Source organism: Methylophaga sp. OBS1 (assembly GCF_026319365.1).
Genome location: NZ_JAPDMS010000007.1, coordinates 1 through 57,671, shown reverse-complemented (window position 1 = coordinate 57,671; position 57,671 = coordinate 1). Strand labels below are relative to the sequence as shown.

Here is a 57,671-nt window from a genome sequence, read left to right as displayed (position 1 = left end):
CAAGGTCAGCGTTCTGGGCGGATTCACCAGTGCTATTGCACTTGGCGTAGTCGCCGTGCTGATGGCATTGGAGTCATTGGAAAGACTGGTCAATCCTCATGCTATTCAGTTGAATGCCGCGATCGCAGTCGCCTTTCTGGGCCTCGCCGTTAATCTGGTGAGCGCAGTACTGTTAAAGGATCACCATCATAGTCACGGTGAACATGAACAGCATCATGATCACAACCTCAAAGCAGCTTATCTACATGTGCTCGCTGATGCCCTAACATCGGTGCTCGCTATCGTTGCCCTGATAGCCGCCAAACTGGCCGGGCTGACCTGGCTGGATCCGGTGATGGGCATTGTCGGCGCCGTGATTATTACGGCCTGGGCCGTGGGACTGATTCGTGAAACCAGCCCCATTCTTCTCGATGGCAGCATTGATGAAGATTATCGCAAGGCGATAAAGGCACATATTGAACAGGACGCAGATAACCGCATTGCTGATTTTCATATCTGGCATATCAGCCCGCATCATTATGCTGCAATCATCAGTATCGTGACCTCACAACCGCAACCTACCTCGTATTACAAAACGCTGCTGGCGGATTTTGATCGTTTATCGCACATCACTATTGAAGTGCATCAATGTGAGGATACGCATTGCAACCACCCGAAATAAGCCGTTCAGCTATTTTCTGACACAGCGGTACGAATATTGCGTTGGCCCTGTTAATCGTTTAACGAAGAACAAGAGACACGGATATGCTGAACATCAATATCAGCGGCTTTTTACAACAGCACCGCCTGCCGGCGGACTATCAGCAACAGATCAAGGAATGGTTTGCGCCGCTGGCTGAAGCCATAAAAACGCACCAAGAAAGTGCAAAACGACCGATTATCGTCGGTATCAATGGTGCACAGGGCTCGGGCAAAAGCACACTGGCTGCCTGCCTGGTGCATCTACTGCAAGAACAGCATCAACTTCGCGCGCTGTCGCTGTCACTGGATGACTTTTACTTTACCCAGGCAGAAAGACAACGCCTCGCACAGGGTATACATCCCTTGCTGGCCACCCGGGGGGTCCCCGGCACCCATGACATTCCACTGGCCAGGAAAACCCTAAGTGATCTTCTGCATGGCCATTTCCCGGTGTTAATTCCGCGCTTTAATAAAGCCATCGATGACCGCTATCCGCCAGAGTTCGCAGAATGTATTAACGAACCGGTCGATGTGATTGTGTTGGAAGGCTGGTGTCTGGGTGCAGTGGCAGAGAGCGAGGCAGCGCTGACAGAGCCAGTCAATGATCTGGAGGCCAGTGAAGACAAAGACGCTACCTGGCGGCACTATGTCAACAAACAGCTCGCTCTGTTCTACCCCAAACTGTTCGAATTAGTTGATGTTTGGATCATGCTCAAGGCGCCGGATTTCCAGTGTGTTTTCGACTGGCGACTGGAACAGGAAAACAAATTGCGCGATCTCAGTCACCACACACATCACATCATGGATGCAGATCAGATAGCCCGCTTTATCAAGTTTTATCAGCGCATCACCCAAAACACCTTGAAATCGCTGCCTGAGCGGGTCCATTACCTGTTTGAACTCGATACCAACCGGCAAATCATTAAATTGACATCAAAACCGCCGAGACTGTCGCCTATGACACAAAAGCAATGGCTGATCTTTACCGATATGGACGGCAGTCTGCTCGATCATCACAACTATCATTTCGATGAAGCTATTCCCACCCTGGAAGCACTTGAAATCCATCATATTCCGGTTATCCCGGTAACCAGCAAAACACAGGCTGAAGTCGAACTCTTGCGTGACAGTCTGCATAACCTCCACCCTTTTATTGTTGAAAACGGCGCTGCCGTGTTTATCCCCAAAGGCTATTTTGCCCAGCAACCTGCCGACACCATCGAAAAAGACGGCTATTGGGTGAAGGAATTCGTGGCACCACGCTCCTGCTGGCAGTCTATGATTAATAGTCTGCGGCCACAGTATCCGGGAGAATTTAAAACCTTTGCCGATGCAGGTATCGACGGCATTATCGCCATGACCGGTCTCAATGTTCACGCTGCTGCCCGTGCTGCCCGGCGACAATATGGCGAACCCATAGCCTGGCAGGGTAATGGCAATCTCAAACACGAGTTTATCGCCGACCTGCAGCAGGCCGGTGCGCATGTGCTGGAGGGCGGACGCTTTATGCATGTCTCCGGTGACTGCAATAAAGGCCGGGCCCTGAAATGGCTGGAGCAGGTTTATCAGGCTGCAAGCCCTGACACAGAAATGATATCGCTGGCTATCGGCGACAGCGACAATGACAAGGCCATGCTGGAAACAGCCGATCATGGCCTGCTGATTCGCTCACCGGTGCACCCACTACCGACGCTTGAACGCACTGACAACCTTGTTGTTTCTACTCACACCGGGCCTAAAGGCTGGGCTGATGGTGTCAACCAAATTATCGATGCAACGCTGCATCCCGATTCATCTACTTTACCCCGAGGCAATCATGGCTGATTTTTACCAGAATGGGATTATTACCACACTACATAACCTGACCCACCGCCACATCGCTGATCTGGAAAGCGACCTGTTGCAATTCAGTAAACAACGGCCGATGGGACTGCTGTTACCTTCACTGTTTTCTGAGTTGGAAGGTGAAGCGCTGCCCAATATCGTACAGCAACTGATAAACGTCCCTTATCTGTCAGAAATCGTCATCGGGCTTGATCGGGCTGATGAACAGCAATACCGCCATGCCATTCAGTTTTTCTCTGATTTGCCGCAACACCACCGCATTCTCTGGAATGATGGGCCGCGTCTTAAGGCGATTGACGCCGAACTGCAGTCACTGGGGCTGGCGCCAAAAGAACTGGGTAAAGGCCGAAACGTCTGGTATTGCATGGGGTATATTCTGGCTTCGGGTAAGGCCGAATCGGTGGCACTGCATGACTGTGACATCGTCACTTACACCAGTGAGTTGCTGGCCAGGTTGATTTATCCGGTTGCCAACCCACAGTTCAACTACGAATTTTGTAAAGGCTATTACGCCCGTGTTGCCGGCGGCAAACTCAATGGCCGCGTTAACCGCCTGCTGGTGACGCCGCTGATCCGCGCTCTGAAATCAGTGATTGGTTCGCACCCTTACCTGGAATATATGGACAGTTTTCGCTATCCACTGGCAGGTGAGTTCTCTTTCCGCCGTGATGTATTAACCGACATCCGTATTCCCAGTGACTGGGGTCTGGAAATCGGCGTGCTGTCGGAGATGCACCGAAACTATGCCAATAACCGCCTGTGCCAGGTGGATGTAGCAGATGCCTATGACCACAAGCACCAGGACTTGTCACTCGATGATCAGCGCGGCGGCCTGTCGAAAATGTCAATTGATATCGCCAAGTCATTATTCCGCAAGCTGGCCACCAAAGGGGTGGTATTCTCACCGGAAGCCTTCCGCAGTTTGAAAGCCACTTACTATCGTATTGCACTGGATTTCGTCGAAACCTACCGCAATGATGCGGTGATGAATGGCCTTAATTTTGATATTCATCAGGAAGAAGAGTCGGTGGAAATGTTTGCCAAAAACATTATGGATGCGGGCCAGATGTTTCTCGAAAACCCAATGGAGACGCCATTTACCCCGAGCTGGAGTCGAGTACAGAGTGCATTGCCTGATATCTTCGACCGCCTCTATGAAGCTGTCGAAGCCGATTACCAGGAATTTTCTGCCTGAGGATTATCGCTTGATGACTGTGACCGACGAGCAGCTCAAACAGCTGCATGAAACCGTACATTATCACCTGCAGGCCATTTATCAGGACGGCCTGCCCGACATATCGCTGAGCGATCTCGGCGATGACATTATCAAATTAATGTGGCTCGACCAGACGTTTTTTGACTCACTACCGCACAAAAACAACTGGGATCAGGGCGATATCGTCCTGATCACCTATGGCAACAGCGTCCAGCGTCAAGCTGAAGCCCCGCTCAAAACGCTCTATCGCTTTCTCAATGATGAGGTGAAAGGCTATATCAACGGGGTGCACATCCTGCCCTTTTTTCCATACTGCTCTGACGACGGCTTTGCGGTGATGGACTATTACGCGGTCAATAAAGCACTGGGGGACTGGGACGATATTGAAAAAATTGCCAGTGATTACCGGCTGATGGCCGATCTGGTCATCAACCATGGTTCCAGCAGTGGCGAATGGTTCAAAAATTTTATCAAGGGCGATGGCCCCGGCCATGATTATTTTTACACAACTGCGGCTGACACACCGATCAGTCAGGTGGTACGGCCCCGCACCAGCCCATTACTGCGCGAGACCGAGACCCACGACGGCATAAAATATGTTTGGTGCACTTTCAGTCACACGCAGGTGGACTTTGATTTTCGTAACCCGCAAGTACTGAAAGAATTCATTCAGATAGTTCGTTTTTACCTTGATAAGGGCATTCGCATTTTCCGCCTTGATGCCGTTGCATTTTTATGGAAAAAACCGGGCACTAACTGCCTGAATCTGCCGGAAACCCATGAAGTCGTGCGATTGATGCGCAGCCTGATTCAGCATGCCCAGCCGGATGCCGTGATTATTACCGAAACCAATATCCCCAACCGTGAGAACCTGAGCTACTTCGGTAATGCAAACGAGGCGCACTGCATTTATAACTTCTCGCTTCCGCCTCTGCTAGTTAACACCATGGTCACCGGCAACTGCTTCTATCTCAAGCAATGGCTGATGAGCATGCCGCCGGCACAGAACGGCACCGCCTACTTTAATTTTATTGCCTCACATGATGGAATCGGCCTGCGACCGGCTGAGGGCCTGCTGTCGGATGGCGAGATCGCCTCACTGATCAGCACGATGCAACAGTTCGGCGGCCAGATTTCCTGGCGCGCCGGTGACAACGGGGTTAAAAAGCCCTACGAAATCAATATTTCCCTGTTTGATGCCTTACAGGGCACCACCAAAGGCAAGGATGAGTGGCAGATTGACCGTTTTATCTGTGCCCATGCCATTATGCTGTCTCTAGAAGGGATTCCCGGTATTTATATTCATAGTCTGCTGGCCACCGGCAATGATTTGGAGAAGCTGGCACACACCGGCCAAAACCGGGGCATTAACCGCCATGAATGGGATTACGATAGACTCACTGCTGAACTCGCCGATCCAGCCTCACAACACGCCCGCGTTTCCGGGCTGCTGAAAAAGCTGGTGCATCTGCGCCAGCAGCAGCGCGCTTTCCACCCCAACGCCACACAGTTTACATTGCATATGGGGGAACAGTTGTTTGGCTTCTGGCGTCAGAGCATGGACAGACGTCAGAGTATTTTCTGTATTTTTAATATCAGTGATACCCCGCAGCCATTGCGTATTGCTGAACTGAATTTAATCGTGACTGATCGCTGGTGGGATCTTATCAGTGGTCACATTTTTGATGAAAAGACGGAAACCTTTACAGTCGCGCCCTACCAGGTGCTGTGGATCACAAACGGCTGATGGCTGTCATGTTACATTCACACTATTCCGTTACAGTTTGCCTAAAGAGGAATTTGCATGTCTGAAGTGAAACCTATCCGCAAATGTCTGTTTCCCGTGGCGGGTTACGGCACCCGCTTCCTGCCGGCCACCAAGGCCATGCCCAAGGAAATGCTTCCCATCGTCAACAAACCGCTGATTCAGTATGGTGTGGAAGAAGCCGTCGAAGCCGGCGTCAGTGAGGCCGGTTTTATTACTGGTCGCGGTAAACGTGCGATTGCCGACCATTTTGATACCAGCTATGAGCTGGAACAGGAAATCCGAGGCACCAGCAAGGAAAAATACCTGGAAGATATCCGTGAAGTCATGGACAGCTGTGACTTCATCTTTGTGCGCCAGCGCGCCATGCTTGGTCTGGGTCATGCCATCCTGACCGGTGAACCGATTATCGGTAATGAACCTTTTGCCGTCATCCTGGCTGATGACCTCTGCGCTCGTCCTGAAGGCACTGAAGAAAAACGCGCGTTGGGACAGTTAGTCGAGCTCTATGAGCGATATAACTGCAGTGTCATCGCCATTGAAGAAGTACCAGGCGATAACATCAGCAGCTACGGGGTGATTTCAGGTCGTGAGATCGAGGACGGTGTCTATGAAGTGGATGACATGGTGGAAAAGCCCAAGCCACAGGATGCCCCCAGCAACCTGGGTATCATCGGTCGTTATGTACTGACTCCGGACATTTTTGACTATATCCGCACCACGCCGCCCGGTACCAATGGTGAAGTGCAAATTACCGACGCTATCAAGACCATGGCTCAGGAAAAACGCGTGCTGGCACTCAAATTCAAGGGCCAGCGTTTTGACTGCGGCAGCATTGATGGCTTTGTCGAAGCCACCAATTACTACTATCAGCGGGATCATAAACAGGCATAGTAAGGCTTCCGCGTCAGACCGATCCTGATATGATCCGTCTGACGCGGCAATAAACTGGACAAAACCTGTGGGTAGTACTGAAAAGAACGCGGATCCCAAGTCTTTCAACGATACATTAACGGACCAGACTCACCTGCTTGAGCAGTTAATCTCTCACTGGCGTCAGGCAGTCGCTGAAGACTTTCCAGTTTCCATGTTTATCATTGATGTCGATCGCTTTTCACAGATGGAAAGTAAAACCGCTTGTTTTGAAAAAATACTCACCGCTATCCGCGGACAGTTCCATCGTGAAACCGATTTTATTGCCCGCTTTAACCGTAAACAGATCATGGCCATCAGCTCACATATGAGTTATCGTCAGAGTACTCAGATGGCCACGAAACTGCACAAAACCGTCTCCAGGTTGGAAATATTTCATCCCCATTCACCCACCGGCCGTTATGCCACAGTCAGCATTGGTCACAGCACTTATGCCCCGGTTGAGAATGACTGCTACGGTATTCTGGATATGCTGGCCACCGTTCAGCATCATGTGGATCAGGCCAAGCAGGCTGGTGGCAACTGCTCCCAAACCCGCCTGCACAGCCGCGTACTGAAATAATCTCTAGCTCGCTTCGATCAAGAATTCCGTACCCTTGGCAATCGGCTTGACGTGTCGCCGCACCCGTTTTACCTCGACAAGACCGTATTGGCGCATAGTCTCTAGTGTGCGCGAAACATTATTCGGCTTTCTTCCAGTCATTTCTGCCAGCGCTTTAATTGATTCCGGCTTTCTTTCCGCGATGACCCTAAGCAGTTCACGGTTGTTATCGCTTAGTACTTCACTAACCGCTTTCATCGAGGGAAACCATATCCTTGGCATTGACCGTTTAGGTTTTATCTCTCCCTTGGCAATCGCTATCGTCATTTCCCGGATTTTATCCTGGGGCATAATGCCAATTCGAATTCTACTCATCTATGACCCCTTTTTGTTTCAGATAGTCATCTACTGGGCACCAGAAATCGATCAGGAGTTGCTCCGGTGCTGAAAAGCTGTAAGGAACACCTCGGCAATCAATATCGGTGTGCTGATGATCGTAATGGCGAATTCTGCCACTGAATTTTTTGTGTTTCTGTTTTGGCAAATGGGCATCATCAACTCCCATCACTCGCTGGTTGTACTTATCATGCAAACTCAGGCAGTACTTTATCCCGTGTGGAATATGTGGACCGGGTTCCACCATGCTGATTTCAAACTTCACCCAGTAACCACCCGCCTGCTGTATCGTCCAGCCATCAAGTTCCAGTAAGCTTTCCAAGCCCTTATGATATGGCACACTTCTATCCATGAAGTATCACCTGGTGATATTTTAATTGGTTATCACGTCTTCCTCAACCGTCATTCATCCTATGCGGACTAGATTGTTTTTCGATGCCCCGCAGGTTTCCATGCTGGCGCAATCACATTGGGCATTTTAGATTTTTCCAGTAAACGCGCCGGTCCCAGCGTCAATTCACCGTAACGCTGATTGACGCTGTCAACCGCTGCATTCAATTGAGACCGTTGCAGGTCCTCTTCGCTGAACAAGTCGAGTTGTCGCCCCTGGCGGGGTGACAAAGCTGTGACCTGTACCTGCCAGACCCCTTGTCCTTGCCAGTAATAAAACAGGAAACGTCGACAAAGCTGGTAAATGGTTCTGCCATCATCCGTATAAAAACCTGTATGGGCCTTGGTCTTAAGCCAGCCTTGCTGCGTTTTTATCCCAATAAAAAAGCATTCAGCTTGATAATTAAAACAACGCATTCTGGCCGCTACTTTTTCCGACATATGCTGAAAATAAGTAAGCACAATGCTTTGTGATCGAGTTTGTGGTGGCAACACCTTGCCATGACCAATCGTTTTCGGCGGTTTAACGTTACACATCAGCGGCTCTGGGTCACGCCCCTGAGCCATTAGCCAGATCCGCCTGCCAAGATTACCAAAGCGTTTAGCCAGCAAACTCATCGGCATGCGCTTCATATCACCACAGTAAACAACGCCGTAACGCTCAAGAAAGCTACCGATTCCCTTGTTAATACCACTCAGTGCGGTGACCAGTTCTGTTGATAGCACCTGTTCAGCCTGTGCCGGATGAATGATGCTCAGCCCATCCGGTTTGTCTCGTTTAGCAGCAAACTTGGCGGTTGTTTTGTCGCCACTGATGCCGACACTGCAGGTCAGACCGGAAGCGCTGAGCACTTTTTTCCGAATACGCTCGCCAATGTCGTCGGCCCCCCGATAAAGCTGCTGACAACGCGTCAAATCAAGAAATGCCTCATCAACACTGAATACTTCAATATCCGGGGTAATATCAACCAGTGCTTCCATAATCCGACTTGATATAGCCGCATAACGATACGGTCTCGATGGGGCTTGGATCAATGCCGGGCAAAGCAGCCGAGCCTGTTTCAGTCGCATACCGGTATGAATGCCAAAGGCCCGTGCCTGGTAGGATGAAGTAATAATGGTCGATCCCAGCTCTCCATTGGTGACAGCAACCGGTTTTTCCCCCCAGTCGGGATTATCCCTTTGTTCTATCTGGGCAAAAAAACAGTCCATATCAACCAGTGCGATCATCCTGGACCAGTAGAGAGTCTCATCTGAACTCATACTCAGGGATAAGTACGAAGCTGTCCGACCACGACGCCCTGAATACGGACCCGCGAGGCCGGCAGGGTTACCGGTTCGTAGTTCACATTGGCGGGCATCAGGGTAATACTGCCGTCGTCATTGAGCAGCAGGGTCTTCAACGTGGCATCAAAACCATCGACTAGGGCGACGACGATATCACCGTGACGGGCAGTGGATTGTGACTGCACCACAACATAATCACCGGACATAATCGCTTTGTCGATCATCGAATCGCCATTGACCTTGAGCACAAAGCGGCCTTTACCGGTAAACATATCGCCCAAATCAATTTCCGATTCATCAGCAATCGCCTCAATCAGGCGGCCTGCTGCAATTTTACCCATCACCGGCAGTGTCAATGGCCCGGTTTCCGGCCACTCTGCCTGTTCAGTCAGCCGCAGGCCCCGGGTGCGGCCCACATGGCGTTCCAGCAGACCGGCATCAACCAATGCCTGAATATAACGATGTGTGGTGCCCTGCGAGCGTAGCCCCAGTCCTTCAGCGATCTCCGAGACCAGCGGTGAACGTCCCTGTTCAGCGATGTAAGCACGAATAAATTCCAGCGTATCTTGTTCACGTTCAGTCAGCATGATCTCTTCCTTTAAGAGAAAATAATGAGAAGAGAAAATATAGAGAACATAGACTGATACAGCAAGCGTTTTTTTCTATCAATGAATGCTGAATAGCGGATGAAAACCGTGAATGCTGGCTTTTCAGCTAAAATCCATTGATATCAGTGAGTTTAGCGCCGGCAGCAGGCTCGACAGGATGAAATTTGAGCTGGCTTTCCGGGAAAAGAGCTGCTATCTTTGCCCGGATAATAATATTAATAATTGTTTAACTTGATGAACTACGAGACAAGAGCATGTTGAAAAAAATCGATAAACTGCTGGTGGAAAAATTCCCCCACATTATTCTTAGCTTCACTGCTTTCTGGTTGGGTCTGGTCGCTTTCGGCCTATACAACGCCTGATTCGCCTGTTTGAAGCGATGAAAAAGCCAGTCACTTGACTGGCTTTTTTTATGGGCGTAGTTTCATTATTAAGGATTAAGCCGTTAATAATTGATCCAAATCAATGCTCACCACCGGGACTCATTCGATAATCATCTTAAGCGTGTTTTATCGACAAACCACCCAAATAGGAGGTGCATTATGGACAAACTGGAAGAATTCTTCAGTGAACACTTCGCCGAATTTATCTGCATTCTGTCAGTGGCATTTCTTCTGCTGGTCGCCTACGGCCTGGTCATGTCATAAGCTGTCAGAGCGATAATTCAAATTTTGCCCGGGCTGCCACCTGGCCGTTCACCAGACATTCGACCAGGTGCTCCCCGGGATAATAACTGCGTGTTGAAAGAGGTTTAAATGCCTGGCTTTTTGTTAGGGTTAGGGACTCTCTGCCCTGTGTCTTAATATTTTTCCATTTAAAAACTTTCCAGCCCGGACGACCGTCTGCACGCTGGTAACCAATCCGGTAATCAACCACTAATCTTTCAGATTCCTGCGTCGTCAATGTGAGCGTGAATCGAATAGAATCGCCGAGTTTTATCTCTGCTTTGCTTAAGTGCAACTGAATGGCTGAGATGCTGGGCTTATCACTAAAACCGAGCAATGGATATACTTCGGCCCGGCCACTTTTCACCAAAGTTCGCAGACCATGGTTTATCAGCCAGTCAGTCTTTTTGTTCTCTAATTGCTGCCACTCCCGGCAGCGTGCCATCACCGCCTCCGGATGATCTTTACTGATATCGTTAAGATTGTTTGCCACCGAACGGCGAACATAGAGACTGGGATCGGTTTTTAAGGCTTCCAGAATCGGCCAGATTGGCGTTGGATCCCGACGTAAAATCGGCAACTGTTGCGCCCAGGGCAAGCGTGGACGAATGCCTTCCGACGCCAGTCGCCGGACATGCTCATTATCGTGTTCGGTCCAGCGGCGTAACTGCTGATGCGTCAACTCGAAATGTCGGTCCAGAAAAGGCCGGATGGCAAACTCTGCGGTGAACAGCGGCGTCAGCTTTTCCAGCAGGACAAAGGCCCGCTGCGGATAATTCAGCCCATACACACTGACATAATCAATCAGCGGCCAGGCGGTGAAGCTGCTCCACTGTCCCTGCGGTGACTCGGGCCAGGCTTCGGCCACCCGCTCAAGGATCCGCGCCGTTTCACAGAAGCCTTCGGGAAGATGGACTGCCAATGCGGCAATCAAGTGTCTGACGCGGTCTTTCAGTTCCAGAACTTCAAGCTGGTGATTAGCCTGACTGATAAAGCCCTGCTGATCAAAGTCCGGATACACTGACTGAAGCACTTGGGCCAGTTGCTCAACGGCAACCGGCCCCAGTTGTGCTTTCAGTGCCGTCTGTTCAGCCATCAGCCTTGTTTAGTAAACACCGCGATCGATTCAACGTGGCTGGTGTGCGGGAACATATCCATCACGCCCGCTGCTTCCATCGTGTAACCATGCCGGTTCACCAACTCACCGGCATCACGCGCCAGAGTGGCCGGATTGCAGGATACATAAACCAGTTTTTCAGCGCCCAGATCGGCCAGTTGATGCAGCACTTCAAAGGCACCGCTGCGCGGCGGATCCAACAGAATTTTGTTAAAGCCTTTGGCTGCCCATGGATAGTCTTTTAATTCAGTCTGAGTCAGGTCCGCCAGTTCAAACTCGGCATTCGCCAATTGGTTGAGCTCTGCATTACGGCGGGCATGGCCGACCAGCGCGGCATCGCCCTCAACACCGACCACTTCCGACACACGGCGTGCTAATGGCAATGTGAAGTTACCCAGACCACAGAACAAGTCCAGAATGCGGTCTTCGGGTTGAATATCGAGTAAATCCAGCGCCCGTTGAATCATTTTGTGATTGATACCGGCATTGACCTGGGTAAAGTCACTGGGATCAAAATTCAGTGTGAGGCCGGGCTCAGGCGCGTAAGACAGCTGCGGATTATCCGGCCACAGCGGGGATACGGTATCCGGTCCACCCGGTTGCTGGTAAACCCAGAGATTCTGCGCCTGACCGTAGGCAATCAAGGCTTGTTTATCGGCATCGGATAACGGATCCAGATTACGGAATACCAGCGCCACATGTTCATCATCCATGGCGACTTCAATCTGGGCGATACGATTGTAAGCCTCAAGTCCTGCAATCATCTCGCCCAACTCTGCCAGACGCAGACCAACACGTGGGTCCAGCACTTCACATTGTTGAAGCTGGGCAACAAATGGCGAGGCTTTTTCCCGGAAACCGACCAGCACCTGCTCCTTCTTGGTGACATATTTGACACCGAGCCGGGCTTTACGACGATAGCCCCAGAGCGGCCCGGTTAATGGCGCCAGCCAGGTTTTGGGCGTTAAGTTACCGAAGTGAGCAAAATGTTCGGCCAATGTCGCCTGTTTATGCTCAAGCTGCGCTTCCGGCGCCATATGCATCAGGCTGCAACCGCCGCAGACACCGAAATGCTGACATTTCGGCTCCACCCTTAAAGGCGAGGCATTGTGCACTGTCAGCGTTCTGGCTTCATCATAGCTTTTATGCAGACGGGCATACTGGAAATCCACCTGCTCACCAGCCAGTGCCCCATCCACAAAGACCGTTTTACCATCAATACGGGCTATGCCGCGTCCATCATGAGATAAGGACTCGATTGTTGCCGTCACCGGCTCCTGGGGCAGCTTCTGCCTCCGCCTGCGTTTTGCCATCTTGCTCTCTTTTACACTGAAACTAAAAAGTCCAGTGACACGTTGCCGTATCACTGGACCAGATAAGGAATATTATAAAGGAAACAGGCTGTTATTTTTGTTTCCAACTGCCACCCTGTTGAAACCACCAGCCTTTCGCGGCATTGCTAATCCAGCGCTTGGAAAAGGTCTGACGGATATCGTCCTGCCATTCGGGATGGCCATTGGCTCGGGCTATTTCAGCATAGAGTGATTTGCGATCTTTATTTTCATCCGCTACCAGCGCATTCACCCGGTTACGATCCTTAAGCGGTATGGCTTTGGCATCACGTATGGTGATAAGCCCATCCTCAGTCAGGCCAATACCGCCACTGTTATAGAAAGGTTCCAGCTGTTCATGTCGCTGTTTCATATCTTTTTTCAGCTCATTAATCGCGGGCGAATTAATATTGATATCGGCCTGTGCCGCCGCGGGAGAGATCAACCAGTTGAGGACGCTGATGGCAACTGTGCCATGCCCGGTTCCAATGGCGGATGTCGGCTCCTGCTCCGGCTCAGTATTGCTACTCTCCCCTTCGCCCGGCCGTGTTCCCGGTCCCCAGACATCTTCGATAATCCGATCGGCGGCTTTCTCTGCGGCCGCAGCCGGAAAATAGATGTTGATAGTGACACATGACACCAGCATCAGCCCTGATACCGTGCCTGTCAGCCATTTCAATAACTTCATGGTTCGCTCTCCTTTTATTCAATCACCGGACCGGGACTTTCCCGCACAGCAAGTAACCGTGCAATCAGTTCCGACCAGTCTACACGGCGGTTGTAACCCATCACATTAATCCAGGGCGGCAGTCCACCTCCGCCTTTGACAATATAATAGCCTTGTTCTGCTTCTTCGATACCCGCCATTTCACAGACTTCGTTCTGTAATTCACAGCTCAGGCCCAACTTCTGATAGGAAAAATCATCGAAAAAGCCCAGGAAACTGCGTGACACCATGCCGGTAGGTCCGCCCCCCAGTTCGGTCAGATTATCAACCGCTCTCTGACTGATACGACGCTTGCCCGGGTTGTCTTCGGGCGTAGCCAGTCGGGCATCAAATTGAACCGGCTCCCAATTGGATAAGCGAAGGTGATGGACATGCCCCTCGATTCTGCCGCTGATACGGCCAAAGTCAAAGGCATTGGTCAGCAATGCCAGGTCCAGATTACGTATATCGACATTGGCATAGAGTTGCGGCAGCCTGCCAAAAGGTGTCGTCATACGTAAATCCCGAATCACCGTCGTGCCGTCAAACACCTTAATCTGCAGGGCGCCGTCAATCTTCAGCTCTTCCTTCTGATAGGTGACAGTCGGAATCACGCCCGACAGCTTACCTTCCAACGGAGGCCAGTCCAGTGCCGAAGTTAACGCTTGCATCGAAATCGGCGTCAGCAAGCCTTCAAATTGCCACTGCAACTGATCGGACTGGTTATCAAGACTGAAACCGCTGATCTCAAGGGCACCATCCAGAACCGGCAGCCTCAAGGATTTCTCCAGTACTAGCTGGCTGTTGGCACTGTTCGCTTCAATCGCTGCCGCGCCCAATTCAATCTCAAACAGCTTGGCTGAATGCCAGGCTAAACGGGTGTCCAACTGTGTTTCAGTCTGACTCCAGCCCAACTGGCCATTCAGCTGTTGCAGTTCATAGCGGCCTTCTTTGTCCCTGAGCATCGCGTCAGTAAAATCAAGCCTGAGCTCATAGTCTAACTGCTGCCAGTCAAAGCTCATACTCAGCGCGCCGTTGGTTTCCAGTTTCGCCGCTGCTGTGCCGGCAACAAAGGGTTGTAGCCAAATGGGATAAAACCTGGCTAAATCGGCAGGTCCGGTCTTAATATGCAACGATGCTAACTGCTGATTCTGCCAACGCAATTTAGCCTGTGCCTTTAACACCTGTTCCTGCTCGAGTTGAGCCTGATCAATGGTCAGTGTTTTAAAATCACGGTCTGTCCAGCCTCTCGCTGACAGCGACAACGGCGTATTACCAAAATCCAGAAAAATTGGCTCACTGTAAGCCTGTCCTGTGTGGCTCGCCAGTGTCATTTTCCATTGCCATTGCCCCTGCTGAAGCTGCGCACTGCTATGCCCTTTTATGATGGCATTTTCCACGACCTGACTGCCGTCAGTATTACTCAAGCTCAAGTCTGCCGCCTGCCAGTCCAGTGACAAATCCTCCAGTTGATCGCCTTTTCCCGTCACACGACCATCAAGACGAATTCGCCCCTGATAATCCCAGTTTGCCAGTGCAGCCTGTTGCGATGGGCTAAGAACAAGTGGCAACCACTCAGAAAGTGCCGTAAGGGCAAGGCCCTCAGCGGAAATCGCCACTGTCCAGCCTGAGTCGGTGATATCAGCATCTAAATCAATCTGTGATTCAGCCAGTTGTAGACCGCTGATGCTCAGCTGGTAATCCTGATTTTCAGAAACGGCTTTGATACTGAAACGGAAATCCTGCTTACCCAGTTGTGGGTGATTGAAAGAGGCAGCACCGGATTCACACTGCCACTGCCCGGCATGCAACTGCAATGATTCACAGCGTAGTTGTAACTGCTGCAGCTGACCAAAAGGTGGCGGCAAATCCAGTGTTTCAGCACTGGCTTTGAGTTGCAGCCCCTGTTCAGTCAAATCGACAGAAAGATCAAACTGTTTCGCTGTGGTGTTATCCAGAGCCCATTGCTCCGCCTGCAAATGGAGCGTGTCAATGGCAGAGACAGGTACATGCCAGCTTAACAGGCAAGAGAACAAGGCTGTCCATACCAGACGCCAGCGCATAAATCAGGCGGGGAAGACCCCGGTTGACAGATAACGGTCACCACGATCACAGGCAATACTGACGATGACTGCATTTTCCAGCTGTTTGGACAGTCGCAACGCGACGGCCAGAGCCCCACCGGAAGACACGCCGGCAAAAATGCCTTCCTGGCGCGCCAGTTCCCGCATTGTCCACTCGGCTTCCTGTTGACTGACATCCAGCGTCTGATCGACACGGTCAGCTTCAAAGATATCGGGCAGGTAAGCCTGAGGCCAGCGACGAATACCGGGAATACTGGCCCCTTCCGATGGTTGCACCCCAATGATCTGAATGCCGGGATTTTGTTCTTTGAGGTAACGGGACACGCCCATAATCGTGCCGGTCGTCCCCATTGAACTGACAAAGTGAGTGACTTTGCCTTCCGTGTCACGCCAGATTTCGGGGCCGGTGCCCTGATAATGGGCCAGCGGATTATCGACATTGGCAAACTGATTGAGCACTTTGCCTTTACCGGCTTTCGATAACTCCAGTGCCAGGTCCCGGGCCGACTCCATGCCATCAGTCAGAATAATCTCGGCACCATAGGCCCGCATCGTGGCACGACGCTCACTGCTGCTGTTTTCGGGCATGATCAGGATCATATGGTAGCCCAGGATAGCGGCCACCATGGCCAGCGCAATGCCGGTATTGCCACTGGTCGCTTCAATCAACGTGTCACCGGGTTGAATATCGCCACGCTGCTGTGCCTGACGAATCATGCTGTCGACCGGCCGGTCTTTGACCGAACCTGCCGGATTATTACCTTCCAGCTTGAGCAGAATGGTGTTGCTGGTGTCGCCGGGCATTCGCTGCAAACGCACCAGTGGCGTATTGCCGATAGAGGATTCAATCGTGGGAAATACCGTCATCTGCCTGTTTCCATTAATATCACGTAGGCACTGGCATATTCGTGATCGTCACTGAGACTCAATAGTGCCTGTCCGATGTTATGCTCCAGCATCATGGTACGCCCCGCTGCTTCAAAGCTTAATTCCGGTTTTCCCAGGGCATTATTGCGCACCACGATATGACGCAGGCTCAGTCCATCACGAAAACCGGTCCCCAGTGCTTTGGCCACGGCTTCCTTGGCAGCAAAGCGTTTGGCCAGAAACGCAGCCGGTTTCAACTGTAATTTAAACTCGGCAAACTCAGTCTCACTCAGAATCCGCTCAGCGATGCGATCACCATGCTTATCCAGCAGGCTTTGCATTCGCGGGATGTGGACCAGATCAGTACCGATACCCGCAATCATCCGCGGCGGGCTTCCTGCATCAATTGTTTCATATCCCGCACAGCGGCTTTGAACCCGGTAAAAACCGAACGTGCCACTATGGCGTGACCGATGTTGAGCTCTACCAGTTGCGGGATCGCCGCGATAGCCTGGGTGTTGTGGTAATGCAGACCATGGCCGGCATTAACCTGTAGTCCCCGGGCATGTGCCTGTTCTGCCGCCTCGGTGATAATCGCCAGTTCTCTGGCCATCTCAGCATCGGTTTCCGCATCGGCATAACGCCCTGTATGCAGTTCCACCACCGGTGCGCCGCAGGCCAGCGCGGCTTCAATCTGCCTGATCTCCGGGTCAATAAACAGCGATACCCGCACATTCGCAGCAGCCAATCGCTCGCAGGCATGCTTGATCCGGTCAAACTGACCGGCGACGTCGAGACCGCCTTCGGTAGTCAGTTCTTCACGTTTTTCCGGCACCAGGCAGCAATCAGCCGGACGGTATTTTTCCGCTATGGCCAGCATTTCTTCGGTCACGGCCATTTCCAGATTCATCTTGGTCTGCAGAATATCGGCCAGCATGACGACATCACGTTCCTGGATATGACGACGATCTTCACGCAGATGCAGAGTAATGCTGTCAGCACCGGCCTGCTCAGCTTCAATCGCTGCCTGAATAGGATCCGGATAGCGCGTACCGCGTGCCTGGCGCAGGGTCGCAATATGGTCGATGTTGACACCTAAATAAATGGACATGGAGCTCCCGTTATTATTTGCTGTTTAACTGCTTGATTCCGGCGAACAACTCACGACTGTGTAATGGCCGGCCGCCCAGGTAATAATTTATCACTGTCCGCATCAGCGTTTTAATCTGTTTCAGACTGGCTTCATCAAAACCCTGCTCTTCCCGCAGGTGACGCAGACTCCTGCCGGACACCACAGGGACACTGCCGCCACGGTGCAGTCGAGGACCACTGTCAGGTTGGTAGACATACTGCAATTCATCCTTCAGTGGCTGGCCGCTTTCGACGTCAACCTCGAGTTGTAATCCGTACCCCAACTGACTCAGCAGCGCCTTTTCAAACAAGCGCAGGGTGCGTTGTTGTTGGCTATTGTCAGTCTGCAGGGCCACCAGCGCCTGTTGATAGGCATTGAACAATTCCGGCTCCGGCTCCTGCAAGGGCAGCAACTTGTAGAGTAGCTCATTCATATAAAGCCCACACAGGCTGGCATTGCCCAGGAGACGATACGCTGCTTCCGATGCCTCTACCTGGGTTAAGGTTAGCAACTCACCCTGCCCATACCAGCTTAGCCATAAGGGTTGAAACAACTGCATCATATTGCGGCGGCGTTTGGATTGCTGGCGCTGCCCCCGCGCAACCAGGCTGACCCGCCCGTATTCCCGGCTGAGTACATCAACCAGCAGACTGGTCTCGCGATAAGGCCGGTGGTGGAGCACGAATGCAGCGGTCAGTTCCACGTCGACGCTTTAAAGATCGTCTTTGTAGCCGAGGTTCTTGAGCATTCGCTCGTTATCGGACCAGCCTTCACGCACCTTGACCCAGAGTTGCAGATAAACTTTACAGCCGAACAGCTGCTCCATTTCCAGCCGGGCTTCACGACCGATCAATTTCAACTGTTCACCATTTTTACCGATGACAATCGATTTTTGACCACTGCGCTCGACATAGACCACAGCACTGATGCGGAACATCTCGCCATCGTCTTCGAACAGTTCGACTTCGACCGTCAGCGAATAAGGTAACTCCTTACCCAGATAACGGAATAATTTTTCGCGCACGATTTCGGCGGCGAGAAAGCGGGAACTACGATCGGTGAGTTGGTCTTCGTCATAGATCATCTCCCCTGCCGGCATCAGCTTGGCGATTTCCTGTTCCAGTACATCGGTATTCATCCCTTTACGGGCCGATATCGGCACCACTGCGGCGAAATCATATTGTGCTGACAAGTCCTGAATCTGAGGCAGTAACGCGCCTTTATCGCTGAGTTTGTCAGCTTTATTCAACACCAGAATCACCGGGGCCCGGGCATCCTGCTGCAGGCGTTTAAGGACTTTTTTATCTTCATCGGTCCACTTGAGGCCTTCCACCACAAACAGAATAACATCGACATCTTCAATGGATGAGGCAGCGGCACGGTTCATATAGCGGTTCATCGCTTTTTTGTTATCGCTGTGCAGACCGGGGGTGTCGACGTAAATAAACTGGCCCTGTTCCGTCGTTTTAATCCCGAGTATGCGATGTCGGGTTGTTTGTGGACGGCGGGAAGTGATGCACAGCTTCTGCCCCAGCACGCGGTTGATCAGGGTCGATTTTCCAACATTGGGCCGACCGATAATGGCAACATAACCGGAACGGAATGGGGTATCAGTCATAAGGCACTTTCTATTAATGTGAGCGCACGTTCAGCCGCTTTTTTTTCGGCTTTGCGATGACTGCTTCCCTGCGCCATAACAACTTTATCCAGTAATGTGACCTGGCAGGATGCTTCAAACACAGGCTGTTTGTTCTCACCTTTGATTTCGCGCACGCTGTAGATGGGCAAAGGTTGTTTGCGACTCTGCAGCAGTTCCTGCAGGCGGGTTTTGGGATCTTTTACCGTTTCGGTGACATCAATGCTGTCGAGTCTTTCATCATAAAGCCTCAGAATCAAAGCTTTAACGGTATCCAGCCCCTGATCAAGGTAGAGACTACCAATAATGGCTTCCACCGCATCAGCCAGTATCGATTCACGACGGAAACCACCACTTTTGAGCTCACCCGGCCCCAGGATTAGGACCTCGCCAATTTTCAATTCACGGGCAATTTCAGCAAGCGTTTCACCTTTGACCAATGACGCCCGCAGTCTGCTGAGTTTCCCTTCTTTAACCTGCGGAAAACGATTGAATAGTTCTTCTGCAATCACAAAGCTCAATATCGCATCGCCCAGATATTCAAGACGCTCATTGTTTTTAGGATCAGCACTGCGGTGAGTCAGTGCCTGTAGCAGTAGGCCGGTATCTTTAAATTCAATTTGTAACTGTTTGCACAGGGCTTTTTGCCGCTGGGTGATCATTGTCGCTTGGGCTCTATATCAATTTCTTCTCTAAAATGTCCGATCAGGTCAATGTGGGCAACAAAGGGCTTCCTGACCTCATAATCAATGACGATTTTTGTTATGTAGGCAGAGTTCTTGCCCCGTAGTATTTCAATGTCTTCTTTTTCCACGCTCTGGATATAACCAATATTGAAACGACGCATCAACAATGTTTCGACCTCATTTTTGGTGAGGTTATTGTTTTTGAGTTCAATTTCCATATCGTTCATGATCTGGAGCACACCATAGTACTCCTGATACATCGGTACCAAGCGCATGGCTAAAGTCGCGAAGAAAGCGATTAATGCCAACACAATCACCCAGCCAATCAAAGTCATTCCACGTTGATTTTTCATGATTATCCCCTTAATCGATTGACTGACCGATGCGACTCCAGATGATACCGCCGGCATCCCAGTCCCAACTCATCCATATTAAGAACGCTTTACCGACCAGATTTTGTTCCGGTACGGTGCCCCAGTAACGACTGTCATTACTATTATCACGATTATCGCCCATCACGAAATAGTGTCCTTCGGGAACAACCATTTCACCCTCCAACGGGCGTTTATCAGTATCGACCAGAATCATATGGCCATCTTCCGTCAAATGCTCAAAACGCAATTCTGTATAGCTTGGCAGAATGATATCCGCCGGATTGAGTACTTCCTGCTCAATCGGCTTGCCGTTGAGATAAACGGTTTTGTCAAAATAACCCACCGTATCGCCGGGTAACCCCACTACCCGCTTGATGTAGTCGATATCGGGCTTATCCTTGTCTTCGGGCTTTTTAGGATAACGAAACACGACCACATCGCCCCGCTCCGGCTCCCCCGTATCAAACAGCTTTGTATGCAGCACCGGCAGCCGAATACCGTATGAAAACTTGTTAACCAGAATGAAGTCACCAATGTGCAATGTTGGCAACATGGATGAGGAAGGAATCCGGAAAGGTTCTGCAATAAAGGAACGAATCACCAGTACCAGCAGGATGATGGGGAAGAAAGAACGGGCGTATTCGACCACGACGGGTTCGTCTTCTTCTTTGTTTCTTTTGGGTGCCCAGAACAGCCTGTCTATCAACCAAATCAGACCGGTTACGGCCACCAGTAACACCATCAATGCCGGAAAACTCACTCAAAATGCTCCTTTTATGAATTCTTGGACAGCTGCAACACTGCCAGGAATGCCTCCTGCGGCACATCGACCTTGCCGACGGACTTCATTCGTTTCTTACCCGCTTTTTGCTTTTCAAGCAACTTGCGTTTACGGGAGACATCACCGCCGTAACATTTGGCGAGGACGTTTTTACGCATTGCCTTCACAGTGGAACGAGCAATAATATGCCCCCCGATAGCCGCCTGTATTGCCACATCGAACATCTGCCGGGGAATCAGCTCTTTCATCTTTTCGACCAGTAAGCGGCCACGGCTGACACTGGTGTCTTTGTGTACTATCAGCGACAGGGCATCGACTTTCTCACTGTTGATAAGAATATCCAGTTTGACCAGATCCGCCGGCTGAAAGCGGATGAAATGATAATCCAGAGAGGCATAACCACGGCTGACCGATTTGATGCGGTCGAAGAAATCAATCACCACTTCATTCATCGGCAACTCATAGCTCAAAGCCACCTGCTTGCCCATAAACTGCATATGCTTCTGTACGCCACGCTTTTCGGCACAGAGGGTAATAACAGCACCCAGATGTTCCTGTGGCACCAGAATATCGGCCGCCACAATAGGTTCACGGATTTCGTCAATACTGCCAACATCCGGTAGGGAAGCCGGATTTTCGACTTTAACCACCTCACCGTTTTTCTTCAGCACCTCAAACACAACGGTCGGTGCTGTGGTAATCAGATCCAGATCGTATTCGCGCTCAAGCCGCTCCTGGATGATTTCCATGTGCAACAGGCCCAGAAAACCACAGCGGAATCCAAAACCCAGCGCCTGCGAAGTTTCCGGCTCATAAAACAGGGAGGCATCATTCAGACGCAGTTTGGCCAGTGCTTCACGGAAATTCTCGTAATCATCACTACTGACGGGGAAGATACCGGCATAAACCTGCGGCGTGACTTCTTTAAAACCGGGCAGCATTTTTTCAGCACCATGATGCGCATGGGTCAGCGTATCACCAACCGGGGCGCCATCAATTTCCTTCACACCGGAAATAACATAGCCCACATCACCACAATCCAATGTCTGACAGGGGGTACGTTTAGGCGTAAAAGTGCCAACCTGATCGACCTGATACTCCTGACCAGTCGACATAACACGGATTTTATCCTTGGTTTTAAGGCTGCCGTCGACGATACGCACTAAAGAGATCACGCCGACATAGCTGTCAAACCAGGAATCAATTATCAATGCTTTCAAGGGTGCATCCGGGTCGCCTTTGGGCGGTGGAACTTTTGCCACCAGTTCTTCCAGCACATCCTCAATACCGAGACCGGTCTTGGCACTACAGCGAACCGCACTCATCGCATCTACGCCAATAATATCTTCAATCTCCTGCGCGACGCGGTCCGGTTCCGCTGAGGGCAGATCGATTTTGTTCAAGACCGGCAGAACTTCGAGACCCAGGTCAATCGCGGTATAACAATTGGCCACACTCTGCGCTTCCACGCCCTGTGCCGCATCAACCACCAGCAAAGCGCCTTCACAGGCTGCCAGCGATCGCGAGACTTCATAGGAAAAATCAACGTGGCCCGGCGTATCGATAAAGTTGAGCAGATACGTTTCTCCGTCACGGGCCTGATACTCCAACGAGACGCTCTGTGCTTTGATGGTGATGCCGCGTTCTCGCTCAATATCCATCGAATCCAGCACTTGCTGCTGCATTTCACGGTCAGTCAGACCGCCGCAGATCTGAATAAAACGATCCGCAATGGTGGATTTACCGTGGTCGATGTGCGCGATGATAGAAAAGTTACGTATATTATTCATTCAGTTATGTTTTTGTGGGTGCCCTCACTCGCTCAAGATTGAACGGGCCAGCACCGCGCTAAGCGCGCTGGCAATCACTGGCTTCGGGACACGATTTAAGCAAATGACCAGTTATTATACGCACTTAACGGCGACAAAACGATCATGATCCACGCTGCTTTTCCGGTTCATTTGACTAAAAACCTTGCTCATACGGATGGAACTATTTAGCTTTAGCGACTCTATGACATCAAGCCAGGCCTGTTAATGTCCTCAGTTCCTCCCAACTTCCTGATCCTGAACGGACCGATAATCACCACGTTTTTACGCTTTGCACTCCCGTCAATACTGGGCCTGCTCGCCATTACTACTGCCATTATCGTCGATGCCATCTTTGTCGGTCGCTTTGTCAGCAGCGACGGATTGGCAGCGATTAACCTGCTGATTCCATATTTGTCATTGATTTTCGGTTTGGCTCTGATGCTCGCCATAGGCGGAGCTGTACGTTGCGGTCATTTTCTGGGACGGGGTGAGAGTAAGTTAGCCTCGGCAGTATTCAACAAATGTATGGTTGCCGTGCTGCTGATCGGCATCAGTTTCATGCTGCTGTCATTGCTACTGGATGGAACCATTCTCGGCTGGTTGGGAACGCCCGAAATGTTGTTATCACTGATTCTGCCCTACTTCCACATTATCAGTGCAGTGGTTGTGGTGCAGATTTTCACCATGGTGCTTTATTACTTCATCCGCCAGGATAACGGACAACGACTTGCCACGAGTGCATTGGTCATCGGTGCTCTGATGAATATTGCGCTTGATGCCCTGTTTATTATTCAGTTTGAAATGGGGTTAACCGGTGCAGCGATGGCGACGGCGATTTCTCAGGGTCTGCAGCTACTGATTCTGCTGTGCTTTTTTACCCGTCGCCAACGTTTACTAAGCTGGTCCTGGCCCAATCAGTGGGGCGAACTTAAACAAATCAGTTTTAATGGTTTATCTGAGTGCATCAATGAAATATCCGGTGGACTGGTCATTCTGGTCATTAACTGGACGCTGGTGATGCAGCTCAATGTGGATGGGATAGCTGCCTTTGCTGTGATTAATTACCTTATCTTCGTCAGCCTCATGCTCTATTACGGTATAGCAGACGCCCTGCATCTGCTGGTCAGCCACAATCATGGCGCTGCAAATCCGCAACGCATACTACAGTTTGTTGCGGCTGCCTCGGGGATGGTTCTTTTGATCAGTCTGGCGCTGGTCACGCTATTACTGGTTTCACCTCAGTGGTTGACAGCGCTGTTTCTCAGCGACAGCTCTGCTGCAAGCCGCCAGTTATCTATGATATTTATCAGCCTGGTATGGCCGCTGTTTTTAATCAATGGATTGAATGTGATTCTGTCGATTTATTTGACCGCCATGCAAAAACCACGGCCATCCATGTTGATTGCGCTGTCACGCGGGCTTGTGCTGCCAGTCGGATTACTACTGCTGTTGAGTTGGCTTTTGACCCCGCCACGGTTTCTTATTGCATTGCCGATTGCCGAGTGGCTGACATTCATACTGGCAGCGTGGTTATTCTTTCGCCACTCACCTTCCCGCTCAATGAGTAAGAAGCCATAGACAACATTCAATGATAAATAAAAAAGCCAGGCACAACGTGCCTGGCTCATTGAGTATGCAATAGAAGTTTTTTGCTAGCGAGTTAAAACTGCCATGCCACCCCAAGTCTTACATCACGGCCGGGCTCAGCAAAACCACTAATTTCATAACCCGGGAATGCCGTCAGATCACCAACAGTCGCATGGTCAAGATAATACTTATCAAAGACATTACGTACTGTCAGTGTAATAGTGACATCTTCTGTCGTCGAAGGGCGCCATTGCGCGTAGAAATCATGGACACCGTACCCTGGCTTATCAATCGAAGCGCCATCAGGTACCCAACCCGGTGCATAAATATCAACGTTGTCCTCTCCTTTTACAAATTGAGCATTCCAGCCAAGGGTCCATTGTGAATTCAGTTGATAATCCAACGTGGCTACTAAGCTGTCACCAATCGTGTTACCAACACCATTCGTCGAATAGCCACCCGCATCACGACCATCAATCTCTATATCGTTATGGTGATAACTCAAACGCCCCATCAATCTTTCCCAGCGACGGCCAATTTCCAGAATGTATCCATCAGACTCAAGATCCCCAACATTGGTGAAAACGGTACCATCTAAATCGCCATCACCAATTGGATCAGCAATCAAATCATCGATATTTGACCGATAGACTTTTGCCGAGCCGAACCAGGTTGAGGACTCATAAGCCACACCGAGCTCGGTATTATCGGCATCTTCCGGTTTCAGGTCAGGTGAATTAGTACCGAACAACTTGTACGCATCCTGGGACGTTGGGCCCTTAAATGACTCTGCATATGAGGCAAAGGCACTCCAGTTATCGGTAAAGTGATAGTTGATACCGACGTTATGACTGATTTCATCTTCATCAAAGTTCTGATTATCCGCATCATCCAACTCATAATCATCGTATCTAAGCCCAGCACTCAATAGCAGTGCATCAGTAATCTGAATATCATCCTGAAGGTAAACGCCTTTAACTTTTACATCTTCCTCAAGATTACTCCTATCTGTAGGTGGACCAGCCTGAGTTTCATCCTCACGATAATCCACACCATAAGTCACTTTATGCTGACCCAGTATGGAAGTATTCCTCAAATCAACCCCTTTACTCTCACCACTCCCGAAATAGGGACGGAAATCACCGCTACGATCAAGCTCAGAGTCAATATGATAGACAGTCAGATCCATATCCAGATAGGGGTTTCCAATTGGATTCAGGGCATAATTAAACGTCACTGTTTCACGTTGAAGATCTGTAGGAACAATGGGGTTACGGGGTAAATAAACACCCCACTGAGGCCGGAAAGGTCTCTCACCCTCATCAGTTCGTTTTTGATAACTCAGGCGTACAGTCTGGCTATCTGTCAGGTGGCCAACGACTTTGGCAAAAAGGAAATCCTGATCAAACTTACTGCCAACTACTTCATCACCATCACCATCTTCATAGGCATCTGCGTTATAGTTTGTCGCCGACACCATCGCACTCCAATCATCATTCAGGCGACCAAACAAACTGGTGTTGGTCTTGAATGAGTCCGTATTGCTGGAGAACATACCTTTGACCAGGCCACCAAACTGTTCACCCGGTTTCAGCATATCTTCAGGGTCTTTCGTGACAAATTTAACCGAACCGCCCAATGCCCCAGCTCCTGACAAGGCATTACCAGAACCGGCGTTTACCTCAACTCGTTTGAGGAGTTCGGGCTCAATACTGATACGTCCTGCATGGTGAAATAAGCGTGTTGCCTGAACCGCACCATCAATACTGATATTCAACAACTGATCTTCAATACCACGCACATAAAGTTTCTGAGCGATATCGGCACCACCGCCGACTGATATTTCAGGTGACTGACTGAATAAATCTTCTAGGTCATTAGCCTGAACTTTTTCAATTTGTTCAGAGGTAACACTGTTGAGTTCAGGGGTAATCGTGTTACCGGTCACCCGCACCTTATCCAACTGAACAGTTTCAGCCAGTGCAGACTGGGTAGCGATAGCGGACATCAGGGCAACGGAAAGCACAGTCGGGCGACTGATAGATTTCAAGTTCTTACTCACAACAACCTCGTTAATAATAATCATTATCAAATACAACAAGGTCGCATTCTAATGAGCAGTTATTTGAAATGAAACGTTTTTTACAATTGTTACACCATGATTACCTGTAAACTGCGAACCTGTTTCCTATGCTGCTGGTAATCTGATGGTCATTCTGAGCCCTCTCGCGCTGAGATTACTGGCGGTTAATTTACCCCCGACTGCTTCGATCTGGCGCTTGGCCAATGACAAGCCCACACCAAATCCCTGATAATGATGCCGACTGGCGCGACCAAGTCGGAAAAAGGGATTGAAGATATCCTCCAGATATTTTTCAGCAACGCCGGGCCCCTGATCATCAATTTGAATCAGATAAAACTTATCCATCTTACTCAGGCTCACTGTGACTGTTCCCGCTTCGGCTGTATGTGTCAGGGCGTTTCGGATGATATTTTCGATCGCGTGCCCCAGCGCCCTGTCACTGCTGTTAGTGAGAGGCGCGTGCTCTGGTAATTCAACCGAGAGGTGATGGTTGGGAAATTCAAAACGGGCATCCTCAACGATACTGTCTATCAGGTCGGTGAGATCCAGCTCATCGGTTTTTAATATGGGTTGCTCATTCTCCAACCAGGCGAGACTCAACGTATCCTCCACCATTTGTCGCATTTGCTGACACTCTTCCCGAATTCGTTTGAGCGGCTCACTATCCGGCGTATTCTGTTCAGCCCAGCTCAACGCCAGTTCAATGCGGGTCAACGGTGTCCTGAGCTCATGTGACAGATCCGAAGTCAGATGACGCTGACTCTGGATCAGATTACCAATCCTTTCTGCCATGCCATCGAACGTTTCAGCCAGGGCGGTGATTTCATCATTGCGTGTGCCCAGACTATTTCTGAGTCGGACATCGAAGTTCCCCTGACTAAACTGTTGTGTTGCTCTCTCCAATTGCCTCAAAGGCGACATCACATGGCGATAGATAACAACACTAATGATAGCCATAAGAAGCAATGGCAAAGCAAGCTGGAGTAAAAGGTTGGCATGCTGCCAGTAAGTGCCGGGTCGCATTCTCTGCGGAAGCGTGATCAGAAAATGTGTTTTGCCATCGGCAAAAATCACGTCCATTACCGGGTTGGCTTTGAAGTAGAGGTGAATTTTCCAATCGATACTGCGTCCCAGTCGAAAACGTTCCTTGAAATCCCGGGACAATTGACTGCCTGCCAGAGTCTGGATTTGTGGCTGAACCACCGCTACCCAGGTATTTTCCTTTTCACGAATAGTCTGCAGCCATTCAGCGAGCCCGGCTTCATCTCCACGAACGTAAAGTTGCTCGGCTTTAGCGGCATAGTCATACAATGTTTGCTGATGCGCCTCGTCGATGAAGCTCATATGCTGCTCTGTTTTGTTAACCAGAGTATGTATCAGCCAAAACAGGGAAACAGTGCCCGCGACAATGACCGCACTGAGCTTCCAGAACAGTCGCCGCTTCATAGCAGCATATAACCGGTGCCATGTACTGTCTGCAGTCTGTCTGGCGGCATTCCGGCAGCGGCCAGTTTGCGTCTTACCCGACTCATATGCATATCCAGGCTACGATCGTAGCGACTAAATTCCCGTTCCAATACCAGCCGGTATAAGGTGGGCTTGCTCAGGGTCTGACTTGGATGTTGCATCAGCGTCCATAAAAGCTTGAATTGGATTGGGGTGAAACTGACTTTTTTTCCATGGAAAAAGACCTGATGCTTATTCTTGTCTGCTTCAAGGCCTGACCGTAGCAGTTTTGTGTGATCCGGCTCCGTTTGAATCTCTGGCCTTGAACGCCTGAGTATCGCCTCGATTCTTAACAACAGTTCAGTCAGATTAAATGGTTTTGCCAGGTAATCATCCGCGCCGTTACGGAAGCCGGTAATACGTTCTTCTTCTGCACCATGGGCAGTAATCATCATCACTGGTGTGGTTCTGTTTTGCCTCAAGACTTTGAGTACCGCATAACCATTTTTTCTGGGTAAGGAAACATCCAGCAGCACAAGGTCGAAGTTCTGTCTCAGCGCCATCAACAATCCCTGCTCGCCATCAAATGATTGACTCACTTCAAACCCTTTGGCTTGCAGCAATTGTTTTAACTGGTCGTTGAGTTTGTCATCATCCTCAACAATCAATATGTGCGCTTTGTTATCTGACTCGTTCATTCCAGCAATACACTTTAATACGAATGATTTTTATTAATGATATAAGTTTTAAATATAAAAATAAACTTAGTGTCGCTGAAAATCTCTCGTTCCCGCAAAAAAAAAGCAGCTGACCGGCATCACCGATCAGCTGCTTTGTCGTGTTGATAAAGAACGTTAGTTATTTATCAATTTTCAGTGCCAGAAACTGGGACTGTCCTGAACGTTGAACCAGAACCGGGATAGGTTTGCCAGTGGGCAAATCCTTAGCCACTTCAATGAATTGATGAGCGTCTTCAATTTCGACGTTGTTCATAGTCAGGATGACGTCTCCCGGACGGATACCGGCGTTTATCGCAGGTCCTTTCTCAACCTTCATCACCACAACACCACCAGATTCAACATCCAGTTTTTCACGTTGTTGTGGGCGAATTTCAGCCACTTCCATGGATAAATTTTCAGCAACAAAACGACCGGGCTTGCTACCAGAAGCAGCGAGTTCCTCATCTTCAGGCAACTCTTCGATGGTCACGCCCAGGGTGGTGCGTTTGTTATCACGCATAACAATGACGTTGACTTCCTTACCCACCATGGTTCGACCGACAATAGGAGGCAAGTCAGACGAGGTTTCGACTTCTTTGCCATCGAATTTAAGGATGACATCGCCGGCTTTGAAGCCTGCTTCTGCTGCCGGGCTGTCTGAAACTACCCGCGACACTAACGCACCTTTCGGCTTGTCGAGACCAAAGGATTCAGCCAGTTCTCGCGTGACATCCTGAATAACGACACCCAGCCAGCCGCGGCTGACATAACCCTGATCTTTAATCTGTGCCACGACATTCATCACTGTATCAATGGGAATGGCAAATGACACACCCATAAAGCCACCAGTGCGGCTGTAGATTTGTGAATTGATCCCGATGACTTCCCCGTCCAGGTTAAAGAGTGGACCACCAGAATTACCTGGATTGATGGCGACGTCAGTCTGGATGAAAGGGACATAGCTGTCACTTGGCAGGCTTCGACCAAGGGCGCTGACGATACCCGCAGTGGCGGAATAATCGAAGCCGAATGGTGAGCCAATGGCCAGTACCCATTCACCTACCTGCAGCGCATTGGAATCACCCAGCTTGACGGCTTTTAACCCTTTCGCGTCGACTTTTAGCAGCGCCACGTCGCTCCGCTCATCGCTACCTAATAATTCAGCTTCCAGCTCGGTACGATCACTGAAACGTACAATAATTTCCTCGGCATCTCTGATAACATGGTGATTAGTCAGAATGAAACCATCCTCCGACAGCACGAAGCCTGAGCCCAGCGATTCGCTCTCTCTGGGCGATGGCATACCGCCGGGAGGCATGCCTGGCATACCGTCAAAGAACTTTTTAAAGAATTCATCAATGCCAGAGCCTTCAGGAATTTCCATACCCGGAGGCAACATCGAGCTCGCCGTCTGATCCACTTTGTTACGTGTGCTGATATTAACGACAGCGTCGCCGTTTTCAGCTACCAGTTCGGTGAATTCCGGCAAGGCACGAGCTTGCACATTGAAGCTCAGCATCAACCAAGCCGTCAGCATCATGATTGCTGTCCAGGTTTTGGTATATCTCATTGGTATTCCTCTATTGTTTGAACACGGATGCCGGGATTCTTATCTGTCATCTTATGTTTGACCCAGAAAAAGCCGACACACAGTCCTAGTAGACCAGCCGTAATTTGGGCCAGTTCCCCTGCACCCAGCATTCTTACCAAGACTGCCGCTGTGAACAGGCCTGTAAGTGGCATCAGGTACATAAGGACTGCACCGCTGAGCAATGCCTGTTCGGGTATCGAGACCATCACTTGTTGCCCCACTTTGAGGTCGAGGTCCGTGTTGACTGCAAGCCGCGAAAATCGCTGACCAACATGCTTGGCCAGCATTCCTGTGCCACAACCTTTCCTGGCCTGACACTGTCCGCAGGTAGATTGCCGTTCCGCTTCAACCCAAACTAATCTGCCATCACGACCAATGACAGTGGCTTTCTGTTCGATCACTGCTGAGGATCCGCGAATGTGATACTGCTACCGATTTTCTCCACCGTCTGAGCAGGGACTTCACCAACGACGGTGACAAAATGGGCTTGCATGATTGTGCCGAACGCGTTGATAGCGCCAACATGAGAACCACCATGCAGGTGGCTGTGACGGGCACGGATTTTCTCGATAAAGATCGAAACCGAACTCAACCCGTCGCTGTACACACGTTGCTCTACATCGGCCCCGTTATTAGTGCGGAGTCGAGTCTGGTAAGCCACCTGCGAAAAGCCATCGGGCAACCACGCGGGCCGCCAGTTGTGTACCTGGCTCTGGTTAGCCGTGTTGAGAGGTTGTTCCGGCTCGCTGCGGTGCCATGTCATTTCCTCACCGGCCATTTGTGATTCGAATTTGTGTTCAGGGATATGAACATCTGTATTTATTGACGAGAAAGTAAACGTTTCCAACACATCACCATCGGCGCCAACCAGCTCCGATTTCAGCAGAAGGTAGGTATCCGCATCGACCCACAACCGGTAACCGTAACGGTAGCTGTCCTCAGGACTAATCACCAGTTCATGTGCTTTACGACCGGCTATGCGATCGGTTTCTCCAAGGGTGACATCATAGTAGGGCGTCGCTGAATTCAGCCTTCTGGGTAAGTCACTGGGAAAGCCGCGACCCAGTGGACGTCGGCTGACATTGACTTGTTTACCTTCGGGATTGATGCAGGTCACCATGTCATTGCTGCGTATCACTTCACGGGCGGCACCGTTAAGAGAAATGAGGCGTTCCAGCTCACCACGCGCATCGGCACGATGGTAAATACGAATCGACTGCATATTTTTCCCGGACTGGTAGGCAAAAACACCTTCATAAGTCAGTGTTTTGGCTGCCTCGGTCATGCGTTCCAGCATCTCGAGTGCTTTGTCATCATCTGCAGCTAACACAACAGCCGGCAGACTGAAACTCAGACCCAGCAGAACATGAAGCAGGAAACGCATAGCAGACTACTCCTCGCCGTAGGACACGACACGAGCATAAGAAAACAGACCAGAAGCCCCAGCATATTCGTTGTGATCAACCAGATAGTTGTTCAGTCTATCTTCGACTTCCTGCTCGCCGACAGTCCAGCGGTTTGGTGACTCCGTCGCTGCTGTCTGTGTCTGTGCCGGGACTTGTGCCAATTCTGGTGTGACCGCGGTTTGCGGTTGGTTCAGCACACCAACCACAGCCAGCGCACCAATTGAGGCAGCCGCCGCCAAGCCGGCCGTTTGTTTCCAGAACCAGTCCGGCACAGTAACCAGACTGGATTTTTTGTTTTGCGATCCAGTCAACTCATGAACCGGCTCATCGGCCAGTGCCGCACTGACACGGGCAGACAAATCGACAGGCTGGCTTCGATTCGTGTGACCCCGTAACACATCACTGGTAAGTTGATAACGTTGATAATCTGCTCTGGCACTGTCATCTGTGTTCATTAACGCCAGCAGCTCATCCAGCTCCTGCGAATTCAGTTCACCGTCGACAAATGCTGACAGTAATTCTTGTTGCTTGGCTGTCATTGTTGTTCCTCTCCACCCATCACTGCTTTGACCTGCTTGTCGATTGCCTCTCTGGCACGAAAGATACGTGATCGTACTGTGCCGATTGGACAATCCATTACCTGCGCAATTTCCTCGTAGCTCAAACCATCAAACTCCCGCAGTTTGATCGCCGTTGCGGTATCTTCAGGTAAATCCTGAATCGCGTCATGAATTGCTTGCTGCAATTCATTACTCATGAGACTGTTTTCAGGCGTCTCAAATTCCTTCAATTCCGGTGCATCGTAGTAAATTGTTGCATCCATTGCATCAACATCTGTCACCGGTGGCCGTCTCGATGCCGCTGTCAGGTAATTTTTTGAGGTGTTGATAGCAATGCGATACAACCAAGTGTAGAACGCACTGTCTCCCCTGAAGCCCGGCAGCGCTCGATAGGCTTTGATGAACGCTTCCTGTGCGACATCCATGGCCTCCACCGGATCGTGTACAAAGCCGGTTATGACATGAATAATCCGCTGCTGATATTTCATTATCAGCAGGTCAAACGCTTTTTTATCCCCTGCCTGTACGCGTCGTACTAGCTCTTGATCTGCATTCATCCTATCTTCCGGCTATTATCGACACGCCAGTGTGCACTTTTTGATCCAGCTTCATTGACCATATCGATTTAACTTTGTTCCGTATTACGTGCAAAATAAATTCCGCCTATTGTACCTACATCGAGCCCTATGACCACAACTGAGCATTATGACATTCTGATTATCGGCAGCGGCACAGCTGGCCTCACACTCGCTCTGCACATGGCCGACTCTGCCCGTGTTGCTGTTATCTCCAAGGGGCCGCTTGATGAAGGCGCCTCATTGTATGCGCAGGGTGGCATTTCGGTCGTACTGGATAAGACAGACTCTATTCAATCTCACATTGATGATACCCTCCGCGCCGGTGCCGGACTCTGTAACGAACACGCTGTGCGCTATACCGTCGAGCACGCCCGCGAAAATATTGAGTGGCTGATTGATCAAGGGGTATCGTTCACCCGAGATGGAATGACATCGGAAACCTATCACCTGACTCAGGAAGGCGGACACAGTCATCGCCGTATTATTCACTCCGCCGATGCCACAGGTCGCGAAGTCGAGACCACTCTACTGGCTAAGGCCAAAGATCACCCCAATATCAGTTTATTTCCCTATCACATTGGCATCGACCTCATTACCAGTCAGAAACAATTAAAACAGTCACCGAACCGGACCATTGGCTGTTATGTGCTGGATATCAAAAATGATGAGACCAAAACCTTTCTGAGCCCTGTCACCGTATTGGCAACCGGTGGGGCGGGAAAGGTCTATCTTTATACCAGCAACCCTGATGTCTCAACTGGCGATGGTATCGCGATGGGGTGGCGAGCTGGCTGTCGGGTGGCCAATATGGAATTTGTGCAGTTTCACCCCACTTGCCTGTTTCATCCCAAAGCCAAGTCTTTCCTGATCAGTGAGGCGTTGCGTGGTGAAGGGGCCAGGCTGTTGTTGGCTAACGGTGAGCGTTTCATGCCTCACTTCCATCCGCAAGCAGAGCTGGCACCGCGTGATGTGGTGGCCAGAGCCATCGACCATGAAATGAAACGCCTGGGTGACGACTGCGTCTATCTTGATATTTCACACAAGCCGGCGACCTTTATCAAAAGCCACTTCCCGACAATTTACAAGCGCTGTCTTGACTACGGCATCGATATGACCCGCGAGCCAATCCCGGTAGTACCGGCAGCACACTATACCTGTGGTGGCATCATGACTGACTTACAGGGCAGAACCGATATCCCCGGCCTTTACGCTATTGGTGAAACCGCCCATACGGGTCTGCATGGTGCTAACCGGATGGCCAGTAACTCCCTACTGGAGTGCCTGGTATTTGCACGTGCTGCCGCGGATGATATCAAACAACAGGAACTCAAGCCGGTCAGTGCCACTATCCCGCCCTGGGATGCCAGCCAGGTGGAACCAGCCAAAGAGGCCATCGCCATTACTCACAACTGGGATGAACTGCGGCGTTTTATGTGGGACTACGTCGGGATCGTGCGAAGTACCCATCGTCTAAATAAAGCCAGGCAAAGACTGATACTGTTAAAACAGGAAATTGGTGACTATTATGCCCAACACCATATCAGCAGTGATTTGCTGGAACTCCGCAACCTGGCAGATGTGGCTGAGCTTATTATTGCTTCAGCGCTGCTGCGCAAAGAAAGTCGAGGCCTGCATTACATACTCGACTACCCGGAGACCGACAATAGCCAGCCGCCACAGGAAACCATCATTACTCCCAGGACTCAGGATCACGCAGCCTGACCCGCAGTCGACGCCAGTCCTCAGCTGTGACCGCATCACGGGCAATGATTAGAGAATGGCTAAAACGCTTTTGAGCGGCTTTCAGGTAAATCGCAATCACGGGACCCAGTATCACACTACCCCTGAGCAGCATGGGCCCCTCTTGTTGGCCATCCGAGTCAGACCAAAACCAAAAGCCCTCGGCATCCACCCACAACTGTCCAGATGCTGTGGTTCGGGCGTATCGACCATAACGGCGGCAGTAAAAAAGCAGGCTGGCGATTACGAGCAGTGATAGGGGCACTGTCAGCATCAGACTCAAGCCGAGCATATTCACCAGCAACACTGCCGTAGTATGTACAAGCATCAGGTAAGCCAGTAAAAAACGTGATTGTTTCCATTCAATCTTCATTCCATAAAAACCGCTTTATTCATCCCTGTTTTACAATGCCACCAGCCGTTAGAATAGATATCCATTACTTTTTATCAGAGTCATTATGAATTGGCAGCAACTCACCGATCAACAATCACAGTCAAGCCCAGACACAGAGGGCAACCTTATCATTCCTTTGCCCGCCAGCAGGATCATCCAGGTCATGGGCGAGGAAGCAAAAAGCTTTCTGCAGAACCTGTTGACCAACGACGTCAATGCCCTGCAAGTGAATCAATCGCAGCTGAGCGGTTTTTGCAATCCGAAAGGTCGTTTGTTGTCGATTTTTCAGTTGCTGAGACGTGAGGACGATTACCTGATCATTCTGCCCGCTGATCTGGCTGATGCCATCAGCCAACGTCTGACCATGTTCAAGTTACGTAGCAAGGTCGATATCAAACTGCTGGAAGACAGCTATGTTCTGGGTCTGATTCATCCTACGGCAACACTTGAGTCAACAGAAATCTGGCAGGGCCAGGTCTGTGAAGCAGGCCTTGTTATCCTTCAGCCCGGTGAAACACCACGCTCTCTTGTCATTGCCGATGAGGAAAATGTCCAGACCCTGTCTGGCTGGTTGGAAAATGACTGGCGGCTGGCACCCGAAGCTGTGTGGCAACGACATGACATTGAAGCCGGCCTGCCGATGGTCTTTGCCGAGAGTAAAGAAGCCTTTACACCGCAACAGGTCAACCTTGATCTGGCCGGTGGTGTCAGCTTTAAAAAAGGCTGCTATCCCGGTCAGGAAGTGGTTGCCCGTTTACATTACCTGGGCAAACCCAGCCGTAGGCTGTTTCTGGGCCGGCTTGAAGGCAACAGCTTACCCGCCATCAACAGCGTGGTGACCAATGCCGAAGGTGACACACTGGGCCATGTAGTTCAGGCACAGTTCGACGCTGAGCAGACACTGGTTTGCCAATTGAGCATGAAACTCTCTGCTGCCGGTAAAACCGCCCAGATTGACAATCAGGTGCTGACTTCTCTGACCGCCATGGTCGAAGAAGCAGAGACGGATTAATCCAGTTCCAGCTTCTTCAACTTGTAGCGCAAGGCGCGGAACGTAATCCCCAGTTTTTTGGCTGCAGCGGTCCGGTTCCAACGGGTCGCCTCCAGTGCCTGCATGATGAGCTGGCGTTCCTGATCCTCCAGGCAGGCCTCAAGGTCCTGCGGAACGGTCTGCCTGGCTCCCGTCGTTGCCAGAGGTTCAGCACTGACTATCGGTTGATGCTGGGGTAGCATCAGGTCATCCACTTCAATGCTGTCAGCCTCAGCCCAGGTCAGCGCTCTCTCCAGAATGTTCTCCAACTCCCGTACATTGCCGGGGAAAGCATAGGACCGCAGCTTATTCATGGCGGCCTGGCTGATGTTCGGCTTGTCGAGATGATTTTTCCTCGCCAGTGTAGTCAGGATATGGTCTGCCAACAATGGGATATCAGCCTGACGCTCCCGTAATGGCGGAACGGTAAGCTCTATCACATTCAAACGGTAGAACAAATCCTCACGAAAACTGCCCTGCTGCACGCATGCTGCCAGGTTTTTATGGGTAGCAGACAATATGCGTACATCAACATTAACCTCTTCATGCCCCCCGACAGGCCGCACTGCTTTTTCCTGTATCGCCCGTAGTAATTTGACTTGCATCATCAATGGTAAATCAGCGACTTCATCAAGAAACAGCGTGCCGCCATCAGCAGCTTGAAACAGTCCCTGTTTATCGGCGACAGCACCGGTAAAGGCGCCCTTCTTGTGACCGAAGAACTCACTTTCCACCAGTTCTGCCGGTATCGCGCCACAGTTAATCGGCACAAACGGGCCATCACTACGCGCGCCAAGCTCATGAATCAGTCTGGCAACCAGTTCTTTGCCCGTCCCCGATTCACCCGTGATATAGACCGGTGCCTGACTTCGTGCCAGTTTGCTGATTTTGCCACGAAGCGCACGAATGGGGTCAGTATCCCCCAGGAGTTTGTCACGTGAGCGTCGTTCACGCTGTTGTGGCCGATCAGGCGACAATTTCAGCGCCGCTTCAACCAGGTCTCGCAGCATTCTTAGCTTGAGTGGTTTGGAAACAAAATCAAAAGCACCGGACTTAAGCGCTTCAACCGCATGATCGACATCGCCATGCGCCGTGATAACCGCTACAGGTAACTCAGGCCACTGTCGCTGCAATGTTTTCACCAATTCCAAACCATTACCGTCTGGCAGTCGCATATCGGTAAAACATAAATCGAATTTGTGCTGTTTGAGCGCTTGATGCGCCTGGGCCAGATTCTCGGCGGTCACACAGTCAATCGACATACCGGACAACGTCATTGTCAGTAATTCGAGAATATCCGGCTCGTCATCAATCACCAGCGCTTGTTTTGCGTGTTGCTTTGTCATGCGAGATATTCCTGCCATTCACCCGGGAAGCTTATACGAAAACGACTGCTTTGCAACTCGTCAGGCAGGAAGCTCAGTCGCGCTCCATTGGCCTGGCAAAGTTCACGAGCCAGATACAATCCGAGACCGGTGCCGCCCTGACGCTCTGAATGAAACGGTTCAAACAAATGCGCCTGCGCCGCCTGCGACACGCCGGGACCATTATCGGTGACATCCACGACTATTTCTCCATCGGACCTGGCAAGACGAACTTGAACCCTTGGCGGTGGATTATCGGGGTTTGAGTAATGCCAGGCATTCTCGATCAGATTCCACATCACCTGATGTAACTGCTCCGGATCCATGGCAACCTTCACCAGCGGAGACTCAATACGCAGTTTGATATCCTCCTCGCCCGCTGCTTTCATTTCACGAAACTCACTTACAAAGCGATCCAGCCAGGTGGCAAGTACCACTGCCGCCGGTTCCACTGTTTTGCGTCGACTCATCTGCAGAATCGTGTCGATAATACTGTTAACGCGCTGACTGTGGCGTTGAATGATGCCAGTCAGCTTCCGCATACCCTGATCCTGGCTTTGCTGTTCTGCCAGCAACTCACCGGCATGGCTGATTGCGCCGAGTGGGTTGCGGATTTCGTGAGCGATACTGGCTGTCAGTCGCCCCAGCGAGGCCAGCTTGAGTTGCTGTGCCTGTTGCGCCATCGCAGAGGTATTCTCGATATAAACCAGTGTTTCACCACTATCAAGCCTGGTCGCTGTGGCCCGTACTTCCGGTAGATCCGGTCGCGCCTGAAAAGCCTCGAAAGGTTGCGGGTTGTGATGCTGCCAGAGCCAGATTTGTTCTGCCAGTTGCGGCACATATTGTTTCAGCTTAAAACCGGGGATACTGCGTTCTATCCCTAGCAAATGACGGGCAGACTCATTAAACAGGGTCACATGACCATGGGCGTCAAGGGCCATGACGCCGATCTGCAGACGGCTGATGATATGCTGATTCAGCACAGCCAGATTGGCGACATCCCGGGCTCGTTCCTCAGCCAGCACTTCCGACGTCTGCATTTTTTTGGATAGCCACTGCGCTAACCAGGCCGTGACGAAAAAGGTTGCACCCAGAAGTCCGGCTTGACTGTATTTAGTCGCACCATCACCGGCAATCTGGGAGTAACTGACTTCCAGCAGAATCGCCAGTGTCGCTATCGCTGCAATAAAAGCAGCCAAGCGTCCCGGCACCAAAGCGCCACCCGCCACGACAACAACCAACAATAACGAGCCCAGACCGGTTTGCAGCCCGCCGCTGGCGTGAAGCAGCATGGTCAATGCCACAATATCAATGACCAGTTGCAGTTTGATCTGGGTATCGACATAGCCCCAGCGTTTCAGCGTGAAAATCAGCAGCACCAGTGCGATCAGCAGATAGAGCTGACTGACACTGGCATACAAACGGGGATCAACCGAGCCCAGGAATTCTGGCGGGAGTTTGAAGTAAAAAACAAAGAACAAAATGCCGGCGAGAAAAAAACGATAACCGGCAAAAACCGTCAGTGCCCGCCAGGTAGCCGGGTCCTGACGCAAAGTCAGTCGGGCGGCATCCGCACTCATCGTGACTGGCGGTGGGCCTCAATATGTTCACGGGAGCAGAAATACTGGCTGTTATCTTTCAGTGCCTCTGTTTCAATGATGTGCAGGCCACAATGTTCACAGCGAACCATACGCTGACTGCTGTCACCGGATGTGGTGTTAGAGGGCATTTTGCTCTTTCTGAGCAGATTTCCGATGATGATATAAAGTAACAGCCCGATGGCCAGCAGAATCAGAATGCGCATCTTTCACCTCAATAAAAAGGACACAGGAACGACGCTTCGTTCCTGTGTTTAGGATACCCTTTTTTAGCTGCCGTTTGGACCGGATTAAGCGCGGGACGCGCGCTTACGCTCATGCTCCAACAACAGTTTTTTACGCAGTCGCAATGACTTGGGGGTGACTTCCAGTAACTCATCGTCACCGATGAACTCCAGTGCCTGCTCCAGACTCATACGGATTGGCGGCACCAGAGTCACAGCATCATCGTTGCCTGAGGCGCGGACATTGGTTAATTGTTTACCCTTGAGCGGGTTCACCACCAGATCATTATCACGCGAGTGAATGCCGATGATCATGCCTTCATAGACTTCATCACCATGGCCGATAAACATGCGACCCCTTTCCTGCAGGTTAAAAATAGCAAAGGCAACCGCTTTACCCACGCCATTGGCGATCAGTACACCGTTGATACGTTTACCGTAATTACCCGCCTTCATCGGACCGTAGTGGTCAAATACACTGTAAATCAGACCGGTGCCCTGTGTGGCGGTCAGAAACTCGGTACGGAAGCCGATAAGACCACGCGAAGGAATAATGAAGTCCAGACGCACCCGACCTTTACCATCCGGCACCATGTTATTCATCTCAGCGCCGCGCTCACCCATTTTTTCCATCACGGTGCCCTGATGTTCGTCTTCCACATCGATGGTCACCGATTCGAAGGGTTCCTGTTTTTCACCGTCGATCTCACGAATAATTACTTCAGGACGGGAAACGCCCAGCTCAAAGCCTTCCCGTCGCATATTTTCAATCAGCACGGACAAATGCAGTTCACCACGGCCGGATACTTTGAACTTGTCTGGATCGGTCGGGGATTGTTCTACCCGCAGCGCCACGTTATGAATCAGTTCACGCTCCAGACGTTCTTTGATCTGACGGGAGGTAATGAACTTGCCTTCTTTACCGGCAAAGGGTGAATTATTGACCTGGAAGGTCATCGTCACGGTCGGCTCATCGACTGATAACGGAGGCAGTGCTTCAACCGCATTCTGATCACAGACGGTGTCGGAAATGTTCAGTGGGTCCAGACCGGTGAAAGCGATAATATCGCCAGCCTGAGCTGAGGGGACTTCTTCACGTTTCAGCCCCAGAAAGCCCATGACCTGCTGAATACGGCCGTTGCGTTTATTGCCTTCGCGGTCAACCACAGTGACCGGGGTATTGGTTTTGACCCGACCACGCTGAACGCGGCCGACACCAATGACCCCAACGTAGCTGTTGTAATCCAGTGAAGACACCTGCATCCGGAACGGACCATCCACATCGACATCAGGTGGGCTGACTTTGTCGACGATTAATTCAAACAAGGGTGTCATATCGCCTTCATGCACGTTTTCGTCCATATTGGCGAAACCGTTCAGACCAGATGCATAAATCACATCAAAGTCGAGTTGCTCATCGGTGGCGTCCAGATTCACAAACAGATCAAAAGTCTGGTCCAGCACCCAGTTGGGACGGGCTGCCGGTTTGTCTATCTTATTGATCACCACAATCGGCTTGAGACCCAGCGCCAGGGCTTTCTGAGTCACAAAACGGGTTTGTGGCATTGGCCCTTCTGCCGAATCCACCAGTAGCAGTACCGAATCAACCATGGACAGAACACGCTCGACTTCACCACCGAAATCGGCGTGGCCTGGGGTGTCTACAATATTGATGTGGTATTCGTTCCAGCGAATCGCCGTGTTTTTGGAAAGGATAGTAATGCCACGCTCACGTTCCAGGTCATTGGAGTCCATCACCCGCTCAGTTAGCTCTTCATGTTCACCGAAGGTGCCGGATTGTCTCAGCAACTGGTCAACCAGAGTGGTTTTACCATGGTCGACGTGGGCAATGATGGCGATATTGCGTAGTTTGGAAATGTCTCTTTGGGTATCAGTCATATAATGAATTCAGTAAAGGCATGCGTGGCATGCAGGTGTAAAGAGGCCCGCAAGGGTCCGATTTAATTGAGTGGTTCCTGTAAATGCGGCTTGATAGCTTCCAGCATCAGTTTATGGACACCGAATCCCGCAGCAACGATATTGCCTTTGTCGAAAACACTGTCCTGACCGGCAAAGTCTGTCACCAGACCGCCGGCTTCTTCCACCAGCAACAGGCCGGCAGCGAGATCCCAGTTTTCAAGACCGATCTCCCAGTAACCATCGATACGGCCGGCAGCGACGTAGGCCAGATCCAGTGCCGCAGAGCCGGCGCGACGGATGTCCGCCACCTGAGTAAACAGGGCTTCAAAGCTCGCCATATATTGCGTGTGATGCTGAGGATACTTAAACGGGAAGCCGGTGGCCAGTAAGGCCCCTTTCAAATCACGGCGTTTGCTGATTCGCAGGCGACGATCATTGAGTTTTGCGCCTTCACCTCGACTCGCAGTGAACAGTTCATCGCGTTGTGGGTCATACACCACTGCATGTTCCACCCGACCTCTGACGCGGACAGCAATGGAGACACAAAAGTGCGGAAAACTATGCAGGAAGTTGGTGGTACCATCCAGCGGGTCAATGATCCAGACGGTATCACTGTCACCGGCATTGCCCGATTCTTCTGCCATGATGGCATGGTCGGGATAAGCCTTTTTAATGACCTTGATAATTTCCTGCTCTACCAGGTGATCAACATCGGAGACGTAGTCGTTACGGCCTTTGGTCGTGACTTCCAGGTGTTCGACATGTTGCAAAGATCGCATGATCAATGTGCCTGCATTGCGGGCAGCACGGATCGCAATATTCAGCATTGGGTGCATAAGACAAATTTTTCCAGAACGGTTAAGAAAAGACGGATATCCCGAGCAGGAAACCGGAGCATTTCAAAAGCCGTAATTATAGCAAGTATTTATCCGCGGGGAGACAGCTTTGCAGAAACAGTTCGCATTTTGCCTGTCTGATAAATGGACAGTGAAAATATTTCTTGCTAGCGTATGTTTTATGTTGCGAATACGCAATATAATATGCCTGCCATTTAAACTGGTACTTTTTCAAGGAGATTAAAATGAAACCATTAGCAAAACTGAGTGCTGTAATCCTGCCATTGGCTCTGTTGACCGCTTGCGCCAACACTGCCGAAATGGACGCGTTGAAAGCCTCTGTAGAATCAGCTCAATCAACTGCTGACTCTGCTCTTGTTGCTGCCCGCAATGCCCAAAGCACTGCAGACACAGCTCAACGCACTGCTACCGATGCAGAACTGGCTGCGATGAACGCCCAGAAAACTGCTGATGAAGCAATGGCAACAGTTGAAGAATGCTGTGCCAAAATTGATCGTATGTTTGAAAAAGCCATGAGCAAATAAGCTTTATTTGCCACATGCAAAAAAGCCGGAACATGAGTTCCGGCTTTTTTTTGTGCTCAATTCACCGCAGTAATCACAGCGCATCACTGGTCACCTGCACAGTCCAGACTGGCACCCCGGCCGATGTCATAATTTCCTCTCCGACAATGCTGGCTTCTTCCTGAGAATTAAACGGACCGATCAGGGTTTCCTCACGGGCGCCCGATCTCACCGGCCAATAGAGGTCGTCCAGTCTCAGTGCCGTCATCGCTTCACGAACCTTACTCACCGCTTTTTTATTTACACCGGCATGCAGAAACCAGAGATTCTCAACGATATCCAGTTTTTGCTGTCCCAATGGTTTGACCACACCTAGCTGTTTACGCACCACTGTCTCAGCATAAGACCAGTGCTCATCTGCCGGCAGTTGGTCCTGCACATTCAGAATCGCCTTGACCATCGGCGTCATGTTATTGCCTTCACGGGTATCGATATCTTTCTGCTGGCGGTGTGCCTCAAGATACAAATGACCGTTTCTGATACCGGCTTTATGCGGTTGATAGACAATTTCCACACCGGTATTACTGGGCGTGATATTGAACATGTTCTCGATATCTTCAGGGAACAGGCGAATGCAGCCATGACTGACGCGCAGCCCAACCCCGTAAGGTTTATTGGTACCGTGCAGCAGGTAACCCGGCATCGACAGACGCATCGCATAGGCACCCAGAGGATTATCCGGTCCGGCGGGGACGACACGTGGCAGAGGATCGCCCATTTCAGCATGCTCCTTACGGATGGATGCCGGCGGTGTCCAGGAAGGATCTTTTATTTTCTGGGTGATACGCGCCTTACCTAATGGTGTTGCCCAGCCTTCCCTGCCAATACCGATGGGATGCGTCACAACCTGCTGTCTCTCTCCTTTGCCGGTTTTGGGATAATAAAACAGGCGCATCTCAGCAATGTTGATAACAATGCCTTCCTTGGGACCATCCGGCAGAATGTAGCGGGTCGGCAAGACGACCGGGGTATTCTCTCCCGGTAACCAGGCATCTACGTCCGGGTTGGCATCTGTAATATCGCGATAGCCCAGATCGAACTGCCGACCAATATCCAGAAGGGTATCTTCATTACGGCTGTATAGCACCATGTTATGGCCGATCACACTGGCACCAGGCTCAGTGATTTCGAAGGTGGTCGCAGCGAGTGGTGCCGACAAAGTCAGACCGATGGCAAGAGACAACAGACGACGGAGCATGAATTAGTCCTGATAGCAAAGATAAAGAGGCATATTGTACTGGATTCTCAACAATAGATAATCTGTTAAGACGTGCTTTGATGCACAAAAACGGCTAAGATTAGACCCTGTTTTTATCTTTTGCCTTGGACATTTATCTAACGTACCCTAAGCCGATGAAAAAATTTTACCTGCCACTAATCTTAATTCTCGCCACGCTGAGCCTCTCAGCTTGTTCTTTCTTTGAAAAAGAAGAAATCAAAGCTGACGAAAGCTGGAGTGTCGAACGTGTCTATGCAGAAGCCAAGGCAGCACTGGATCTCGGCGACTACACCACCGCGATCACCTATTACGAACAACTGGAAGCCCGCTTCCCGTTTGGTGAATATGCCCAGCAAGCCCTGTTAGAATCCGCCTACGCCCACTATAAGAATGATGATCCGGAAACCGCCATCGCAACGCTGGATCGGTTCATGCGCGTTTATCCATTGAACCCGAACATCGATTACGCTATTTATCTTCGTGGCCTGGTTAATTTCCACCGTGATATCGGTCTGATTGAAAAATATATTCCCCGGGATGAATCACAGCGGGACCCGGGCGCGGCAGAGGATGCCTTGCGCGATTTTACCCGTCTGGTCAAACAGTATCCCACTAGTCGTTATGCGGAAGACGCCACCCAACGCATCGTTTATCTGAGAAACCGGCTGGCACAGCATGAGGTTAATGTCGCTAATTACTATATGCGCCGTGACGCCTATCTGGCAGCCGCGAATCGAGCCAAATACGTAATTGAAAACTATTCGAGAACCCCAGCCATGCCTGAAGCCCTGGTGATTATGGCTAAAGCCTACAAGGTGATGGGGATGAACGATCTGTCAGAGGATGCCCTGAAAGTACTGGAGTTAAACTATCCGGGACACACCGGGGTGGCGGAAGTGCGTCAGACCAGGATTGATTGAGATAAGACCGCGCCGGTCATCACCGGCGCTTTTCTAACGGCAGCAGGCCTAGATCGCTTCCTCGCCTTCTTCACCGGTGCGGATTCTCACCGCCCGTTCCAACGACGTGACAAAGATTTTGCCATCACCGATACGGCCGGTATGCGCGGCCTGCGTGATGCTTTCAATGACTGAGTCCACCGTTTCATCAGCGACCACAATTTCCAGTTTTACCTTAGGCAGGAAATCAACCACATATTCTGCCCCGCGATAAAACTCAGTATGTCCCTTCTGACGACCAAAACCTTTGACTTCAGTCACCGTCATGCCAGTCACGCCAATTTCTGACAACGCCTCACGAACATCATCGAGTTTAAAAGGTTTAACAATCGCTTCGATTTTCTTCATTGTAATTCCTTACTCTATTGTGGAGGTAACCGTGTAGCCAGAGGTGATCGGATAACGTCTGTCACGACCGAAAGCCCGACTGGTAATACGAATACCCGGTGGAGCCTGTCGGCGTTTGTATTCGTTACGATCTACCATTTTTATCACTCTGGCAACCATCTCCGCATCGTACCCTTCTTCCACCAGATCCTCAAAACAGCTGTCATCAGCAATATAGCGGTCCAGAATCACATCCAGCAGTTCGTATGGGGGCAGACTGTCCTGATCCAGCTGACCTTCTGATAATTCAGCAGATGGAGGGCGGGTTATAATTCGCTCAGGAATCACCGGAGACAGTTGATTGCGGTGTCGACTAAGTCGATAAACCAGTGTTTTATAGACATCCTTGAGTGGCGCGTAACCACCGGCCATATCGCCATAAAGTGTGGAGTAACCAACGGCCATCTCACTTTTGTTACCGGTGGAGAGGACCATATAACCGAACTTGTTCGATAGTGCCATCAGGATAATACCGCGGCAGCGGGCCTGGATATTTTCTTCGGTGGTATCGGCCGGCAAACCGGCAAATTGGTCGGATAAGGTATGCAGAAACTGCTCAAAAACCGGCTCAATCGAGATCAGACTGTACTGCACATTGAGGCCTTCAGCCATAGCTTTGGCATCATCTAAACTGATTTCAGAGGTATAACGGGACGGCATCATCACCGCATGGACTTTATCGACCCCAATGGCATCTACCGCCAATGCCAGTGTCAATGCTGAATCAATCCCCCCTGACAGGCCAATCACGACACCGGGGAAATGATTTTTTTGGATGTAATCACGCAGGCCCGTCACCAGACCTTTGTAGATCATTGCCAGTTCATCTTCCTTGTCGGTCATGTCCCCCTGAAGCTGCAACTTGCCGTCTTCAGTGCGGCGGATCGTAATCGGGTAGAGACCGGATTCAAATGCTGCGGCGAGCGCGACTTTATCGCCCTGTTGATTCAGGGCAAAAGAGCAGCCATCGAATACCAATTCATCCTGCCCGCCAACCTGGTTGACATAAATGACCGGTACGCTGGTTTCCACCACCCGCTTTCTGACTTCGGCCTCGCGTAATTGCCACTTGCCACTACGAAACGGTGAGGCATTGAGGTTGATAATCAGTTCAGCGCCGGCATCGACCGCCTGCAGCGAGGGCTCGGTAAACCAGATATCCTCACACAGTGTGAGGCCAATTTTTATGCCGCGGAAATCAATCACACAGGGCTCTTTACCCTCGACAAAATACCGTTTTTCGTCAAATACACTGTAGTTAGGCAGCTTTTGTTTGAAATAGGTACCTACAATGTCACCATTGTCGATAATCGAGGCCGCGTTATACAGCTCTTTTCTGACTTCGCCATCGGGGTGACCGACAACAACGGCAACACCCTGAATATGTTTTTTAAGTGTTTGCAGCGCTTTATTGACGCGTTTGAGCAGGCCGGGTCTTAACAGCAGGTCCTCCGGCGGATAACCGGTCAGGGTCAGCTCGGGATAAATCACCATATCGGCGCCGAACTCATCCCGTGCCCTGTGGGCAGAGGTGATAATTTTCATCACATTACCGGCCACATCGCCCACTACGGGGTTGATTTGGCCCATCACCAGCGTCAGAGGCTGCATTTATCTCGCATCCATCGCGGCCAGCATACAATCACCAATTTCTGCCGGTGATCGGGCAATGCGGGCACCCGCCGCTTCCAGCGCTGCCAGTTTGGCCTCGGCAGTGCCACTGCCGCCACTGATGATCGCGCCGGCATGGCCCATGCGTTTACCCGCTGGTGCCGTCAGGCCGGCAATATACGCCACAACCGGTTTGGTGACATGATCCTTGATAAAGGCTGCTGCCTCTTCCTCGGCACTGCCGCCAATTTCACCGACCATGACGATACCCTCAGTCTGAGGATCGTCTTCAAACATCTGCAGACAGTCAATAAAGTTGATACCGTGAATCGGATCACCGCCGATACCGACACAGGTGCTTTGCCCCAGGCCATTCTGGGTAGTCTGATGCACGGCTTCATAAGTCAACGTGCCCGAACGCGACACAATACCGATTTTACCTGGCTGATGAATGGCACCAGGCATGATACCGATTTTGCATTCTCCCGGTGTGATCAGACCGGGGCAGTTAGGGCCAATCAGGTGAACATCTTTATTGCTGAGCGCGTGTTTAACTCGCAACATATCCAGTACCGGTATACCCTCGGTAATACAGGCAATGACTCTAATACCGGCATCGGCGGCTTCCAGAATGGCATCGGCGGCAAACGCCGCTGGCACGTATATCATGGTCGCATCGGCACCGGTCTCAGCGACCGCCTCGTGGACGGTGTTAAATACCGGCCTGTCAAGATGTGTCTGGCCACCTTTTCCGGGTGTCACGCCACCAACAAACTGGGTACCATAGGCTATTGCCTGCTCGGAGTGGAAACTGCCCTGTTTGCCGGTAAAGCCCTGACAAATGACTTTGGTATCACGGTTAACAAGGATGCTCATGCGTTTGACTCCCGGGCAGCAGCCACTGCTTTTCTGGCAGCATCAGTCAAATCCTGTGCTGCATAAATACTCATCTGGCTGTTTGCCAGTAACTCTCGGCCAATAGCGGCATTCGTTCCTTCCAGTCTGACGACGACCGGCAAAGACAGCTCGACTTCTCTGGCCGCCTGAATAATGCCCTCAGCAATCAGATCACAACGGACAATACCACCGAAGATATTGACCAGAATCGATTTCACTTTTTTATCTGACAGAATCAGTTTGAAAGCTTCGGCGACCCGTTCAGCAGTAGTGCCCCCCCCGACGTCCAGAAAGTTAGCCGGTTCGCCGCCCTCTTTCTGAATCAAATCCATGGTGGCCATCGCCAGACCAGCGCCGTTCACCATACAGGCGACGTTGCCGTCGAGTGAGATGTAATTGAGCCCGAACTCCCGGGCAATCACCTCGGCATCATCCTCCTGACTGGGATCAAACATCTCAGCCAGATCAGCATGACGGAACAGGCCATTTTCATCCAGATTAATCTTGGCATCCACCGCCAGTAAATCGCCTTCAGCGGTGACCACCAGTGGATTAACCTCTACCAGACTGGCATCGTTTTCGGTGAACAGCTGATACAGGTTTTGCATCACCTGCTGTAATTGTTTGAAAGCTGAGCCGGTGAGTCCCAGGAAGAAGCCGGCACGGCGGCATTGATAGCCCTGGAGACCCACCACCGGATCCACATACAGATTCAGAATCGCATCCGGATCATTTTCTGCGACCGCTTCAATATCCATTCCGCCCTGAGCGGAAATCATGAACACAATACGCTGACTGCTGCGGTCAAGCAGAACGGCCAGGTAGATTTCACGATCAATATCAGTCGGTTTTTCCACCAATACCTGATTGATGGGCAGGCCTTCCGCAGTGGTTTGATGCGTCACCAGACGCTGCCCCAGCATGCCTTTGGCAGCGGCTTCAACGTCGTCTACGCTGTCCACGACTTTGACACCGCCGGCTTTACCGCGACCACCGGTGTGGACCTGGGCCTTCACAACCCAGCGTTCTCCAGCAAGCAGCTCTGCCGCCTGCCTGGCCTCTGCCGCATCGGTGACAGCCTGACCCTGTGGCGTCGGCACGCCGTAGCGGTTGAAAAGTTGTTTTGCCTGAAATTCGTGCAGGTTCATTATTCCTGTGCCTTTCAATCATCAATCGCACCGTGTTGCCACGGTTGTGCAGCAAATCGCATCAGGACTCGCCATGTAAACCGCATATTTTCTCGCATTAGGCAGATAATTACCACAAGCAGATGGTGCTTTCTGTACCGGCGCCAATGCTCTGATTCCGGGTGGCATGCTATAGTGCAGGCCGTTGGAGAAAATTGACCTTAACCATGCGAACACTCTATCCGGAAATTGAACCCTATCAGACTCACGAGTTTAGCCGCGAGAAGCTCATCGATGGCCGCCAGCACCGGATTTATGTCGAAGAGTGTGGCAATCCTGAGGGGATACCGGTGATATTCCTGCATGGCGGTCCCGGCTCCGGCTGCCGTCCCCAACATCGGCGTTATTTCGATCCGAAAAAATATCGAATTATTCTGTTTGATCAGCGAGGCTGCGGTCGTTCCACCCCCACAGGGGAACTGGAAAACAATAGTACAGATTACCTGATTGCCGATATGGAACATATCCGCCAGTCTCTGGAGATCAGACAGTGGTTGCTGTTTGGCGGCTCATGGGGAGCCACACTGGCGCTTTGCTATGCCCGGGAACACCCTGATCAGGTACTTTCGATGATTCTGCGCGGCACCTTTCTGGGACGCGCGCAGGATATCGACTGGGTCTACGCAGAGGGCGGCGCCTCACGATTGTTTCCGGAACAATGGCAGCAGTTGGTGGCAGCGCTGCCAGGATCACAAAAACAACGCCCCCTTCAAGCCTATTTCGACAAACTGACGGATGAAGATGAAGCAGTGCAACTGGCAGCGGCACAAACACTCAATGCCTGGGAAGGCACCATCGTGATGCTTCGAGATCATGAATTCCAACCGGATTTGACTCAGATGCCCGGGCCGCTGGCTCACTCCCGTATTCAGTTGCACTATGCATTGAATCATTGCTTTATCGATGAGCGACCTATTCTCAGCAGTGTGGCACAGATGCAGGACATCCCTACCATCGTGATCCATGGTCGCTATGACTTGGTCTGCCCGCTGCAGCAGTCCTGGGAATTAAAGCAGGCCTGGCCGCAGGTTGATTTAAGGATCGTGCCACTGGCCGGACACGCTGCCGGTGAACCAGGACTGATTGATGCCCTGATAACGGCGAGCGATGAAATGGTCGAGGTGCTGACATGATTGCACTATTACAACGAGTCAGCCATGCCGATGTGCATGTTGGCAGTCAACAGGTCGCTGAGATTCAACAAGGTCTGCTTGTGCTGATTGGGGTCGAGAGAGGCGATACCGAAGCAGATGCTGATCGCCTGCTGGATCGCATACTCACTTACCGCGTATTCAGTGATGATAATGATAAAATGAACCTATCGTTGAAAGACATTCATGGCGGTTTATTGCTGGTTCCCCAGTTCACACTGCCAGCCGATACGCGTAAAGGGACGCGTCCAAGCTTTACACCGGCCGCCCCGCCCGAACAAGGTGAAGCTCTGTTTGCGTATCTGGTCAGTCAGGCGCGTATCAAACATCCCTCAACAGCAGCCGGCCATTTCGGGGCAGATATGCAGGTGAGGCTGACTAACGATGGTCCGGTTACTTTCTGGCTGCAAACCCACTGAAGCGAAGCTATCTATGCGAATTTTAAGAAATGTTTTTCTCGGTTTTCTGCTGATTATCATCGGCATTGCCTCTCTGATGCTCATCCCCTCTCCACAGGCGCCAGCCGAGAAACCCTGGGAGGTTATAGTCATGCCCGATGGTAACAGCGAGGTCCTGGGCATCCATCTTGGCAATACCAATTACAAAACGGCTCAGCAGCAACTGGGGGTATTTGGTAAAACGGCTTTGTTTGTTGATCCGGATGGCAGCCGCAGTGTGGAAGCTTATTTCGACAGCGTGAATCTAGCCGGCCTGTCTGCCAAACTGGTCATGAATCTTGAAGTCAGCAAAAACAGGATGGAGACGATGCTGAGCAACGCGGGGGCTGGTGAACTTAAACCCAGCGGTGCCCATCAGTACGAACTTTCAGAACAAGACCGGACGTTTCTGCTCAGCGTACCGATAATCGGCCTGACCTACATTCCTTCACTGAAACTGGACCGTGGCATGATCCAGCGCCGTTTCGGTGAGCCGGAAAGCATTGAAAAGTCACAAGTTGATGAGGAAGGCCACATCAGTGAAACCTGGTTCTATCCTGCTATTGGTCTGAGCGTCCTGTTTCAGCCTCAACAGAAAACACTATTGGTCTATCGTGCTAGACGCTGATTGTCTGTTTGACGAGGTCAACAAAAGCGGCCTTATCCAACGGCCGACTCAGGAAATAACCTTGAGCACGCTGACAATGACGTTGTTTCAGATACTGTAACTGTTCTTCTGTCTCAACCCCTTCAGCAACGACTGTCAGTCCGAGGCTCTCTGACATCGCCATAATCGCATCAACGATCGCTGCATCCTCTTTATCCGTCGTCAAATCCCGGATAAAGGAGCTATCAATTTTGAGTACATTGAGCGGGAACTGTTTGAGATAGGATAAGGACGAGTAACCGGTGCCGAAATCATCAATGGCCAGGCTCACGCCCATTTCGCTCAGCTCACTCAAGGTCAACGTAGCAAGCTGGGTATCTTCCATCAGCATACTCTCGGTAATTTCAAGCTCCAGATTCCTGGCCGGCATACCACTCAGTTTTAACAGACGACGAATATCGGTCGCGAGATTCCCTCCCTTGAACTGTCTGCCTGACAAGTTCACAGCAATCATAAAGTCAGGCGATAGCGCGTCTTTGAGCTCAAGGTAGGTCTCACAGGCCTGGGTCAGGACTCGCTCACCAACCAGTCCGATCAACCCCGTGTCTTCCAGAATCGGTACAAAGCGGGCGGGCGAGACATGCCCCCAGTCATCGTTATGCCAGCGTAACAAGGCTTCAGCACCCACCACCTGACCGGACTCCAGGTCAAACTGCGCCTGATAGTGCAGAGTGAGTTCGTCGTTTTCTACAGCTCGCCGCAGGGCTGATTCCATCACCAGCCTTTCTGCAGCTTCGGCGTTCATTTCAACGGAATAGAACTGAAAGTTATTACGACCCAGCTTTTTGGCGTGATACATCGCAGCATCTGCATTACGAATCAGCATATCACCGTCTCGGCCGTCAGCCGGATAGAGGCTGACCCCAATACTGGGGCTGATAGTGACTTCGGTAGTTTCAATGCTGTAGGGTTTTGACATGGCATCGATGACTTTCTCCGCCACCTTGCCAACATATTCGGCGGATCGGACATCCTCCAGCAACAGCGTGAACTCATCACCACCCAGTCTGGCCACTGTGTCTCCCTCACGCAGACACGACTTGATTCGCGAGGCAACATCTTTCAGTAGCGCATCACCAGCGCGATGCCCCAATGAATCATTAATGGTTTTGAAGTGATCAAGATCGAGAAAGAAAACTGCCAGACGGCCACCAGTTCTGTGTGCCCGATGGATAGCATGCTCCACCCTGTCATTGAATACATTACGGTTGGGCAGACCAGTGAGCGCATCAACACTGGCTAGACGGGTTAAATATTCCTCATTTTCACGCTGTTTAGTGACATCTTCAAACAGCCAGATAGCGCCTTCCATGGGATTGGCAGGATCAATGGCCTTTCCCGAGAGCGCGCACCAGAATCGGGAGCCATCAGCTTTGACCAGTTCCAGCTGCGCTTCATAACTGTCCCCCGTAGTCAGTGCCGTGTAAGCCTGCTCCCCCAGCTGCTGATAAGCCTGCTCGTTAGGATAGAAAAAACGCGTACTCTCACCAATCAACTGTTCACGGCTCTCACCAAACAATTGCTCGAAACGCTGATTGACCCGTACAAACTTCCGTTCACGTACAAACGCAATACCAATAATGGCATTTTCCAGAATCGCATCCTGTTCCACCGATAACTGCTGTAAACGCCGATCAGTCTCTTTCCATGCCGTGACATCAGAAATGACACAAACCCAGATATCAGACTCTGCGGTATTGATTCGGCTCAGCGACACCGACATTGAGAGCATCCGGCCATCCAGACGTCGACCTGTAAACTCGGGATTGTCTGACAGACGCTTCGCCAGTACTTCCATGGAATCAATCGCTTCAATCTCACTGAATAGCTTCAGTACACTGATGCCACTCAACTCTTTCAATGCGGCTCCAAAAACCAGTTCGGCTGAGGGGTTCAAATCAATGATGATGCCATCTTCTGTCAGCGACAGTATTGCTTCCGGAACAACATTGAGAATCGCCTGAAGGTGTTGCTGCCGACTCTGCAAAGACAAGCGCGCATCATGCAGTTGGCTGATGGTGTTTTCGGTGTTTTCAGCAAAATGGTTGAAGTCTCGGGCCAGAAGTGACAATTCATTATTGCCCTCCGGCAAGCGCATTCTGGTATCAAACTGTCCTTCGGAAAGCGCATGGATTGACTGACGAATCGCAGTAAGCGGTGACTGAATATTGCGGGACAGTCGCCAGGCGAAAATCATCATAAGCAGGGTGAGCAGCACACTGAGCGCAATAATTCGCCACCGTGTCTCATCTGCCTCGTGCTCATTTGCTTGTACGAGATCATGCGTGTGATCAGAGACATCTCTGGCAACGCGACCTATTTTTTCAGTCAGCACGCTCATGACTGACATCGACGAATTTGCTGTCTGTGCGAGTAAAGCGTTTGCCAGCCATTGCTTTTTCTGTAATGCCAGCAGCCCATCTTCATCATTGACGAGCGAGAACAAACGCTGCATTTCCCGGCGGCTTTGGTTCAGCTCTGTCGATAAATCGGGTTGCTCTGTCAACGCTTTTTCAAGTTCGTCTGTATTTTGTTTAACCACAGCAGCCAGTTCATCCAGTCGTTTTGAAAGTGGTTCCAATTGCTGATCACTGGTTGCCAGAAAGGACTGAAAAGTGAGCGCATCCAGCTCACTGACCAAAAGCTTGAGCTGCTGTACGACTGGCTGATGCTGATTCAGCCGGTTTGTCAGTTTGTTCAGTTGTTGCTGCTGTCTGGCAGACAGACTGGCTACATTGTCACTGGCTTGTTTGATCTGTTGAGTGAGAGTCAGCGCCTGTTTTTTGCGTTGGTACAGATCACTGTCAAGCGCCAGAAAATCCTGATAAAAACTGAACAAACTGGCGAACTGTTGTTTCTCGTCAGGATCATCAACAAACAGAGGCTGCAATCGTAACCAGTTCTGTTCAAATTGCTGCTCTAGGGTATCACGCTGCCTGAGTTGCGCCAGTTGTAAGAGATTGTCGCTCGTCAGTATCTGTTGCTGGCGGTGACTGAAAGCACTGATGACACTACTCAGTCGGTGGCTGCTGTTACTGACGGGCAATAGCTTTTCAGACACAACCTCACGAGAAGACTCAATCAGAGAATAGGCATAATTGGTCATCAGCGCCATGACAGCCACAACAGTGACTGTGGTGACTGCCCAAAACTGGAGTTGTGATTTGAGACTCCAGTTTTTAAACATCCTGTTGACTGCCGTCCGTTCCAATCATAAAGCGTGATGCGGTAATACCAGCGAACTAGTGTTTATCGGGAGGACCGGCTCTGTCATCTGACTGCCCTTCACTATGCTCTGTCGTCTCGGTATTCTCTTCATCGTCCTCATCCATCAACACACGGTTAGCGGCCCCATCCATATCGTCGTACTGACCGCTACGCACTGCCCAGAAAAAAACACCAACGCCGATGATACCCAGCAATAGCATGCCTGGCAGCAAACCATATATGACTTCCATAATACCCTCTGTTCGGGAAACGAGTCAGAACAATAAAATCAATCAGCCCGACTTTTAAAAATACGGCCAATACGGGCCGCATTGGCAACCACCAACAATGAACTCATCGGCATTGTTATCGCAGCGACCAAAGGGCTGACCAGTGCCATCATGGCTAGAGGAACCATGATAACGTTATAGCTTATTGACATCACTATATTCTGCCGAATCGTTTTCAGGGTTCGCGTTGCTAACTGACGGGCTTCTACAACTTTTTTCAGTTCCTGATGAGACAATACCACATCCGCGCTCTCCACTGACACATCTGTGCCTGAGGCCATCGCCAGACCGACATCAGCCTGTATCAGGGCCGGTGCATCATTAACACCATCCCCTACCATGGCAACAATATCGCCCTTTTGCTGTAGCTGGCGTATCACCGCTGACTTGTCCTGAGGCAAAACCTCGGCTTGACGCTTAACCGCCCCCAGAGGCGCTGTGACAGCATTTACCACCGCCTGACGGTCGCCACTGAGCACCGTGACTTTCAGCCCTGCCTCCAGCAGTGAATGGACCGTCTCGGCGGCATCCCGACGCAGTTCATCGACCAGTCCCAAGATCCCTTTTATTTCACCGTCCACCGCAACTAGAACACAGCTGATACCCTGCTTTTCCTTGTTGGCCAGTTGCTGAGCCTGCAGACTTGAAATGTGCATACCCTGACTTTCCAACCAGGCAGCCGTCCCCACCCGGATTTGCTGCTCACCGACTTTGGCCGTAACCCCTTTTCCCGGCGTTGAGTCAAAACCAGTGTTTTCAGACAATGACAGCCGTTTCTGCTTGGCTGCTTCGCAAATGGCTGTGGCAATACCATGTTCGGATTGCTGTTCTACTGAGGCTGCCAGCCTGAGTAGTTCTGTTTCATCAAACTCGCTGAATGCATGGAGATAGCTAACCCGCAACTGACCCTCAGTCAGCGTGCCGGTTTTATCGAATACTACATGGCTGACGCGCGACAACTGCTCCAGGGCTTCGCCACGTTTGACCAGCACACCCCGTGAAGCTCCGGCACCAGTGGCAACAGCAACCGACATCGGCGTCGCTAAACCGAAAGCACAGGGACAGGTGACCACTAAGACTGAGGTTGCCGCCAGCAATGCAACCTCAAAATCGAACTGCCACCAGTATAAAAAGGTGACGGTTGCCAGCGTTAAAGTGGCCAGTACAAACCAGGGCACAATACGATCAGCCAGACTCTGTATCGGTGCTTTGGAAGCCTGAGCCTCGTCCATTAAACCGACAATTTTCGCCAGAGCAGTGTTTCTTAGTACCTGTTCCGTGCGCACCCGGAAAGCACCTTCACCGTTAATCGTGCCTGCGACAACCTTATCACCAGGTTGCTTAGCGACCGGTAATGATTCTCCGGTGAGCATTGATTCATTGACGGCACTCTCACCGGAAATAATAACCCCGTCCACCGGCACACTGCCGCCGGGTTTCACCAGCATAATATCGCCAATCTGGACATGACGAATGGGCACAATGCGGATTTCATCACCTTCCACCCGATTGGCCAGTTTTGGTTGTAACTCCAACAGTCGCTGTGTTGCTGACAAGGCACGACGCTTGGATATGGCTTCAAGATAACGACCGACCAGAATGACAAACAGAAAATTGACCACCGTATCGAAATACACCTGTCCGGTCATTGACGCGGTAAAAGTGACGTAGCTTGAATACAAATACGTCGATGTGGCACCGATAGCAATCGGCAAATCCATCGTCAGGTAACGATGTTTCAGCCCCGTCAGGCCGTTTTTAATAAAAGGATATCCGGAATAGAGCAGCGTCGGTGTGGCGATGATAAAGCCAATCCAGTGAAACCACTGACGAAACACGCCCTCATCGGCACCAGCGTAGAGCGCAATCGAGATCCACATCATGTTCATCATCGCAAAGCCGGCAAAAGCCATGCGATAGAGTAAACCCCGATGACGTTTGGCGAGTGCGCCCTCCGCAGTTTCCGGGTCAAATGGCACTGCAGCGTAGCCAATATCGGCAAGAATCTGCATCACTTGCGACAGACGAATCTGCTCATTATCCCAGCGTAGCCTGAGGCGTTTGGCAGTCAGGTTGACCTCGGCATCAATCACACCCGGCTGGCGCTTGAGTGCTTTTTCAATCAACCAGACACAAGCGGCACAGTGTATCCCTTCCACCAGAAGCTGAATCGTGCGCTGCGGTTGCAGTGAATCCACATACTCAGACTGCACTTCGTCCAGATCATAGGCATCGAGTTCTTTGGCAGCCGCCGGCGGCGGAGCGAGTGCCTCACTTCGCGTTGCCTTGCTATAGAACCCTTCCAGGCCTGATGCATAGATGGTTTCACAGACTGTGCGGCAACCATGACAGCAGAACTCGCGCTGTTGTCCCGCCACAACAGAGGTAAATACCCCCTGTTCCTCTACTGGCAGTCCACAGTGATAACAGGACTCAGACACAGTCATACCCGACATGTGGGCACTTCATCAACATCATGAAAAAGCTAACAATCAGGGATCAATACGTATGCGACGGCTGATGATGAATTCATCCTCACCGCGCTTTGCTTCCACGATCACATCCCAGGTACCGGGCAGGTTGAAACTGACATCGGCGGTATAACTTCCGTGACCGGATTTCTGCATATCGACCGCAAAATCTGCATCGGCATCCGAAGGTCGATAGGCAAAAAACTTGACCGAGTCGAGCAGCAAACCCGCCGAGTTTTTACCGGTAATCAAAGCCTCATAAGTCTGTGTCTGATTAACCCTGGATGCCGTCGGTACCATCAACATACCAGACCAGCCCAGCGCTTTTTGTTTTTCGACGCGCTTTTGAGTTTCCTCATAGGCTTCGCCTTTCTCATAGAAGTTCTCAACTACCAGACTGGGTGGAGATGAAAACGCCAGGTAGATGAAGACAGCATTAGCGGACAGAAACACAAATAAAAAGACCAGTAACCCCAGCACCCAGGGATTACGTAAAGCCTGCGGATTTTCTTGTGAAATTCTCATTGTTTTCCTCAATTACTCAGGTGCCATAAACATACTGTCATAGCTGCTGTTAAGTTGCGGTTGCTCACGCACCGTGGCTTCAAAGGTGAGCGGGGCCAGCCCGTCTTCAGTCACCCCGGCCGGCGCCCGAACCAGTGCCGTCACCGGCACC

Annotated in this window: 54 protein-coding genes (1 of these 54 running past the window's edge); 14 read left to right on the top strand and 40 right to left on the bottom strand. The window is 50.9% G+C overall.

All coding sequences use genetic code 11. The annotated features are described in order from the left end of the window. From dmeF to OMQ46_RS15940, 6 genes are all read left to right on the top strand, one after another. A protein-coding gene (gene dmeF / locus OMQ46_RS15965) for a CDF family Co(II)/Ni(II) efflux transporter DmeF (RefSeq protein ID WP_266238488.1) crosses the window boundary here: on the top strand, nucleotides 1–661 show its 3' portion. The gene continues 269 nt to the left of window position 1, outside the view; 661 of the gene's 930 nt are visible here — the last part of the coding sequence; its start codon lies beyond the left edge, outside the window; the stop codon is at nucleotides 659–661. 83 nt (nucleotides 662–744) lie between these two features. Beyond that, a complete protein-coding gene (locus OMQ46_RS15960; protein ID WP_266238487.1) occupies nucleotides 745–2,505 on the top strand; it encodes an HAD-IIB family hydrolase in 1,761 nt (586 codons plus the stop codon). Then, nucleotides 2,498–3,721, top strand: coding sequence for a glycosyl transferase (locus tag OMQ46_RS15955; protein WP_266238486.1), 1,224 nt, complete (start codon nucleotides 2,498–2,500; stop codon nucleotides 3,719–3,721). Before OMQ46_RS15960 ends, OMQ46_RS15955 begins: the two co-directional genes overlap by 8 nt. A gap of 13 nt (nucleotides 3,722–3,734) precedes the next feature. After that, a complete protein-coding gene (locus tag OMQ46_RS15950) occupies nucleotides 3,735–5,489 on the top strand; it encodes a sugar phosphorylase (protein ID WP_266238485.1) in 1,755 nt (584 codons plus the stop codon). A 57-nt stretch (nucleotides 5,490–5,546) separates the two neighbouring features. Next, entirely contained in the window at nucleotides 5,547–6,401 is an 855-nt protein-coding gene (gene galU, locus OMQ46_RS15945; protein WP_266238484.1) for a UTP--glucose-1-phosphate uridylyltransferase GalU, read from the top strand. Between the two features lie 67 nt (nucleotides 6,402–6,468). Continuing rightward, nucleotides 6,469–7,002 (top strand): diguanylate cyclase domain-containing protein, encoded by a 534-nt coding sequence (locus tag OMQ46_RS15940; RefSeq protein WP_266238483.1) that lies wholly within the window; start codon nucleotides 6,469–6,471, stop codon nucleotides 7,000–7,002. A gap of 3 nt (nucleotides 7,003–7,005) precedes the next feature. On the opposite strand, the gene OMQ46_RS15935 is transcribed toward OMQ46_RS15940, so the two are convergent. The 17 genes from OMQ46_RS15935 to lepA form a co-directional block, all read right to left on the bottom strand. Beyond that, nucleotides 7,006–7,356 carry a helix-turn-helix domain-containing protein gene (locus tag OMQ46_RS15935; RefSeq protein WP_266238482.1) on the bottom strand — a complete coding sequence of 117 codons (351 nt, stop codon included), beginning with the start codon at nucleotides 7,354–7,356 and terminating at the stop codon, nucleotides 7,006–7,008. Further along, on the bottom strand, nucleotides 7,349–7,729 hold the full coding sequence (locus OMQ46_RS15930) for a hypothetical protein (RefSeq protein WP_266238480.1): 381 nt from the start codon (nucleotides 7,727–7,729) through the stop codon (nucleotides 7,349–7,351). The genes OMQ46_RS15935 and OMQ46_RS15930 overlap by 8 nt, the downstream gene beginning before the upstream one ends. 68 nt (nucleotides 7,730–7,797) lie before the next feature. After that, nucleotides 7,798–8,997: a DNA polymerase Y family protein gene (locus OMQ46_RS15925; protein ID WP_266238479.1), complete on the bottom strand. Its 1,200-nt coding sequence runs from the start codon at nucleotides 8,995–8,997 to the stop codon at nucleotides 7,798–7,800. Nucleotides 8,998–9,032: 35 nt separating this feature from the next. Next, nucleotides 9,033–9,641: a transcriptional repressor LexA gene (gene lexA, locus OMQ46_RS15920; RefSeq protein WP_266238478.1), complete on the bottom strand. Its 609-nt coding sequence runs from the start codon at nucleotides 9,639–9,641 to the stop codon at nucleotides 9,033–9,035. Nucleotides 9,642–10,313: 672 nt separating this feature from the next. Next, complete coding sequence (locus OMQ46_RS15915) at nucleotides 10,314–11,423, bottom strand: DNA alkylation repair protein (protein WP_266238477.1); 1,110 nt, start codon at nucleotides 11,421–11,423, stop codon at nucleotides 10,314–10,316. Beyond that, complete coding sequence (gene rlmD, locus OMQ46_RS15910; protein ID WP_266238476.1) at nucleotides 11,423–12,757, bottom strand: 23S rRNA (uracil(1939)-C(5))-methyltransferase RlmD; 1,335 nt, start codon at nucleotides 12,755–12,757, stop codon at nucleotides 11,423–11,425. The genes OMQ46_RS15915 and rlmD overlap by 1 nt, the downstream gene beginning before the upstream one ends. A 91-nt stretch (nucleotides 12,758–12,848) precedes the next feature. After that, nucleotides 12,849–13,463 carry a YdbL family protein gene (locus OMQ46_RS15905; protein ID WP_266238475.1) on the bottom strand — a complete coding sequence of 205 codons (615 nt, stop codon included), beginning with the start codon at nucleotides 13,461–13,463 and terminating at the stop codon, nucleotides 12,849–12,851. Nucleotides 13,464–13,477: 14 nt separating this feature from the next. Continuing rightward, complete coding sequence (locus OMQ46_RS15900) at nucleotides 13,478–15,544, bottom strand: hypothetical protein (protein ID WP_266238474.1); 2,067 nt, start codon at nucleotides 15,542–15,544, stop codon at nucleotides 13,478–13,480. Between the two features lie 3 nt (nucleotides 15,545–15,547). After that, on the bottom strand, nucleotides 15,548–16,432 hold the full coding sequence (gene cysM, locus OMQ46_RS15895; protein WP_266238472.1) for a cysteine synthase CysM: 885 nt from the start codon (nucleotides 16,430–16,432) through the stop codon (nucleotides 15,548–15,550). Continuing rightward, nucleotides 16,429–16,815: a holo-ACP synthase gene (gene acpS / locus OMQ46_RS15890; RefSeq protein ID WP_266238471.1), complete on the bottom strand. Its 387-nt coding sequence runs from the start codon at nucleotides 16,813–16,815 to the stop codon at nucleotides 16,429–16,431. The genes cysM and acpS overlap by 4 nt, the downstream gene beginning before the upstream one ends. Next, nucleotides 16,812–17,543, bottom strand: coding sequence for a pyridoxine 5'-phosphate synthase (gene pdxJ, locus OMQ46_RS15885; protein WP_266238469.1), 732 nt, complete (start codon nucleotides 17,541–17,543; stop codon nucleotides 16,812–16,814). Before pdxJ ends, acpS begins: the two co-directional genes overlap by 4 nt. Before the next feature lie 13 nt (nucleotides 17,544–17,556). Next, nucleotides 17,557–18,267, bottom strand: a complete 711-nt coding sequence (gene recO, locus OMQ46_RS15880) for a DNA repair protein RecO (protein WP_266238468.1) — start codon at nucleotides 18,265–18,267, stop codon at nucleotides 17,557–17,559. Nucleotides 18,268–18,276: 9 nt separating this feature from the next. Further along, nucleotides 18,277–19,182 (bottom strand): GTPase Era, encoded by a 906-nt coding sequence (gene era / locus OMQ46_RS15875; protein ID WP_266238467.1) that lies wholly within the window; start codon nucleotides 19,180–19,182, stop codon nucleotides 18,277–18,279. Beyond that, on the bottom strand, nucleotides 19,179–19,862 hold the full coding sequence (gene rnc / locus OMQ46_RS15870) for a ribonuclease III (protein ID WP_266238466.1): 684 nt from the start codon (nucleotides 19,860–19,862) through the stop codon (nucleotides 19,179–19,181). The genes era and rnc overlap by 4 nt, the downstream gene beginning before the upstream one ends. Then, nucleotides 19,859–20,239 carry a DUF4845 domain-containing protein gene (locus OMQ46_RS15865; protein WP_266238465.1) on the bottom strand — a complete coding sequence of 127 codons (381 nt, stop codon included), beginning with the start codon at nucleotides 20,237–20,239 and terminating at the stop codon, nucleotides 19,859–19,861. Before OMQ46_RS15865 ends, rnc begins: the two co-directional genes overlap by 4 nt. A gap of 10 nt (nucleotides 20,240–20,249) precedes the next feature. Next, complete coding sequence (gene lepB / locus OMQ46_RS15860; protein WP_266238464.1) at nucleotides 20,250–21,020, bottom strand: signal peptidase I; 771 nt, start codon at nucleotides 21,018–21,020, stop codon at nucleotides 20,250–20,252. Nucleotides 21,021–21,034: 14 nt separating this feature from the next. Further along, a complete protein-coding gene (gene lepA, locus OMQ46_RS15855) occupies nucleotides 21,035–22,831 on the bottom strand; it encodes a translation elongation factor 4 (RefSeq protein ID WP_266238463.1) in 1,797 nt (598 codons plus the stop codon). A 246-nt stretch (nucleotides 22,832–23,077) separates the two neighbouring features. Between lepA and OMQ46_RS15850 the strand changes: the two genes are divergently transcribed. Continuing rightward, nucleotides 23,078–24,430, top strand: coding sequence for an MATE family efflux transporter (locus OMQ46_RS15850; protein WP_266238462.1), 1,353 nt, complete (start codon nucleotides 23,078–23,080; stop codon nucleotides 24,428–24,430). 82 nt (nucleotides 24,431–24,512) lie between these two features. Here the strand turns inward: OMQ46_RS15850 and OMQ46_RS15845 are convergent, their stop codons facing one another. The 8 genes from OMQ46_RS15845 to rpoE all read right to left on the bottom strand — a co-directional run bounded on the left by OMQ46_RS15845 (nucleotide 24,513) and on the right by rpoE (nucleotide 32,801). Then, nucleotides 24,513–26,501 (bottom strand): TonB-dependent receptor domain-containing protein, encoded by a 1,989-nt coding sequence (locus OMQ46_RS15845; RefSeq protein WP_266238461.1) that lies wholly within the window; start codon nucleotides 26,499–26,501, stop codon nucleotides 24,513–24,515. 126 nt (nucleotides 26,502–26,627) lie between these two features. Further along, the gene (locus tag OMQ46_RS15840) at nucleotides 26,628–27,968 is read right to left on the bottom strand and encodes a sensor histidine kinase (RefSeq protein ID WP_266238459.1); all 1,341 of its coding nucleotides are present in this window, start codon (nucleotides 27,966–27,968) and stop codon (nucleotides 26,628–26,630) included. After that, on the bottom strand, nucleotides 27,965–28,666 hold the full coding sequence (locus OMQ46_RS15835) for a response regulator transcription factor (RefSeq protein WP_266238458.1): 702 nt from the start codon (nucleotides 28,664–28,666) through the stop codon (nucleotides 27,965–27,967). Before OMQ46_RS15835 ends, OMQ46_RS15840 begins: the two co-directional genes overlap by 4 nt. Before the next feature lie 160 nt (nucleotides 28,667–28,826). Next, a complete protein-coding gene (locus OMQ46_RS15830; RefSeq protein WP_266238457.1) occupies nucleotides 28,827–30,257 on the bottom strand; it encodes a DegQ family serine endoprotease in 1,431 nt (476 codons plus the stop codon). Beyond that, nucleotides 30,254–30,679 carry a SoxR reducing system RseC family protein gene (locus OMQ46_RS15825; RefSeq protein ID WP_266238456.1) on the bottom strand — a complete coding sequence of 142 codons (426 nt, stop codon included), beginning with the start codon at nucleotides 30,677–30,679 and terminating at the stop codon, nucleotides 30,254–30,256. The genes OMQ46_RS15830 and OMQ46_RS15825 overlap by 4 nt, the downstream gene beginning before the upstream one ends. Further along, nucleotides 30,676–31,662, bottom strand: a complete 987-nt coding sequence (locus tag OMQ46_RS15820) for a MucB/RseB C-terminal domain-containing protein (protein ID WP_266238454.1) — start codon at nucleotides 31,660–31,662, stop codon at nucleotides 30,676–30,678. The genes OMQ46_RS15825 and OMQ46_RS15820 overlap by 4 nt, the downstream gene beginning before the upstream one ends. Before the next feature lie 6 nt (nucleotides 31,663–31,668). Further along, nucleotides 31,669–32,223 (bottom strand): sigma-E factor negative regulatory protein, encoded by a 555-nt coding sequence (locus tag OMQ46_RS15815; RefSeq protein ID WP_266238452.1) that lies wholly within the window; start codon nucleotides 32,221–32,223, stop codon nucleotides 31,669–31,671. Beyond that, nucleotides 32,220–32,801, bottom strand: a complete 582-nt coding sequence (gene rpoE / locus OMQ46_RS15810) for an RNA polymerase sigma factor RpoE (protein WP_266238451.1) — start codon at nucleotides 32,799–32,801, stop codon at nucleotides 32,220–32,222. Before rpoE ends, OMQ46_RS15815 begins: the two co-directional genes overlap by 4 nt. Before the next feature lie 129 nt (nucleotides 32,802–32,930). On the opposite strand from rpoE, the gene nadB reads away from it, so the two are divergent. Next, on the top strand, nucleotides 32,931–34,544 hold the full coding sequence (gene nadB, locus OMQ46_RS15805) for an L-aspartate oxidase (protein WP_266238449.1): 1,614 nt from the start codon (nucleotides 32,931–32,933) through the stop codon (nucleotides 34,542–34,544). On the opposite strand, the gene OMQ46_RS15800 is transcribed toward nadB, so the two are convergent. Beyond that, entirely contained in the window at nucleotides 34,513–34,935 is a 423-nt protein-coding gene (locus OMQ46_RS15800) for a protein YgfX (protein ID WP_266238448.1), read from the bottom strand. The genes nadB and OMQ46_RS15800 overlap by 32 nt on opposite strands. A gap of 85 nt (nucleotides 34,936–35,020) precedes the next feature. On the opposite strand from OMQ46_RS15800, the gene OMQ46_RS15795 reads away from it, so the two are divergent. Further along, nucleotides 35,021–35,968 carry a YgfZ/GcvT domain-containing protein gene (locus OMQ46_RS15795; protein ID WP_266238446.1) on the top strand — a complete coding sequence of 316 codons (948 nt, stop codon included), beginning with the start codon at nucleotides 35,021–35,023 and terminating at the stop codon, nucleotides 35,966–35,968. On the opposite strand, the gene OMQ46_RS15790 is transcribed toward OMQ46_RS15795, so the two are convergent. From OMQ46_RS15790 to suhB, 5 genes are all read right to left on the bottom strand, one after another. After that, nucleotides 35,965–37,332: a sigma-54-dependent transcriptional regulator gene (locus OMQ46_RS15790; RefSeq protein ID WP_266238445.1), complete on the bottom strand. Its 1,368-nt coding sequence runs from the start codon at nucleotides 37,330–37,332 to the stop codon at nucleotides 35,965–35,967. The two genes, OMQ46_RS15795 and OMQ46_RS15790, sit on opposite strands and share 4 nt — an antisense overlap. Beyond that, nucleotides 37,329–38,930: a sensor histidine kinase gene (locus tag OMQ46_RS15785; protein WP_266238444.1), complete on the bottom strand. Its 1,602-nt coding sequence runs from the start codon at nucleotides 38,928–38,930 to the stop codon at nucleotides 37,329–37,331. The genes OMQ46_RS15790 and OMQ46_RS15785 overlap by 4 nt, the downstream gene beginning before the upstream one ends. Next, the gene (locus OMQ46_RS15780) at nucleotides 38,927–39,154 is read right to left on the bottom strand and encodes a PP0621 family protein (RefSeq protein WP_266238443.1); all 228 of its coding nucleotides are present in this window, start codon (nucleotides 39,152–39,154) and stop codon (nucleotides 38,927–38,929) included. Before OMQ46_RS15780 ends, OMQ46_RS15785 begins: the two co-directional genes overlap by 4 nt. A gap of 84 nt (nucleotides 39,155–39,238) precedes the next feature. Then, on the bottom strand, nucleotides 39,239–41,071 hold the full coding sequence (gene typA, locus OMQ46_RS15775) for a translational GTPase TypA (RefSeq protein WP_266238441.1): 1,833 nt from the start codon (nucleotides 41,069–41,071) through the stop codon (nucleotides 39,239–39,241). Between the two features lie 62 nt (nucleotides 41,072–41,133). Continuing rightward, complete coding sequence (suhB, locus tag OMQ46_RS15770; RefSeq protein ID WP_266238440.1) at nucleotides 41,134–41,928, bottom strand: inositol-1-monophosphatase; 795 nt, start codon at nucleotides 41,926–41,928, stop codon at nucleotides 41,134–41,136. A gap of 245 nt (nucleotides 41,929–42,173) precedes the next feature. Here suhB and OMQ46_RS15765 point away from each other — a divergent pair, with 245 nt between their 5' ends. Continuing rightward, nucleotides 42,174–42,473: an Lpp/OprI family alanine-zipper lipoprotein gene (locus OMQ46_RS15765; RefSeq protein WP_266238438.1), complete on the top strand. Its 300-nt coding sequence runs from the start codon at nucleotides 42,174–42,176 to the stop codon at nucleotides 42,471–42,473. A 73-nt stretch (nucleotides 42,474–42,546) separates the two neighbouring features. Here the strand turns inward: OMQ46_RS15765 and OMQ46_RS15760 are convergent, their stop codons facing one another. Continuing rightward, nucleotides 42,547–43,710: a L,D-transpeptidase family protein gene (locus OMQ46_RS15760; protein ID WP_266238437.1), complete on the bottom strand. Its 1,164-nt coding sequence runs from the start codon at nucleotides 43,708–43,710 to the stop codon at nucleotides 42,547–42,549. 155 nt (nucleotides 43,711–43,865) lie between these two features. Between OMQ46_RS15760 and OMQ46_RS15755 the strand changes: the two genes are divergently transcribed. Continuing rightward, a complete protein-coding gene (locus tag OMQ46_RS15755; RefSeq protein ID WP_266238436.1) occupies nucleotides 43,866–44,651 on the top strand; it encodes an outer membrane protein assembly factor BamD in 786 nt (261 codons plus the stop codon). 48 nt (nucleotides 44,652–44,699) lie between these two features. Here the strand turns inward: OMQ46_RS15755 and OMQ46_RS15750 are convergent, their stop codons facing one another. Genes OMQ46_RS15750 through sucC form a run of 4 tightly spaced genes read right to left on the bottom strand, consistent with a single transcriptional unit; the run spans nucleotide 44,700 to nucleotide 48,733 of the window. Further along, nucleotides 44,700–45,038: a P-II family nitrogen regulator gene (locus OMQ46_RS15750; protein ID WP_266238435.1), complete on the bottom strand. Its 339-nt coding sequence runs from the start codon at nucleotides 45,036–45,038 to the stop codon at nucleotides 44,700–44,702. Between the two features lie 9 nt (nucleotides 45,039–45,047). After that, nucleotides 45,048–46,688: an NAD+ synthase gene (locus OMQ46_RS15745; protein WP_266238434.1), complete on the bottom strand. Its 1,641-nt coding sequence runs from the start codon at nucleotides 46,686–46,688 to the stop codon at nucleotides 45,048–45,050. After that, nucleotides 46,689–47,564, bottom strand: a complete 876-nt coding sequence (sucD, locus tag OMQ46_RS15740) for a succinate--CoA ligase subunit alpha (protein WP_266238432.1) — start codon at nucleotides 47,562–47,564, stop codon at nucleotides 46,689–46,691. Beyond that, nucleotides 47,561–48,733 (bottom strand): ADP-forming succinate--CoA ligase subunit beta, encoded by a 1,173-nt coding sequence (gene sucC / locus OMQ46_RS15735; protein ID WP_266238431.1) that lies wholly within the window; start codon nucleotides 48,731–48,733, stop codon nucleotides 47,561–47,563. The genes sucD and sucC overlap by 4 nt, the downstream gene beginning before the upstream one ends. Nucleotides 48,734–48,939: 206 nt before the next feature. On the opposite strand from sucC, the gene pip reads away from it, so the two are divergent. From pip to OMQ46_RS15720, 3 genes are read left to right on the top strand one after another with little or no spacing between them, the layout of a single operon-like run. Then, nucleotides 48,940–49,905 (top strand): prolyl aminopeptidase, encoded by a 966-nt coding sequence (gene pip / locus OMQ46_RS15730; RefSeq protein ID WP_266238430.1) that lies wholly within the window; start codon nucleotides 48,940–48,942, stop codon nucleotides 49,903–49,905. Continuing rightward, nucleotides 49,902–50,342 (top strand): D-aminoacyl-tRNA deacylase, encoded by a 441-nt coding sequence (gene dtd, locus OMQ46_RS15725; RefSeq protein WP_266238429.1) that lies wholly within the window; start codon nucleotides 49,902–49,904, stop codon nucleotides 50,340–50,342. Before pip ends, dtd begins: the two co-directional genes overlap by 4 nt. A gap of 13 nt (nucleotides 50,343–50,355) precedes the next feature. After that, complete coding sequence (locus tag OMQ46_RS15720) at nucleotides 50,356–50,988, top strand: lytic murein transglycosylase (RefSeq protein ID WP_266238428.1); 633 nt, start codon at nucleotides 50,356–50,358, stop codon at nucleotides 50,986–50,988. Here the strand turns inward: OMQ46_RS15720 and OMQ46_RS15715 are convergent. The 4 genes from OMQ46_RS15715 to OMQ46_RS15700 are packed head-to-tail and all read right to left on the bottom strand — an operon-like array spanning nucleotide 50,978 to nucleotide 57,520. Further along, complete coding sequence (locus OMQ46_RS15715; protein WP_266238427.1) at nucleotides 50,978–54,214, bottom strand: EAL domain-containing protein; 3,237 nt, start codon at nucleotides 54,212–54,214, stop codon at nucleotides 50,978–50,980. The genes OMQ46_RS15720 and OMQ46_RS15715 overlap by 11 nt on opposite strands. Nucleotides 54,215–54,269: 55 nt before the next feature. After that, on the bottom strand, nucleotides 54,270–54,485 hold the full coding sequence (gene ccoS / locus OMQ46_RS15710) for a cbb3-type cytochrome oxidase assembly protein CcoS (RefSeq protein WP_266238426.1): 216 nt from the start codon (nucleotides 54,483–54,485) through the stop codon (nucleotides 54,270–54,272). Nucleotides 54,486–54,523: 38 nt separating this feature from the next. After that, nucleotides 54,524–56,980: a heavy metal translocating P-type ATPase gene (locus tag OMQ46_RS15705; RefSeq protein WP_266238425.1), complete on the bottom strand. Its 2,457-nt coding sequence runs from the start codon at nucleotides 56,978–56,980 to the stop codon at nucleotides 54,524–54,526. 36 nt (nucleotides 56,981–57,016) lie between these two features. After that, nucleotides 57,017–57,520 carry a FixH family protein gene (locus OMQ46_RS15700; RefSeq protein ID WP_266238423.1) on the bottom strand — a complete coding sequence of 168 codons (504 nt, stop codon included), beginning with the start codon at nucleotides 57,518–57,520 and terminating at the stop codon, nucleotides 57,017–57,019. Between the last annotated feature and the right edge of the window lie 151 nt (nucleotides 57,521–57,671).

Excerpts from the sequence above, each read along its gene's own strand:
- rpoE (WP_266238451.1), bottom strand. The coding sequence starts at position 32,801 with ATGAATGCAGATCAAGAGCTAGTACGACGCGTACAGGCAGGGGATAAA.
- rlmD (WP_266238476.1), bottom strand. The coding sequence starts at position 12,757 with ATGGCAAAACGCAGGCGGAGGCAGAAGCTGCCCCAGGAGCCGGTGACG.
- OMQ46_RS15745 (WP_266238434.1), bottom strand. The coding sequence starts at position 46,688 with ATGCAGCCTCTGACGCTGGTGATGGGCCAAATCAACCCCGTAGTGGGC.
- OMQ46_RS15790 (WP_266238445.1), bottom strand. The coding sequence starts at position 37,332 with ATGACAAAGCAACACGCAAAACAAGCGCTGGTGATTGATGACGAGCCG.
- dtd (WP_266238429.1), top strand. The coding sequence starts at position 49,902 with ATGATTGCACTATTACAACGAGTCAGCCATGCCGATGTGCATGTTGGC.
- OMQ46_RS15900 (WP_266238474.1), bottom strand. The coding sequence starts at position 15,544 with ATGCGCTGGCGTCTGGTATGGACAGCCTTGTTCTCTTGCCTGTTAAGC.
- OMQ46_RS15865 (WP_266238465.1), bottom strand. The coding sequence starts at position 20,239 with ATGAAAAATCAACGTGGAATGACTTTGATTGGCTGGGTGATTGTGTTG.
- OMQ46_RS15715 (WP_266238427.1), bottom strand. The coding sequence starts at position 54,214 with ATGTTTAAAAACTGGAGTCTCAAATCACAACTCCAGTTTTGGGCAGTC.
- OMQ46_RS15815 (WP_266238452.1), bottom strand. The coding sequence starts at position 32,223 with ATGACAGCCAAGCAACAAGAATTACTGTCAGCATTTGTCGACGGTGAA.
- OMQ46_RS15765 (WP_266238438.1), top strand. The coding sequence starts at position 42,174 with ATGAAACCATTAGCAAAACTGAGTGCTGTAATCCTGCCATTGGCTCTG.
- cysM (WP_266238472.1), bottom strand. The coding sequence starts at position 16,432 with ATGACGGTATTTCCCACGATTGAATCCTCTATCGGCAATACGCCACTG.
- OMQ46_RS15760 (WP_266238437.1), bottom strand. The coding sequence starts at position 43,710 with ATGCTCCGTCGTCTGTTGTCTCTTGCCATCGGTCTGACTTTGTCGGCA.
- OMQ46_RS15820 (WP_266238454.1), bottom strand. The coding sequence starts at position 31,662 with ATGCGTTTCCTGCTTCATGTTCTGCTGGGTCTGAGTTTCAGTCTGCCG.
- sucD (WP_266238432.1), bottom strand. The coding sequence starts at position 47,564 with ATGAGCATCCTTGTTAACCGTGATACCAAAGTCATTTGTCAGGGCTTT.
- OMQ46_RS15850 (WP_266238462.1), top strand. The coding sequence starts at position 23,078 with ATGTCCTCAGTTCCTCCCAACTTCCTGATCCTGAACGGACCGATAATC.
- OMQ46_RS15930 (WP_266238480.1), bottom strand. The coding sequence starts at position 7,729 with ATGGATAGAAGTGTGCCATATCATAAGGGCTTGGAAAGCTTACTGGAA.
- OMQ46_RS15795 (WP_266238446.1), top strand. The coding sequence starts at position 35,021 with ATGAATTGGCAGCAACTCACCGATCAACAATCACAGTCAAGCCCAGAC.
- OMQ46_RS15835 (WP_266238458.1), bottom strand. The coding sequence starts at position 28,666 with ATGAACGAGTCAGATAACAAAGCGCACATATTGATTGTTGAGGATGAT.
- OMQ46_RS15720 (WP_266238428.1), top strand. The coding sequence starts at position 50,356 with ATGCGAATTTTAAGAAATGTTTTTCTCGGTTTTCTGCTGATTATCATC.
- pip (WP_266238430.1), top strand. The coding sequence starts at position 48,940 with ATGCGAACACTCTATCCGGAAATTGAACCCTATCAGACTCACGAGTTT.
- galU (WP_266238484.1), top strand. The coding sequence starts at position 5,547 with ATGTCTGAAGTGAAACCTATCCGCAAATGTCTGTTTCCCGTGGCGGGT.
- OMQ46_RS15705 (WP_266238425.1), bottom strand. The coding sequence starts at position 56,980 with ATGTCGGGTATGACTGTGTCTGAGTCCTGTTATCACTGTGGACTGCCA.
- nadB (WP_266238449.1), top strand. The coding sequence starts at position 32,931 with ATGACCACAACTGAGCATTATGACATTCTGATTATCGGCAGCGGCACA.
- OMQ46_RS15905 (WP_266238475.1), bottom strand. The coding sequence starts at position 13,463 with ATGAAGTTATTGAAATGGCTGACAGGCACGGTATCAGGGCTGATGCTG.
- OMQ46_RS15935 (WP_266238482.1), bottom strand. The coding sequence starts at position 7,356 with ATGAGTAGAATTCGAATTGGCATTATGCCCCAGGATAAAATCCGGGAA.
- lexA (WP_266238478.1), bottom strand. The coding sequence starts at position 9,641 with ATGCTGACTGAACGTGAACAAGATACGCTGGAATTTATTCGTGCTTAC.
- OMQ46_RS15785 (WP_266238444.1), bottom strand. The coding sequence starts at position 38,930 with ATGAGTGCGGATGCCGCCCGACTGACTTTGCGTCAGGACCCGGCTACC.
- OMQ46_RS15950 (WP_266238485.1), top strand. The coding sequence starts at position 3,735 with ATGACTGTGACCGACGAGCAGCTCAAACAGCTGCATGAAACCGTACAT.
- OMQ46_RS15700 (WP_266238423.1), bottom strand. The coding sequence starts at position 57,520 with ATGAGAATTTCACAAGAAAATCCGCAGGCTTTACGTAATCCCTGGGTG.
- sucC (WP_266238431.1), bottom strand. The coding sequence starts at position 48,733 with ATGAACCTGCACGAATTTCAGGCAAAACAACTTTTCAACCGCTACGGC.
- OMQ46_RS15830 (WP_266238457.1), bottom strand. The coding sequence starts at position 30,257 with ATGAGATATACCAAAACCTGGACAGCAATCATGATGCTGACGGCTTGG.
- era (WP_266238467.1), bottom strand. The coding sequence starts at position 19,182 with ATGACTGATACCCCATTCCGTTCCGGTTATGTTGCCATTATCGGTCGG.
- pdxJ (WP_266238469.1), bottom strand. The coding sequence starts at position 17,543 with ATGTCCATTTATTTAGGTGTCAACATCGACCATATTGCGACCCTGCGC.
- ccoS (WP_266238426.1), bottom strand. The coding sequence starts at position 54,485 with ATGGAAGTCATATATGGTTTGCTGCCAGGCATGCTATTGCTGGGTATC.
- acpS (WP_266238471.1), bottom strand. The coding sequence starts at position 16,815 with ATGATTGCGGGTATCGGTACTGATCTGGTCCACATCCCGCGAATGCAA.
- OMQ46_RS15955 (WP_266238486.1), top strand. The coding sequence starts at position 2,498 with ATGGCTGATTTTTACCAGAATGGGATTATTACCACACTACATAACCTG.
- OMQ46_RS15960 (WP_266238487.1), top strand. The coding sequence starts at position 745 with ATGCTGAACATCAATATCAGCGGCTTTTTACAACAGCACCGCCTGCCG.
- rnc (WP_266238466.1), bottom strand. The coding sequence starts at position 19,862 with ATGATCACCCAGCGGCAAAAAGCCCTGTGCAAACAGTTACAAATTGAA.
- suhB (WP_266238440.1), bottom strand. The coding sequence starts at position 41,928 with ATGCACCCAATGCTGAATATTGCGATCCGTGCTGCCCGCAATGCAGGC.
- OMQ46_RS15780 (WP_266238443.1), bottom strand. The coding sequence starts at position 39,154 with ATGCGCATTCTGATTCTGCTGGCCATCGGGCTGTTACTTTATATCATC.
- OMQ46_RS15925 (WP_266238479.1), bottom strand. The coding sequence starts at position 8,997 with ATGATCGCACTGGTTGATATGGACTGTTTTTTTGCCCAGATAGAACAA.
- OMQ46_RS15750 (WP_266238435.1), bottom strand. The coding sequence starts at position 45,038 with ATGAAGAAAATCGAAGCGATTGTTAAACCTTTTAAACTCGATGATGTT.
- OMQ46_RS15755 (WP_266238436.1), top strand. The coding sequence starts at position 43,866 with ATGAAAAAATTTTACCTGCCACTAATCTTAATTCTCGCCACGCTGAGC.
- OMQ46_RS15840 (WP_266238459.1), bottom strand. The coding sequence starts at position 27,968 with ATGAAGCGGCGACTGTTCTGGAAGCTCAGTGCGGTCATTGTCGCGGGC.
- typA (WP_266238441.1), bottom strand. The coding sequence starts at position 41,071 with ATGACTGATACCCAAAGAGACATTTCCAAACTACGCAATATCGCCATC.
- OMQ46_RS15800 (WP_266238448.1), bottom strand. The coding sequence starts at position 34,935 with ATGAAGATTGAATGGAAACAATCACGTTTTTTACTGGCTTACCTGATG.
- OMQ46_RS15915 (WP_266238477.1), bottom strand. The coding sequence starts at position 11,423 with ATGGCTGAACAGACGGCACTGAAAGCACAACTGGGGCCGGTTGCCGTT.
- lepA (WP_266238463.1), bottom strand. The coding sequence starts at position 22,831 with ATGAATAATATACGTAACTTTTCTATCATCGCGCACATCGACCACGGT.